We start from the raw sequence: 53,719 nt of genomic DNA on the forward strand, positions 1-53,719 counted from the left end.
GCCGACCGCGACGTCTGATACAGCTCCGCCGAGCTCGCCCCAACCACGCCGCCACCGGCGAACCGGGTCAGCCGGCCGCGCCGCGCCGCGTCGTTGACGGCGTTGATCCACTCGGTGCCGAGCCACCGCGCCGCTTCAGGCCTCAGCCACGCCTCACCCGGCGATACCGCGGCGAGCATCGTGTCGCGGCCCGGCGCATACCCCGGCAGCACGCCGTACCCCTCAGCGGTGACCAGGCCGCCGCGCGCGTACGCCTTCCTCGGCGGGTTGTTCCCCCCGGCGCCGCCGCCGCGGAACCAGCCGATCACCCCATCGATCAGCGCCCCCGGGAACGCGCCGATCATCTGCTGCCACCCCGTCTTCGTCCCCGCGCCGGCCCGGGCGGCCGTCTTCAACGGTGTGAGGACCCTCTCCGCGAGGTACGCGGCGCCCTTCTTGAACCAGTCCGCCCAGGAGTCGCCGTCGCCCTTCTTCGCGACGCCGCCGCCGGCGAACCGGGGCAGCGATCCGCGGCGCGCCGCGGAGTTGACGGCGTTGATCCACCCCGACCCCAGCCACCGCGCCGCTTCCGGCCTCAGCCACGCCTCCCCGGGGGAGACGGCGGCGAGCATCGTGTCGCGGCCGGGCGCGTACCCCGGCAGCACGCCGTAGGAGCCGCCCGGGACGATGCCGCCGCGGGCGAACCCGAGGTTCACGGTCGGCAACCGGCCCAACCCGACCCGGTCGGCCAGCCAGTTCCACGCTGCGGCGATGCCCTTGTTGTAGATCGTTTCGACGACGAACTTGATCGGCACCTTCGCGACCGCCGACAGGCCCTCCCAGATTTTGCCGATCGCGGCGACACCGGCCTTGAAGCCGTCCGGCAGGGTCTTCGTCACGAACGTCCACAGCGCCGACAGGGCGGGCTTGATCAGCTTCTCCCAGGCCGTGCGGATCGCGCCGGAGATGTTCTCCCACGAGGGCTTCACCACGGCCGTCCACAGCGCTTGCAGGGTCGGCCACAGGTTGTTCTTCAAGAACCCCCACAGCGCCGACAGGGCGGGCTTGATCACGCCCTCCCAGGCCGTGCGGATCGCCGCGGAGATGTTGTTCCACGTCGGCTGAACCACGGTCGTCCAGAACCCTTGGACGGCCGGCCACAGGGTGTTCTTCAAGAACCCCCACAGCGCGGTCAGCGCAGGCTTGATCACGTTGTTCCACGCGACCTGGAACGCCGTGGAGATGGCCCGCCACGCGGTGTCCACGGCGGTGCGGAACCACTCGATGTTGTTGTAGGCGTACAGCACCCCGGCGACCAGCGCGGCGATCGCCAGGACCACCAGAGCGATGGGGTTGGCGTTCAGGGCAGCGTTCAGCAGCCACTGCACCGCCGTCCACGCCGCCGTCGCCGCCCGCACCGCGCCGGTCGCGATCGCCATGACGCCCTGCTTGATCGCCGCGCCGCTGGCCTGCAACGCCACCGCGCCGTAGGCCAGAGCGAGCTTGCCGACGTCGAGCGCGGCCGTCGCGGCGGCCTTGCCGTACTGGCCGACCTTCGCCGCGCCCGCCTTGGCCAGGTCCACACCCTTGCCCGCGCCGGCCGCGGCCGCGCTGCCCAGCGCGGAGGCGGCGTTGCCGACCTTGCCCGCGACCGTGCTGCCCGCCTTCGCAGCCGCTCCACCAGCCGACGACAGTAGCTCCGCCGGGTTGATCTTCGAGAACCACGACGCCGGGTTGATCTTCGTCTTGACCTTGCCGACCAGGTCCGCCGGGTTGATCTTCGAAAACAGCGTCGAGGGCTTCAGCTTGCCGAACGCCGTCTTCACCTTCGTGGCCAGACTGCCGGCGAAAACGTCGAGCGCGTTCGACTGGACCATCGAGGTGACCGCGTCCTTCAACGCGTTGCCAGCCTTCGCTGCGGCCCCACCGGCCGTCTTGGCGCCCTGGCCGACCGCCTGCCCGGCCTTGCCCGCCTTGGTGTCGCGGCCCTTGCCTCCCAGACCGCCGAGGAAGTCCCCCGCGGCGACGCCGGCCTTGACCGCCGCGCCCGGCGCCTTCAACGCCAGCCCCATCAGCTTGACGGCCGCGCCGAGACCACCGAACTTCGCCACGACGGCCAGAAGCGCCCCCAGCGGCCCCACCACCGACAAGATCGCCCCGCCGACGTCGCTGCCGGCGACATCCCGCAGGACCTCCACGACGCTGCGCAGCACGCCGAGCGTGCCCGCCAGCGTGGCCGGGTCGAGGTTGAGGGTCAGGTCCTTGGCCAGCCCGCCCAGGTCCTTGAACAGGCCGCCGAGCTCCCGCATCACCGGCACCAGGGAGTCGAAGAACCTCTGCGCCTTGGCCTGCGTCGCGGGGTCCGCGGCCCAGCGGGCGAACCGCTCAGCGCCTTGCGCCAGGTCCTCCATCATCGTGTTGCCGGACGGCGCGGCCGCCTTGCCGAGCGACATCAGCCCGAGCGTGAGGTTCTTCAGCAGCCGCCAGAGCTTGGAAGCGGCCTCCCACGCCCGCTCGAACCAGTCCTCCATGGACCCGTCGGCGCGGTTGGCCGACATCAGCTCCGCGAACCGCTGTGCGGCCTTCGCGGTCATGTCGGCGAACTTCACGACGAACGGCGACAGCACCACGAACACGTCGGTCAGGCCCTTGAACGCCGACGTGCCGGCCTTGCCGAACAGGGCCAGCGCCTGGTTGTTACGGCCCATGATCTGCGTCAGGTCAGCGTTGAAGGACTTGCCGCCGAAGAACTCCCCCCACTCCTTGGCGATGCCGCCCAGGGCGGAGCCGGTGATGGCGAGGTTGCCGCGCAGCGTGGCCAGCAGCGGCATCGCCGCCTGCACCCCGGCCTGTAGGCCCGGCGCGAGTGCTTCCTGCGTCGCTTCCCGGATCCGCGTCAGCTCCGGCCGGACGGTGTTGTGCAGGAACAGCACGAACGCCCGCATCGATGGGGTGAGCTTGGCCAGGGCCTCGGCGACCGGGTCCCGGCCACCGCCGCCGCCGGTGGGGGCGGCGGCGGCCTTCTTTGCGGCTTCCTGCTCCTTCTTCGCCTTCTCCAGCGCGAGCCGTGCGTCGGCGGCGGATTCGCGGGCGTTGCGCTGGGAGCGTCGGGCCCGCTCCAGTGCTTCCTCTGCGTCGCGTACCCGACGTTTCGCGTCGATGATCGCCTCGTCGGCCGCCGCGATCCGCCGAGCGCCCTCCTCGGCTTCCCGGGCCGCGGCTTTGCGTGCGTCGGCGATGGCACGCTCGGAGTCCAAGATCCTTTCCTGTGCGGCCGCCAGGCGTTCCTGGGCGGCCTGCACCTCCTTGGATCCCTCGACGCCGCGGGCGTCGGCGTCGGCCTTCTCCTCCCGCAGGTCGCCGTTGCGTTCCTTGACCTCTTCCAGCCGTTGCAACGCCTGACGGTAGGCAAGATCAGCTTCGCGTTTGTCCAGGTCAGACGCGAACGGGTCCTTCATGACCTTCTGCAGGCGCTCCTTGGCCCGCTCGATGCCGATCTGCGCCGACTCCTCATCCAGCGCCCCACCCTTGACCGCCAGCGCAAGGTCTTCCAATCGCTCCTTGGCGGCCTTGCGGGCCTCGTTCAGCCCTTCCTGCGCCGCCTGGGACGCCTTGACCGCCGCGGCGTAGGAACGTTCGGCGTCCGCGACGCGACGGGCGGACCGCTCAGCAGCGTCCGCGACGGACTCGGCGACCCGGCCAGCGTTCTCCCGCGCGGTCTGCACCCCTTTGACCGCCTCGGCGACGCGTTCCTCGGCGTCGCGGACGGCGCGGTTGGAGTCGATCACCGCCTCGCGGCTGTTGCGCACCTGCCGTTCGGCCTGCTTGATCCGCTCCGCCGCCTGCTCGACCCGCTGAGCCGCGGCTTCCCGGGCGGCGGCCGCCGCCCCCGCTGACGCGCCCGACTGCTGGTCAGCCTGCGACAGCGCCCCCAGCGCGGTACCGACGCCCTTCAACCCGACGAAGAGACCCGCCAACCCCTGCACGGCCGCACCGGCGGCCGCCGGAAGGACCGCGAGCGCCCCGGCCGCCTGTCCGGCCGCCGACACCAGTCCGAACAGGCCGGCGCCGAGCTGCCCCACCGACGCGACCAGGAACCCGATGCCCGCCGCGATGGTGGGGATCGTCGCGAGTTTCGCCGTGACGTCCGCGACCTTCGACAGGTCCGGCATGTCGATCTTGAATGGCAGAGTGACCGGCCGGTCCCGCTGGTCCCGGCGGAACCTATCGGCTTCCTCCCGCGCCGGATCCGCGTCCGCCCCGACCTCCACCGTGGCCGCGGCCGCCCGCGCGGCGTCATCGACGTCGGCGCGTAGCTGCCCCTCGTCGACCTCGGCGGTGAAACGGATCCGCACATCGCTGCGGGAGACCCCGTCGAGGTCACGGCGCAGCTGCGACCGGTCCACGGTCGCCCGCAGTCGGACCTCGGCCTGCCGCTCCGCCGCCCGGGCGGCCGCGTCGGCTGTCGCCGCGACCCGCCGCGCGTCGATCTCCGCCTGAAGCTTGGCCTTGACCGCCTTCGTCCGCCGGTCGATGTCCTTTTGCAGCCGCGCCTCGTTGATGTCCGACAGGTCCGCGACGACCTTGATGTCGATCCGGCCGCCGTCCAGGCCCCCCAGCCCGTCGTCCATGCGCCCTCACCCCCCGATGAGCCGGGAGGAGGGTGGCGCAAACCAGGGCTTACGTCGCACGAGGCGACGCAAAGCCGCATCGCTGGCACCATCCGGGGCCATGACTGCCGCGACCCTGCCCCTGCTGATCGAGCAGGGCGCGACCTTCGAGCACGAGCTCGACGTCGAAGACGACGGCGGCCCGGTCGTCCTGACCGGCTACGCCGCCCGCATGGACATCCGGCCCTGCGCAGGGTCGGCGACGCTGCTACACCACCTGGACACCCGCGCCGGCGGAATCACCATCGACGGCCCGGCCGCGCGGATCACGCTGCTCATCCCCTCCGCCGTCACCGCGACGTTCGCCTGGACCAGCGCCGTCTATGACCTGCTGCTCACCGCGCCCAGCGGCCGCGAGCAGTTCCTCATCGAGGGCCCGGTCACGGTGAAACCCGGGGTGACCCGGTGACCGATCCCGTGATCGTCCGCGTCACCGAGCAACGCACCATCATCCGCCTCACCACCCGGCCCACGACCGTCCGCGTCGGCGTGCCCGGCCTGCAAGGACCACCCGGCCCGGCGGGGGAGCGCGGCCCGGCCGGACCCGGCGGCGGCGGCTTCCACACCCACCACCAGGACGTCCCGGCGAAGGAGTGGGCGATCCCCCACGACCTCGGCCGCCGCCCCGCCGTGGCCGTCGAGGACGTCGACGGCCACGAGATCGACGCGAACGTGTTCTGCCCGGACACCGCGACGGTGATTGTCACCCTCGGCGCGGCGACCGCCGGCCGAGCCCATCTCAGCTAAGGAGCGCCGTCATGGCCGTGAAGAAGATGCTCGCCGGAGACTACGACTGGGGCGGCGGCAAGCTCACCAACGTGGGCGACGCGACCGCTGACACCGGCGTCCCCTCCTGGGGGCAGGTCAAGACCCTCATCAACGGCGCGATCTCGTCCCTGGACTACAAGGGGTCGGTGCGGGTCGCCTCCACCGGCAACGTCCCGGTCGCCGCGGCGCCGGCCACCCTGGACGGCGTCACCCTCGCCGCCGGCGACCGGCTACTCCTCAAAGACCAGACCGCGGCCGCCGAGAACGGCCTGTACGCCTTCGCCGCGGCTGGGCAGCCACTCACCCGCACCGCCGACGCAGACACCGGCACGGAGGTGACACCGGGCCTGTGGGTCACCGTCGAAGAGGGCACCATCCACGCCGACACCGCGTGGTGGATCACCACGGACGGCCCCATCACAGTCGGCACCACCAGCATCGTCTTCTCGCCGTTCCCGCTCACCTCCGGCGGCGGTGCGGCGAGCCACGAAGCCATCGGGCCCGCCGCCGCGGGCAACACCTGGACCATCACCCACGGCCTCGGCACCAAAGCCATCGTCGTGCAGGTGTGGGACGTGGCCACCAACGAGGAGGTGGACGTGAAGAAGGCCGCGACCACCGACAACACGGTGACCATCTCGGCCGGGGTGCCGCTCACGCAGAACGGCTACCGGGCCGTGATCATCGCCCACACCTCCTGAACCCGGGAGGTGTCCCGTGTCCCGTCATCTCGTCCCGTTGGAGCTCGCCCAGCTCCCCACCCCGCCCACACCCCAGGCCGGGTACGTCGCCGTCTACGCCGGAGCGGACGGCCGACTGTGCCGTGCCGTCCCGGGCGGCGCCGCCGGGCCGGTGTCGCCGTGGCGGCATACCCTCCTACCCGGTGATGTGACGGTCCCAGCCGATAAAAACTACGCCGATGTGCTGGGCCTCCACGTGGACGTTGAGCCGGGCCTGCACCAGGTGCAGGGCGTCCTCACCCTCACCGCGGTCGCCCCCGTGCGCATCGCGACCGGCGCGCAACTCCTCGGGCCCACCGCGTCGGTGGCCATCGACACGTGGCTGCACTACCTCGGCGGCATCAGCGAGATGCACCCCGCGTTCTACTACGGCAGCCTGCTGAGTGACCTGTGGTACTGGCTCCAACCCGGCCAGTCCTTTCAGGCCCGTTTCACCGGGACGCTCAACGTGGCCGAGCCGGGCACGTTGAGCGTCCAGGCGGGCGGCATACCGGAGACCTCTACCTGGCCGTTCGACGCAGAATTCGAGGTCTACGAATGGCAGGTCGACGGCGGGGAGGTCGCTCACACCGACACCGTCCCGCAGTCCGGGGGCGGTGCAGCGCAGATCACCCCGGACGGTGTCGCCGAGACGGTGACGTTCAGACGGCAGATGCCCGCCGTGCCTGGCTACCAGTACCAGGCGGGCGCCTGGCTATGGGCGGACGAACCGTGGGCCGATGCGGGCATTGTGGTCCGCTGGCACGACGGCAACGGCGACATCCTCCGGGAGGACAGCGCGGCCGGCGCGATCGAGGCGGGCGTGTGGGTCCAGCGGGTCCTGAACGTCGCCGCCCCGGACGGGGCGGTGGACGCCTACCTGGAAGTCCGCATGGGCGGCACCCCGCCCTCGTCGGCGGTGCTGTACGTGGACGATGTCACCTGGGCGGGGTTCGGCGGCACTGTCCGCGTCTCCGCCGGGTCGTTCCTCGCCGCCGCCCCCATGTAACCGGGTTACGCGGCGAACAGGTCGAGCTGGTCGAACGCCGCCGCGGAGCGTCGGGCCCGCCGCGCAGCCGTACGACGGCGGGCCGGACGGGGGAGGGCCCGGGCGGCGGGCAGCGGAACCGCCACGGCAGAGACGGCGGGCGGGGCGTCGACCAGCGCGGTCTCCAGCAGGCGGGTGACCTCGACGTCATCGGCCTTGCCGGTGACGTCGAACCAGCCGTATTCGGCGTACTGGGCGGCGATGGCGTCGGCCTGCTCCCACAGCGGCGCGTCCCCGTCGAGCTGCGGGGCGGGCTCGGTGTCCGGGCGCAACAGAGTGGCCACGATGACGTCGAACGCGCGGGCCCGGAACGCGCGCAGGTGGGCGCGGCGCTCGACCTCGCTCACCCCGTCCAGGTGCCGGGCGGCGGAGGAATGACGCTCCCAGCGGCCGTAGTGGCGGACCACGAGCGCGGTGTAGCCCTCGACCAGCTCGACCAGGCGCGGCAGCGCGGAAGCGAAGCGGGCGACCCGCTCTGGGGCGCCGTGCGCCTGGAGGGTGGCCGCGTCAAGCTGGGTTGTGGTGACACCGTTGGCGGCGGCGAACCGGCAGGCCGCCCGCATGCGGGCCGCGACCCTGGCCGCGCCCGCGCCGGTGGGGAAGGAGAAGCGGACCGAGGCGCGACCGGCGGCGATGCGCAGCGTGTCGGCGGTGACGTAGGCGGCGCGGCGACGGGCCTCCTTCGCCAGCCGTTCGACGTGGCGGGCCTCGGCGTGCTCGCGGCAGGACTGCCACAGCGCCTCACGGTCGATCGGAGCGGCGGGAGCCTGCCGGGCGGGGGTGGGCTTGTAGATGGCGGCGAGGCGGGCCATCTGCTCGCCGATGCCGCGCGTTCCGGCGAGGGGCGCGTTCAGGTTCGGCCACACCTGGCGGGCCAGCTCGACGTAGGCGCGGCCGCCGAGCACGGTCACGTCGGCGTCGGTGATGCCCAGGGCGGCGGCCTGGGCGTGCAGCGTCTCCCCGGTGACGGTGCCCGCCTGCCCGGCCCGCAGTTCGTACGGCGCGACGAGCTGGTCGAGGGGGACCAGGCCGTGCAGGGCGGACAGGATCAGCACGCGGCCGCCGCCCGCGGTGAGGGTGTCGGCGGCGCGGCGCGCGGCCCGGTGGTAGGAGCCGACGTACAGGTCGGCCGCGGGGACGGCGGTGGTGGTGTCGGCCTTCTTGCCGCCGCACGGAACGATGACGACGCGGGTCGCGGTGGGGGTCGGCGCGGCGAGCGTGGCGGTCATTCGTTCCTCCTGGGGGGCCGGTGCCGGGGTGCAACCCCCGATCTCACGAATAAAACTGTAGGGCATGTTTACATGCTTGGCAAGGTGGTCCCCAGGCACACCGCGGGGCCGGAACCCGCACGGTCCCGGCCCCGCCCCTCACGTGATCGTCTGTGCCGTCGCCATCATCACATCGAACGCCCGGTCGATACCCGTCTTACCGGTCGTCCCGGTCACCCACCCCGGCCGCTGCACCTCCCGCGGGTTCGGCCGGCGCTGCTCGGCCGCCAGTACCGCGATCTCCTCCAGAATCTGCGCGAGCAGTTCATAGTTCCGCGGCCACGGGTCGGCCCGTTGCTCCGGCGTGGTGTGGATCAGAGCATCGGCGGGGAGCCGTTCGACGCGGGCGAGAAGCCGCCGGACTCCGACGAACCCGGGATCGCCGGGCCGCCGCCAGGCTCCACGGGTGTCGAACCCGGGGTAGTGGTGGGCGAGATCGGCGTCGAGGTCGTCCCACCGCTCACAGAGCTGGAGGACGGCGAGGATTCCCCCAGGCGCAGCCCGTACGCCCGCATCAGCCCCTTCGCCAAAGCGACGATGTCCGGCACCGCCGGCCGCAGCGCGAAGAAGTCGGCGAACCCCTGCTCGCCCAGCAGTCGAACCGCCATCTGCTGCACGGCCGTCATCACCTGGTCGGGCAGCTGCTTGTTGAGGATGAGCTGGTCCACCACCATGTCGATCACGCCCATGGTGGCCGCCTGCGGGTCCTGGGCACGGGCGGCGTCCAGCGCGGTCCGCACGATCAGCCCTAGGTCCACCGCGACATGGGTCAGAGGCTCCAGCACGTCGAGCGGCAGCTCGGTCGGCAGTTCGCACACGATCCTCCCGCGGAACTTCAGCGGGAACGCTTCGGCGACAGCGGCGTTACGCTCGGCCGCGAGCGCTTCCATGCGCTGATTGCGGTCAATGTCAAGGTCGAGCATCTGGGGATCCTCCGGGGGTGGGTTCGGGTAGGTCACCGCGGACCGTAGACGAGCCAGCCCCTTACGTCCCCCGCGCCGTAACAGACTGATAACGGCGGGGGTGAGTGTCTGAACTGCTCCTCTTCATCACTAGTGGTCGCAGTACCGTTCAAACAGATCAGCTAGCACTTCCCACACGATCGGCTCCTGCAGGGCCGATCGCATGGCCGGGGATCGGCCCTGCACCCAGGGACAAGAGCCCGGCCCGGGAAGACAGGAGCACCCTGTGGCTGACTGGTCCATGCCGCCGGAGGAGCCGGACGACGGCGAGAAGTGGCTGAAGCTCGCGCAAGCGGTTGCGGTCCTACTCGACGCGCTGATGGCGCTCCGTGGCGGAGGGGGGCTCAGGTAGCCGTACGGCCACCTGAGCCCGGTTCTGCCGTGAGGCCCCGGCTCGCTTCCACGCACCGCCGGGGCTTCACCCTCACCTACGCGAAGCGCGGCGAGACTCCATACAGCGTAGGTTATGAGACTTCAAATTACTTCCGACTTGCAGACTAGGTACAGCGTTCCTAGTGCTGTGACTGCATAGGTTCGCCGGGTTGCTGTTGCGGTGAAGTGCTTGATGCAGCGGATGTGGCGGTGTGTCTCAGCGGTAGTCGGCCAGGCCGTCCGCGAGTTCTTCTTCGTCGCCGTCGCGGATTGCGTAGAGGGCTTGCTGCAGGGCGAACGTGCCGCGGATCGCGGCGATGCGGGTGAGGAGTCCGTGGTTTGACCAGCTGCCCAGGGTGAGCACCCGCTCCAGGAGTTCAGGGCCGTAGCTGGCGCCGATGGCTGCGAGGTCCTCGGCCGGGTCGCTGAGTGTGACGTCGTCCCAGTCGAGTACTCCGGAAAGGTGCGGCAGGCCGTGCGTCCATTCCCACAGGACGTTTTCGGCACCGAGGTCGCCATGAACCACTCCTCGGGTGAGGTGGGGAAGATTGTCGAGTGCTAGGAGTTCCCGCTCGGCCCGTAGGCGTCCGCTGCCGGACATGAGCGGGAACAGCTCCGCGCGCACGTTCTCCGCGAACCGCCGCCACTGGCCTTCTGCTGCCTGAGGGAGAACTGCTCGTACCGTCTCGTCGGTGCCGGCACGGGCCAGAGCGGACAGCAGCGTGGCGTACTGCGCCGCCACGGTGTCGACCACTTGGGCATCGTTGAGGGCGTCGGTCTCCAGCGGTTCCCCGGGAATGCGGCTGAGTACCAGGAACGGCGCCTCGTCGGTGCCATGGGCGCTGCCTTGGAGCAGCGGCTCAGGTGTGCGGAAGCCGAGGTCGAGGCCGGCGAGTGCGTGTAGCGCGGCTGCCCGCTGGGGTAACCGGGCAGCCGCTGCCCGGGTGCGAGGCAGGCACACGACGCGGTCGGAGCCCATGACCACGATGTGGAATTGCCCCTGCCGTACTGCAAGATCATCCGGTTTGTCGTCGGGCAGCAGACGGCTCAGCAGAGCGCGATGCGTCGTACGGATGCTCACGAGTGTCCTCTGGATCCTTCGATGGGTCGGAGGCGAAGTGCACGAAGTGCTCTCAGGCCGCGCCAACGAGCGGGCGCCCACCCCAGCGAATGCCCTTCTCGCTGCGGATGCGGGCCCGTTCTCGTCGCTGAGCGGCCAGTACGTCGGGGTGGCGCGCGTTGGCGTTGCGCCAGCGCAGGTAGCGGTGCAGGGCCCGGGTCTGTGCGGGATGGCTGCGGTGGTGGGAGTTGGCCAGGGTGAACTGCCGCAGCGGGCCGAAGTGGGCCTCGATCGGGTTGGCCCAGGAGGCGTAGGTCGGGGTGAAGCACAGCTCGACCTTGTTCCTCTTCGCCCAGCGGCGGATGTCCGCGCCAGTGTGGGCGGAGAGGTTGTCCAGGATGATGTAGATCGGGGCTCCGTCGGGTCGGGCGGCGCGGATCGACTTGAGCGCGGCCAGGGTGTTGGCGGTGCCTTTGCGACGTCGGTTGACGCCCCAGAGGCGGTCGTCGCCCACGGTGTAGCAGCCGTGGAAGTAGGTGACGCCGTGGGTGCGGCGGTAGGTCGCCGGCAGGCGGTCGGGCTTGCCCTGTTTCGCCCAGCAGGAGCCCGCGGTGGGTCGGATCCCCAGGGGCCCGAACTCGTCGAAGGCGAAGACCCGGTCCGGGAAGTGCTCCAGGACGTGCTCGATCCGGTCGAGTTTGGCGTCGCGTTCGGGGTCGGGGGACTCCTTCCATGTTTTCGTGCGCTGGAAGGTGATGCCGCGGCGGCGGAGCAGGCACCGTAAGGCTTCGCGGCCGATGCGGATGACGCGTCCGTGCACGCGGCGCAGGTAGGCGGCGAGTTTGCGGATCGACCAGCGGGTGAAGGGCTGGCCGAGCTTGGTGGGGCGGGTCGTGGCCGTCTGGATGACGAAAGTTTCGTCGTCAGGGGTGAGTAGGCGGGGACGGCCTCCCGCCCATTGAGGGTCCAGGCAGGCCAGGCCGATCTCGTTGAACCGGTGGATCACCTCCCTCACCGTGTCCTCGTCAGCCTGGACCAGTTGGGCGATCACCGGTACGCGGTTCCCGCCGGCGGACGCCAGCAGCATCATCGCCCGCCGATAGCGCACCAAACTGGTACTGCCCCGACGCACGATCTGCTGCAGCTTCTGCCCTTCCTGATCGGTCAGTCTGCGCACCCGCACAGGCTCGGCCACCACACCTCCAGCGATCAGAACGGACGTCACCGCCCATCCAACCGCTCCAACTACCAACCCGGCGAACCTATGCGGTCACAGCACTAGTAGCCGTTTGTATCCGCGTTTGTATCCGCGTTCGTATCTACGGCGGCTCGCTCCCGACTCACCCGTACGTCGGTAACGCAGCGCAACCTCAGCCGCCGCGACGGGCGCCGGTCACGGGGTCTCCTCCGGCTCCGGCGCGAACGCCGCCCAGGTGCCCGACATCATGTCGTAGTACGGGGCGCCGATGTCACCACCGAGTACCGACAGACGCAGCGGCAGCGTCGACGCCGAGGTCTTCTCGAACGACTGCTCGACGCCTTCGGCCTGCTCGCAGCGGGGCACCATGCGGCGCAGCTTCCGCGAACCGTCCGACAGCTCCACGCACGCCGCCGTCTCCGTGCGGAACCCGATCGCCGGCGGAGTGAACTTGTAGTAGAAGGCACCGCCACCGCTGGGGGTGACCTTCTCGATGGTGCCGCCGCCGTACACCGCCCGGAACGACGCCAGGGTCCACTCCAGGAGATTGACCTCGATCGTGGCCGCGTCCTCGGTCTGCCAGCGCCTCACCGCGTAATTGCTCTGGTGGGCGCGGGTCTCCTCGAACTTCGGGTCGGTCTTCCAGTTGTAGCTGTCCGGGGTGAACAGGCCGATGTCGTACCAGCCGGACGGCATCGGCACGGCGACACCGTCCGGGGCGACCGTGCCGACCGGGGCGAGCCACAACCGCGCCTGCTGCGGGATGAACACGTTCTCGGAGCCCATGGGGTTCCCTCCCAGCCACTCGCCGCCCGCCCGCGCACGGCGAACAGGGCGTATCAGGTTGGGGACCCGGGCGCACAGTAGGGACGAATGCCGCTTACGTCGCGCTGACCAGCGGCTCAGGACGTAAGCGGTCATATGCGCTACACGTGCCGGCCATGACGACGAGCACCAGACCCGCCGCCGCGCAGCCGAAGACGGCGCGCTGGCGGTGCCTACTGCGGCCGTGCCTCCTACGCGGCGCCTGGCAGCCGGCCGCGCACCGGGAGGCGGCGCTGGCCGCCGGGCGACGCCACTACCTGCTGACGCACTGGGAGCGGCCGTGAGCGCCGGGGAGAGCATCGTGGCGGTGCTGCGGTGGGCGTGTGCGGCGATGCCGCTGGCGATGCCCGCGGCCGCGGCCTGCTACCTCCTTGGGGTGCGGGTCGGCCGGGCGGCGGCCGCGCGGGAGCTGGTCCGGCTGGAGCGGCGGCTGGAGACGTTCACGGTGGTGCTGCGGCCGCTGGCGGACGCCGTGCGGGTGGGGGAGTACAACGTCGCGTTGCCGGTGCAAGACATGGCGGTGCTGGCGCTGCTGGTGGACGAGCCGGGCGGGGACGGCGACACGCTCGCCGCGCTGGAGCGGGCGTTCCACGGTTCGGACCCACCCACCCACTAGACACATCAATAAATTTCCCCTACATTTCTAAGTGTGAGTGAGGGGAGCGGTTCCCTCCACTCCACCCCCTCCAACGCCCCAGGAAAGGCATGATCATGAGCTTCCTCCGCCCCTTCGCCGGATACCTCGCTGACGAGATGGCCGGTCTCGGCTTCACCGACCACGGCTACGACCCTGAGGAGCTGGGCGGCTACGACGCCATCCTCACCCGCGTCTACCGGCGGGATGGCGTCGCGGTCGAGGTCCGGGAGGACACCGGCGACGTGACCGTCCGCCTCTTCGGGTGGGGCCCGGTCTACGGCGGCGACGACACCTACCGGCACGGCCACCTCTCCCAGGTCACGTTCTCCGACACCTGGCCCGTCGCGAGCCTCCTCGCCACCGTCTCGGCCCTGGTCGCCGCGAACGTCGAGAACGCCGCCCCCGCCGCCGCCTGACCACCGCCCGCCCCGCCCGGCTCACCCCGGGCGGGGCCCCCGTCCCAGGAGAACCGATCCTCATGATCGTCACCGTCGCCCTGCTGCGCGCCACCCTCACCGCGCTCAGCGCCCACTACCTGTTCACCCGCCTGCCCGTGATGGTCACGTCCCACTTCGGATCGTGGGCGCACCCGCTCACCACAACCATCCGCTTCGGCTACCTCCAGCCCGCCGACGCCGGCTACGACGACATCCCCATGGGCCGCCTCACCCGCAACCCCGGCGACGGGCCCGCCGTCGCCGCCCTCACCGCCAACCCTCTTGACCACGTCACCCACCGGGACCTCGACAAGGCCCCCACCGTCGCCCAACTCGCACGGGCTCTCGGCTGCGTCGAACTCCTCGACCCCGCCCTGCCGGTCGTCATCCCCGCCGCCACCGACTGGGACGGCCGCCCCCTGCTCGCCCCCATCGACTTCGCCATGGAGTGCGGCTACTACGACCCGTACGGTGAGCACCACCACGGCGTATGGGGCCACGACGAGACGGACGGGCAGGCCGCCCACGTCCTGTGGCCCATCCCCGCCCACCGCGCCGCCACCCCGCCCGCGCCGATCCGGCCCGTGGACTGGCTGGCCCGCCTCAACCAGACCGACGTCTGGGTTGACCCCTACGGCCGCGAACGGCCCGTCAACGCCATGGACTTCTACGACACGTGCGCCGCTCTCGGCTGGCTGGAGGTCAACGCCGCCGCCATCGTCGAGGACCTGATCCGCGGCATCCGCCGCGACCAGGACGCCCACCCGGCCGTCCTCACCCCCGCCCCGGCCGCCCCCGCGCCGCTGCTGGAAGCCGCCCGCGCCGTTCACGACCCGCGCGCCTGGATCACCACCACGCCGCTCGCCCAGGCCCTCATCCGCCCCTTCGCCTGACAAGGACACCCCTCTTCATGGACTGGTACACCCGCCTCATGCAGGACCAGGTCTGGGTCAACGCTGACGGCACCCTGGTTCCCGTCGCGGCCATGAGCCCCCGCGACGCCCGCAACGCCCTGGCCTTCCTGGAACGGCAGTCGGACGGCGTCACCATGGCCGCCGCGAAGGCGTACGACGCGGTCGCCGCGACCGACCTCGACGTCATGACCGCCGACCCGATCACCTGGCTCGCCTCCACGCCGCTCGTGCAGGCCCTCGCCGACCGCGCCGCCCCCTACCTCTGCGACACCGCCCACCCCGCCCCTCAGCCCGCCTAACCCCGCCCCGCCCCGCCCGCCCGGCCCGGGCGGGGCGGGACCCCACACGGAACGGACACCTCCATGGCCATCAACCACGTCAACGCCACCACCAGCAGCCCCGTGAACGGCCCCACCGTCATCACGATCGACCGCGCGCCCCGCACCGGCGCAGTGACCCCCTACGTCTCCACCTACACGACCGACGTCGACGACTACCACTACCGCCCGGGCGGGCAGCGCTTCACCACCGCCTCGCTCCTCCTACCGCGCCGCGACCACAGGCACGTCATGGCCGTGGAACTACGGTTCGAGGACCCCGAAACGGTCACCGACGTCATCGGCTGGCTCACCGAGATCCGGGACCTGCTGTCCCAGCGGCTCACCGCCGACGACTTCCCCGAGCACTCCCGGCGCGCCGGCGACTCCGCCGAGCAGCCCACCGCCTGACCCCTCACCCCTCCGCCGGGCGGCGCCCAGGTGCGCCGCCCGCCCCCACCCCCGAAGGACTGCCATGTTCGACGTCACCGCAGACGAACACATCGACGACCCCTCCGTCATCGACTGGCCCGCCCGCCAGGCCGCGGCCGCCTTCCCCTACAAGGTCGTGGACGGCCGACCGGACAACCCGTTCCCGCCCGCCCCCGGCACCACCCGGCCCACCCGGGGCAAGGGAGGACTGTGGCACTGGGGAGAACGCCAAGCCGCCGACACGATCGTGACCGTGGCCGCCTTCGGCCGCCGCTGGCTTCTCATGGTCCTCCGCGACGACGGCAACGGCTGGGCGGTGCCCGGCGGCTGCCTGGAGCCCGGCGAGACCCCGGTGGAGGGCGCCATCCGGGAGTGCCGGGAAGAGACCGGCCTGGACCTGTCCCCGGCCGGCGGCGTCCGCACGAACCACATCACGCCGCTCCCCGTCCGGCCCGTGCCCGACCCCCGCGCCACGAACGAGGCGTGGATGGTGACGTGGCCGGTCCTGGTCGGACTGGTGGGCGGCACCGAGTCTCTCCCCAAGGTCACCGGAGCCGATGACGCGGCCGAAGCCGATTGGATCATCGCCGACAGCTACGCCGTACTGGTCAAGCACCTGGAGTACCGCGGCGGGCACGTGTTCGCCGCGCACGTGGACATGCTCCAGGAGATCCTGCGCTGACCCCGCCGGGCCCGGCCCCGGCCGGGCCCCTCAGCCCACCCCTCACACCCCCTGACCCACGGAGGACCCGATGACCAGAACGTTCACCCCCAACCTGCTCGACGCGCTCACGGAGCGCATCGGCAAGCAGGCCGCCACCCAGGCCATCAACCTCTTCGCGGCCTGGGCCGACGGCGCGGCCAACGAGCTCGACATCGTGGCCGGCGAATGCCCGTGCCCGGAGGACCACGCCGCGGACGCGGAGCACTTTCGCCACCTCTCGCTGGTCATGGTCAACGTCTACGACGCAGACCCCTCCGCCGCCTGACCCCGCCACCCCCGAACGGCAGGAACACCTGATGAGCACCTACGAGAAGCAGATGCCGATCCACCGGGTTCGTTGTGACGCCACTGGCTGCAACGCCGAGTTCGAGGCGCGGTACAAGTTCGACCGCAGATACCCGGAGCTCACCCGGCAGGAGGCCAGCCGCGCTGGCTGGGACGTCCCGCCGCCCCGCGGCAAGGGCTCCCGCTCCAAGGAAGATTTCTGCCCCGAGCACCGTCGCCGCTGACCCCTGCCCCGCCCCGCCCGGTGACACACCGGACGGGGCACCCCTGACAAAAGGCATGAACCTTGAAGCTGTTCTATGACTGCGAATTCCTTGAGGACGGCCGCACGATCGACCTCATCTCCATCGGCATGGTGGCCGAGGACGGCCGCGAGTTCTACGCCGTGAACGAGGACATCGCGACTGACCCGCTCCACAGCTGGATCTGCCGGCACCAGTGGCTGATGGAAAACGTCGTGCCGCACCTCCCGCTGAGCACCGGCCGTACTCGCACCCAGAAGGGGCACGGACGCATCACGACGTCCAGCACCTACCTGGGGTTCTTCAACCTCGACATGACCAGTAACGACGTCATGCCACGCAGGATGATCCGCAACGCAGTCCGCGACTTCATCCTCGCCACCCCGGACGTGGAGCTGTGGGCCTGGTACGGCGCCTACGACCACGTCGCCCTCGCGCAGCTCTGGGGCCGCATGATCGACCTGCCGACCGGTGTGCCGATGTGGACGAACGACCTGCGGCAGGAGGCGGCGCGGCTCGGCCTCACCGACGACGACATGCCCACGCAGGCCGAGGGTGAGCACAACGCCCTCGCTGACGCCCGGCACAACAAGGTCATCGCCGCTCACCTCGCCAACCTCTGACCCGTCCGGGGGCGGCGCGGAGTCCAAGGCCCGCCGCCCCCCGGACGCACCACCCCGCCGCCCCGGCCCGCCTGAACCGAAGGAGAGCGCGTGAACGACCGGGAGAAGTACCGCCAGGCGCTCGCCCAGACCGGCCCCGGTGACCAATGACCGGCGCCGACCCTGACGACTTCCTCGAGCTCGACCAGGCCGACCCCGGCGAGGAGGAACCCGGCCGGTCGCGGCGGCCGTGGGCGCGCTGCCGGTGCGGCCGCCGCATCTGGGCCAAGAAGTCCCTCCTGCTCGGGGAAGGCGGCAAGTGTCGGCGCGGCCGCCGCCGCCCCGGGCGCCTCCGAACATCAGCCGGACGCCGCTACAGCGTGACCGGCCAAACCGACCTCTTCACCACCCGGGAGACCTTCATGAGCACCTTCACCACCGACCAGGCCGCCGACCTCGTCCACGAACTGATCGCCGACGACTACTACCCAGAGCTGAACGCCTACCTCGAAGTGAAGCGCGACGGGGACGCCATCACGGTGTCCCTCCGGCCCGCGGGCCAGACCACGACCGTGCTGCGGTTCGGCGTCCGCGTCTACCCGCTCGACCCCGCCCCCGGGCAGCCCTGACGTTCCAGGCAGGAAGAAGGACAGTACGGATCGACAATGTAAAGGCGGCCGCTTCGCACATGAAACGGCCGCCTTCGTACTGCACGGCGCACCTGACCAGCAGCAACGCCCCGGGGGGAGAGGTGCGTAATCGAACGTGTGTGCGGCTGGCGATGCATTGGTCACCGCGTGCGATCCTGGGAAGTATGGTCGCCGCGAACGCACCCCTTACCCCGCCGCCCGGGCACACCCTCGAAGACCTCGAAACCTGGTCCTTCGCCTGCGCCACCGGCGCCCACGCCGAATGCGTCGGCAAGCGCCTCAACCCGGACCCCGACTGCCCGGCCGATCAGATCAACCAGCCCTGCGACTGCACGGTGTGCGCCCACCGGCCGCCGAGGAAGGCCGGCCGCCCCCGCGCCAAGTAGAAGCGCCGTTAAGCAGGTCCGATGATGATCATGAAGGTGCCTTCCCGCGCGAAAGAGCTCTGCTGAAGCTCCCGGAACGGGGAAGAGAAATCAAGAGCGAAGGTTGGCTGATACGGCAGTATTCATCCAGTGGCAACTTAGTGGCCAAACCGTCTTTTTGAATACTACCAACCTACTATCAGGCTGTGACCAGGGGCTTAACGGTATTCTGTTGGCTGACTCAGTGTACAGACTGCGGGAATTACCCGTACCCTGGACGAGCAGATGCGGCCCATGGGGAAGCCTCTGCACGCAGGAGAGGCCCCGACCGGCGGCAAACCAAGATCGGGGCCCCTCTTCGGTGGGATCAGACTTGGCTAGGTGCGCTGCCTAGCCAAGTCTGATCGTGCGCAGCGCCCAGTCCACCACGATGAGAACCGCTCGTGCAATGAGCAGGTATCCCTCTCTGGAGTTGGCCGCCTTGCGGCGTCGCTTACGCGGCATGGACTTTCCTCTCTGTGTAGCAGGGCCCCAACAATCTCGGGGTCGACGGTGAGGCCCGTCCCGGTCGATCCCGCGCGGGAGTACCGACCGAGGCAGAGAGCCGCCTGCACGACGCTTGCACCAGCGTAATTGGCCGCGGCTCAATGTGCATTCGATCCCTGAACTTGAAGTAAGTCATCAGCGCAGCTCAAAGGCGCAATCCCAACTCGGAAAATTCATGCGCAGAGTTACTATGAGTCTGGGCCTGGCTTTGGCGGGAGCACGCGGCGCGACGTTAACGAACGAACCTGCTACCCATCACGGCGTGAATACGCCGATCTATGACGCCCTGGTCGCCGAGCTCGCCGACCAGGAGCGAACTCCCCACGGTCGCGCTGCTGAGCCGCGCCCCTGGTTCACCCCCGCCGTCGCACCCGGGCGCGCCGACGTCCTCGACACCACCCCCGCCGGGGTGATCGCGTGACCGCACCCCACCGGCCCGACACGGCGCAAGGCTGCGCAGCCCTGTTCGAGCAGCTCATCCGCTTCGCCACCGCCGCCGCCCTGCTGTGGAGCGCCCTCACCACCAGCCGGCCCGACCTCGCGGCCCTGTGCTGGACCCTGTTCGGCCTCTTCATCCTCGGCCTCATCCTGCACCACGCCGCCACCTCCGCCCGGCCACCGCGCCGACCCCACTGACCCCGCCGACTCCGCGCCGAAGGACAACCTCGTGTTCACCGCGACCCTCGACCACACCTGGCAGGCCAGCCACTCCCTGCCGCACCTGCCGGGCCGCTGCTCCAGCATCCACGGCCACACTTGGCGGGCCTCTCTCACTGTCGCCGGCCCCTACCTCGACCCCAGCGGCATCCTGCTGGACTTCGCGCCGCTCAAGGCCCACATGCGCGCCTGGATCGACGACCACCTGGACCACGCCCTCATGCTCGGCGCCGGCGACAACCTCGTCCCCCTGCTCGACCCCGGCCCGGGCGGGGAGCCGTCCCCGCTCGCCGCCGCGTTCGCCCAGCGCGGGCAGCGCCTGTTCGTCTTCGGCCAGGACTTCCCCGACGTCGCGTGGCCCAGCGTGGAAGGCATCGCGCAGCTGCTCGCCCACCACGCTCACGCCTGGCTGCGGGACTCCACCGGCCGGAGCGACCTCCACGTAGCATCCGTCACCGTCCGCGAGACCGACAGCGCTTCAGCCACCTGGCACAACCCCACCACCCGGTGAAGGAGAACCCTGCCGTGACCACCCCTGACGCCGTGACCGTGCCCACCGCGGATTTCACCCGCCTGGCTGACCTCGCCGTCGCCGCCCGGAACCTCAGCGCCGCCGCCCCCCCTGCTCCCCAACACCCTCCACACCACTGCCGCGGTCGCGGAGCCACTGCCCGGCGTCGAGCCCCAGCCGGCGGCCCCGGCCAAGCGCGGCCGCCGAACCGCCGCCGACGTCGCCGCCCACAACAACCGGATCCACGCGCGCCTCGACGGGCTACCCCTCGGAGCGACCGCCGCGGACCTCATCACCGCCGACACCTCCCCCAGCCGCGTCTACAACGCTCTGCGCACCCTGGAGAACCAGGGGCGGGTCTTCCACACCGGCTACGGCTCCACCCGCTGGTACAGCAGCCGCCACCGCGCCGCCCTGCTCGACACCCTCCGCCGGCGCGTCCCGGGCCATGACCTCACCGTCGCGGAAACCGCGGCGATCCTCGACCTGCCGGAGACCCGCATCCGCGAACTCGTCACCGCTCAGACCCTCACCGGCCGCCGCGTCGGCAAAGTGGTCATCGTGCTGCGCACCTCCCTGCTGGCCTACATCGACACCATCGGCGCCCACACCGGCCCGGCCGACGCCGAGTAGCCCCCAACCTCGTTCACCCGTTCACCCGCACACAGAGGGGAGAGGAACCCGATGGGACGCGGACGCCCGACCAAACTCACCCCCGAGCTTGCCGACCGCTTCGTCCAGGCCCTGGAGGAAGGCAACTCGATCCGCCGCGCCGCAGCCCTCACCGGCATCACCCGATCCACCGCTCATGCCTGGATAGCCCAGGGCGAAGCCGACGACGCCCCACCCGAGTTTTCGGACTTTTCGGACAGGGTTACGCGCGCGCGTACGCGAGTGATGGGGGACCTGTTCAACGCGGCGATGCAGGATGCGATCGGCGGGGTGGAGATCAAGCGGACGGTGCGGCCGGACGGGTCGGAGGAGACTCAGGTGACGCCGCCGAACGGCAAGGTGGCGTTGCAGATGATGGCGCTGCTGGATCCGGAGGAGTGGTTGCCGCGGAAGGCTGTGGAGCTGTCCGGGCCGGGTGCGGGGCCGGTGGAGGTGTCGCATCAGGCGGATGTGGTCGAGGGGATTCTCGCTCGGGTGCGGGCGGCGCGGGAGCGGCGGGCCGCCCGGGCGGCGAACGATGCCGGCGGTGATGGTGTGGGGGTGGGGGAGTGATGGCGAGTAGGGACGTGCCGGGGGATTCCCGGGAGGCGTGCGCGGGGCGGCATCCGGCGGGGCGTGGGCTGGTGGGCCGGTTCACCCAGACGCATCCCTGGCTCGCCGAGCCGGACGGCCGCGCCGAGTCGGACGGGCCGGGCGGGGGTGAGGTGGTGGAGCTGCGGGCCCGCGTGGAAGACCTGGAACGCCGCCTGGCGTCACTCGAGCGGCCGGAGCCGTACGACGGCGTCGAGGTCGTCTCGCTCGACGGGCGACGGTCGCGGCGGCTGCGGTGGTAGCTGGCGGCTGAGGCGGGCGGGAAGGGCTCGACCCCCGGGGGGAGGGGGTCGGGCCCTTCTTCGTGTCCGAGGTCAGGGGGTCGAGCGGCGGGCCCGCCGGGCGAGCATGCGCGCCTTGATCTGCTCCGTGGTCGGCTGTGTCCAGGGATGCCAGCCGACGTCGGGCACCCAGCGGCTCACGTGGTCGTAGGGGTCGCTGTTCAGGCCGGAGGGGCTGGCGTACTTATCGACGCCGCACCAGCGGCAGCCGCCCGGGTTCGGGATCGGCTTGCCTTCGGCGGGGAGCGGGGCGGTGTGCTTCATAGTGGGGGCTCCTACCGGGTCGGGTATGTGCGGGTGGTCGCGCGGCGGGCCCGCCGGACGGGGCGGCCGCCGGGGTGGCCGGCCGGGTGCGCGCGGCGGTGCCGTGCGGTGCGCACCGGTGCCGGGTGGTGCGGGCGGGCCGGGGTACGGCGGTGCCGTGCCGGGACGGCCGCGGCCGCGGCGGCGGCCGGGGTGGGGGAGTCGAACCGGGCGGCGTGCTCGACGGCCGCGCCGGTGATGGTCTGCACCGTGCCGTCGTCCCAACGCTCGGGCTCCTCGGCGGGCGCGTTGATCGCATCCCACACGGTCGCGTACCGGCGCGAGACCTCAGCGGCGGCGCGGACGGCGCGCCGCTCCTCCTCAGCTGCATACGACTCCTCGGCGCGGGCGAGCGTCGCCTCCAGGCGGGCCCGCACCTCGGCCTCATACCGGGTGCTGGCGGCGTGCCATTCCCGGTAGCGGCGCGTGGCTTCCCGCCCGCCGTACAGCGGCGCCAGGTCCTCGGCCTCCTCGGCGGCCGGGGCGGGGGAGACGGCGCGCCACGCGGCGAGCGCGTCGCGGCCGTCGTCGGTGAGGATCACGGCCGTGCCGGTGACGGTGAGGAACCCGGCGGTTTCGAGGGCCAGGATTCGGGCGCGGGCGATGGCGCGGCCGCGGCCGCCGCGCACACCGGTGCGGTAGAAGCCGCGCGCGTCCTGGTGGAGGTCGCCGGCGGCGGCCCATGCGATGGCGTCGGCGTGGGCGGCGGTCCAGCCGAGCCGGGCGGCCTGGTCGTACTGGCGGGCGGTGATGTGCATGGTGGTCCTCCGGTCGAGGGGGCGGGCCCTGTGCGGGGGCCCGCCCGGGGCAGGGGGTTAGGCGGGGCAGGTGCCGCAGTGGGGGCAGGCGTCGGGCCACTCCTCGGCGGCGGAGAGGTAGACGCTCACCAGGTAGATGCGGCAGGTGAACGCGATGGGGTTCGCGCCGCAGCAGTCGGTGTAGGCGTCGCCGTTCAGGTCCTCCAGGACGCCGACGTTCGCGGTGCCGGTCGCGCCGCAGGCGGGGCAGGCGGGATCGACGTGGGGGATGTAGGCGGCCGGTGCGGCCGCAGGGGCGGCGGGGGCGTCGAGGAGGGTGATCGTCACGTCCGGTCCTTCCGGGGGCTGTGAGGAGGTTCCTGGGGCTGTGTGGGGTGTCCGGGCGGGCGGCACCGCGCCGCCCGCCCGGACACCGCTGCTAGGCGGCGCAGTGGTCGCAGATGGCGATCTCGCCGCCGGTGAGGCAGTCGGTGATGCGGGCGGCGCAGGCGTCGCAGAGGTAGACCTCGCGGGAGGCGACGGCGTCGGCGACCAGGTCGGCGGCGTCGGTGGCGTCGGTGGCGGCGAGCCAGCCACGGTCGGCCAGCAGGGTCGCGGCGTCGGCGAGCGCGTCGCGGGTGAAGACGGGGAGCGCGGCGACGGTGGTGGTGGTCATAGGTCCTCCCTGGGGTTGAGCCGGGGAACCGCTCCCCGGACTCACACATAAAAGTGTAGGGCATATTTACAGAACTGTCCATCCGGGAGGCCGGTTGCGTTTCATGTAAACATGCCCTACAATTCTATATGTGAACGGGGCGAGCGGTTCGCCCCGACACCAACCCAGGAAGGACCTTCCATGGTCTCCATTCGGGCCTACGCCCTCGCAGGCGTCGCCGCCCTCGCGGCCCTGCTCACCCCCGCCGCCGCCCAGGCCGGCACCGGCGGCACCATCACCACCCCCACCACCGGCCACACCGTCAAGGCGGGCGCTCCCCTCACCGCGTCGGCGGACGTCGCCAACGTGTGCGACGCCCGCCTCACCATCACCCGCCCGGACGGCGACAGCCGACTCCTCGCCGCCGCCCCCGCCGACCCCATGTGCGCCCCCACCACGTTTGGCGGCACCTACACCCCCACCACGGCGGGCACCTACACCCTCACCCTGGCGGCCGGTAAGGGTGCCGAGATCGACACGATCGAGATCGTCGTGACCGTGCCGCCCGCCCCGGCCCCCACGCCGACCCCGGCGGCACCGGCTCCCGCCCCCGCGACCGACTCGACGCCCCCGGCCACCCCTCCCGCGACGCCCCCGGCGACGCCCGCCCCCACCGTGACCGTCACCGTCACCCCGACCCCGGCCAAGCCGAAGACCACCCCGACCCCGACCCCGGCCAAGCCGCGCCCCACCGCGACCGTCACGGCCACGGCCACCGTGCCCGCCCAGGCACCCGCCCCGGTCTACGCCCCGCAGCCGCAGGCGTTCGTTCAGCCGCCGCAGCCCGCGCCGACCGCCCCGGCCCTGCCGGAAGTGGCTCAGGAGCCGCGCATCGCCGAGTCCGCCCCCGCCCCGGCGAGCACCCCCGCCACGGACCTCGCCGCGCAGCCCGTCGCCGACTCCTCCGACACCGGCATGTTCGGCGCGATCGGCAGCATCGTCATGCCCGTCGTGACCGTCCTGGCTCTGGCGTACGGGTTCCTGGCGATGCGCCGGACCCGGGGACGGCACGCCGCCGACCCCCTCACCAACGACAAGGAGTAGCCCCCACGGGCCCCCGGCGGTGCCGGGGGCCCACACCTCCCGGAACCGCCCTAGGTCCGCTACGCGGAATCTGAGGCTGGCAGTAGGCAGGCGGGAGGGGCCGGCGCGGATGCAGCAGGCATGCCCCGGTGAACGCCCCAGCTGGTCAGGTGACGAGGCCCAGTGAGCGCCCTCCGCGTATTGGGTCAGCGCCAGCTGGTGCGACCGGTGCGGTAAATGGGGCCTTCATTGATCGGGACGGTCTCAAGGATGGTCTCGCCTTTGTGCTGGGTGAAGATGATCGCGTATTCGCCGGTGCAATTCTCGCAGTGACCGGTCAGGGCGATGCGTTGGCGGCGACCCTCGCCGACCGCAGGACCGGCCGGGGCGATGATCTCTTCACGGGTCACCTCACCAGTGATGGCGCTGACGTGGATCTCCCTGGGTTCATGGTCCTCTTTTCGGGCGCTGATGTAGGCGTGTTCGACGTGGGTGTTGTTGCCGCCGCACAGGGGACAGGCCATGACACCGTCGGAGGTGTAGGTGAGCATGCCTGGCTCGGGGGTTGGGGTGGTCATGAGGTGTGGTGTACCCGGCGGATGTGATCACCTCACGCGTTGGAGCGGGCAGCGGCCGCCAAGGCGACCGCCGCCCATGTGTTGCCGACTACCGGCCCAGCGTCGTCACAGACGCGGGAACGGCAGAACGCCGAGGTCCACGCCGCAGGCGGCACCCAGCACGATCACGATCGTGATGATGATGACCCGTAGATGCCGGCCCCAGCTCTCCGGGACCCGGATCTCCGTTGTCCTTTTCCACGTGAAGCAGTTCGGACTGTCCATGCAGCGGCCTCCTTCGGCCTCGAAGCGAAAATAAGTCGCTGCCGGACCCGGGCCTCTTCATGATCGAGAGTTCCCGTCGATACACTGCGCTTGGATACCTACGCAGGTACACGCCGGGCCCCCGGGTTCGGCAGTACCGCAGCGCCGCCCGGCCCCTCTGCCAAGGGGTCGGGCATTGCTGTGGTACTGGGAAAAGAGTAGCGGCGCCCCCCGGCGGTTCCTGGTGAGTAGCAGAGGTCACCCAAGCCCCACGAACCTCGATGTTTTCAGGCTGTCTCGCCTCATAGCCAGGTCACAGCGGCGTCATTGCGCGTCATCTCTGCGTCGTTCCTGTGTCGTCCGCTGGCCCTTGGGCCACATCACGTCATGGCATGGAACACCGCCACTAAGGGCAACAACATGGAACTTCCGCTGATCGAGCATGAAAACCGGGCCGTGTGCGCTTGGCCGGGCCGCACATCAGCGCGTTGTGCTCTGTGGGGAGAGGGGCCGGGCGTGAGCATGCCAATGCGGTCTTGACGAAGTACTTGATGCTGTCGAAGTACTCCACGAAGTAGTTGATACTGGCGACGAAGTAGGGGCCAAGGAAGCACATAGTCACTCTGGTCTTAGGGATAGCAACGGCCTCAGCCAGTACGGCGCGTGCCTGACGTGCCTGTGGGAGGAGGTCGAGCGGCGGGCCGCGTGATCGGGCCGAGCTGGGGCGGCACCCTCGTGCCCGAGGCGGGGAAGCAGGTCACGGTGTACACCGACCACCGGCCCGAGCCGATCGGGGTGTCGGCGAACCATCGGGCGGGCGCGCGGCGGCTCGCGCGGTTCCACGGGATGCGCTTCACCTGTCTGCACGGGTAGCCGGGGGCTGAAAGTCGCAGGTCAGACCCATTGCCCATCCAATAAACATGCCCTACACTTTTAAGTGTGAGCAAGGAGGAGCGGTTCCCCTTCGCCCACCCGTTCCACTACGCCCCAGGAGGCACCATGACCACCCTCGCCCGCATCACCGCCGCCGTCACGCACGGCAACGAATACAAGGCCCGCGCCGAGGTCATCCCCGCCGTCCCCGCCCGCTACCCGGCCATGGCCCACCTCATCGCCGACGCCCGCGACGCCTACCTCATCGCCGCGGCCGCCGCCGGACTGCCCACCGAAGGACTCCCCGAGATCACCACCCTCGGGCGCATCCTCCGCGGATGGATCGACGCCCTGACCGACACCAGCGTCACCGCCGTCGCCATCGGCGCAGGCTTCCCCGCCCACCTGGCCCCCATGGTGTCCGTCCGCTGCCTGCGCGCCTGGCTCACCCTCCCCGCCTACGGGGACGACGCCAAGCTGAACCACATCCTCAACACCGCGCGCAAGCGCTACGCCGAGGCGTACCCCGACCTCGCCACCCCCTGCCACGAATGCGACGCCGACCCCGGCGAAGAGTGCAGGGGCGACTGCCTGGTCGCCTCCGAGTTCGCCGACCACGTGCCCGACGTCGCCGAGATCGTCAGCGCCGCCGACACCCCCGCCTCGTGGCTGGTCTTCCCGCCGAACGTGATCCGCGCCCTGGCCCTCCACCAGCACGAAGTGAAGGCCCTGCACCTGCTCGCCATCGAGTCCGGCGACCCCAACGCGGTCGTCGCGTAACCCCCACCCCTGCCTCCGGCCCCGCCCACCCCGGGCGGGGCCCCACCCCCGGCATCCCCGAACGGAGACCACGATGAGCATCTACGCAACGATCAAGGGCGGTATCACGATCACCCCGCCGATCCCCCTCGCCGACATCGACCCCGCCAGCCACCACCTTCCGGCCAACCGCCCCGCCTGGGCATCCCTCCCCATCGCCAACCTCGCCTTCCACCTCGACGAAACCAACGGCGTCGCCGACCGTCTCGTCCCCGCGGTCGCCTTCGGCTACAAGATCGGCCACCCCGCCGGGGAACTGGAGGAGATCATCGCCGCCCACGGCGCCGGCCGGACCTTCGCCGGAGAGCTGGAGATCATCGAAGAGGAAGGCGACAGGGCCACGATCGGCGTCGTTGACGACCACGTGGTCGAAGAGTTCAGCGACGACTGGTGACCCCTCCGGCCGCCCGGCCCGACCCGGGCGGCCGCCCCGCCCCCTGACCGCCCTTCACGATCGGACACCCCTCGTGGACCGCACCGCCCCGTTCCTGACCCACTTCACCCCGGCCGCCCTCGCCACGCTGAGCCGCATCGCCATCGAGCTGTACGGCACCTACGGCGACCCCCACCAGGCCCTCACCGCCGAACAGGTCCGCACCCTCAACGACACCGCGCAACTCCTCGCCGACCTCGACGAGCCCACCCCGGCCGCCAGCGGGCACGCCTGACGACCCGCCGCCCCACCCCACGGGCACCCCGGCACCCGCCTGGGTGCCCGTTCCCATGTACGGCGCAGGTCCGCCCCGGCCACCTCACCCCGGGGAAAGCGCCGGCGTTCCCGGCCTAGTCGCGGAACGACCCGTCCGCCCGGCGCAGGTGCCTCCTCAGCAGGTGCTTGCAGTTGGGGCAGTGCCGCATGAACCCGCGCTTGAACAAGAACCCCACAACCGTGAGGTACAGGAACCCGACCATCATGTGCTGCCCCATGCGGGCAACGGCCGGCTTGGTGCAGGTCTTACAGTCCCGACAGCTCACGGTCCCTCATCACGTCGACGGGTGATCACTGCCTTTGCATCGGGCCGCGGCCTCGATGCGTAACAGGAAATGCCCGGAATGGCCCCGGCCCGCCCCGGGGTGACGTTAACGCCCGAACCCGGCATCCTCCCGGCGAACCACTCACGAGTCGCCTACGGGGGAGCGATGAAGCAGATCCAGGCCCGCTACTACCACAAGGGTCGTCTCCGGCCTGTCCGGCTGATCGTCATGCACTCCATGGAGGCCCCGGAGAAGCCCGAGACCGCCGAGAACGTCGCCCGCTGGTTCGCCACCAACTCGCCGGAGACCTCCGCCCACGTGTGCGTCGACCCCGACAGCGCGGTGCGGTGCGTCAACGACGGCGACACCGCGTGGGCCGCGCCGAACGCCAACGCGGACGGCCTGCACATCGAGATGGCCGGCTACGCCCGGCAGACCCGCGCCCAGTGGCAGGACGCCGCGAGCCTGGGCACGCTCAAGCAGGCCGCGAAGGTGGCCGCGGCCTGGGTGAAGAAGTACGGCATCCCCGTCAAGCACCTCACCCCGGCCGAGGTCCGCGCCGGGAAGAAGGGCTTCTGCGCGCACGTCGACGTCACCAGGGCGTATCCCGGCACCGGCTCGCACACCGACCCTGGCACCGGCTTCCCCTGGGACCGCTTCCTGGCCATGGTGCAGGAGGAGCTGGACGGCAAGCCTGCCAAGCCTGCCGCCTGGTCGCGCACGCTCGTCTACACCAAGGGCAAGCCGTACATGAAGGGCGCCGACGTCGAGGCGTGGCAGACCCGTCTGAACGAGCTGGGGTACGACGTCGACGTCGATGGCCTGTACGGGCCCGCGTCGGCGGGCGCGACGAAGAAGTTCCAGGCCAAGGCGAGGCTACTCGTCACCGGCACCGTGGACAAGATGACGTGGATCAAGGGACATAAGGAGAGGCAGTAGCCGTCATGACCTCCGAAACCCTGATGACAAATCAGCTCAAGGGTGTATAACGCTCATCATGATCCCCCGCTGCACCATATACCGTCCGCGGCAGGCGCTAATAGGAACACTCCTCGCTGGGTTTTTCCTCAGCGCCTGCTCCGCCGGTGGGACGACTGACGTCGCCTCAAGCCGAACCCTGGCCAATCCGGACGCGGTTGTCGATGCGATGAACGAGGCGGGCATCAAATGTGTGAACCTGCAGTTGCTTAGGTTAGACGAACCTAAGCCGACGATCACCGCTGGCTCCTGCACTCTGTTCACGGAGTCAGGCGAATGGGCCGGGTCGGTGAAGATCATGACTTCCACCAAAAGCTCCGATGAGCTCTACGCTGCCGAGGCGGCGTTCTACCATCAACCGGATATCACAGCTATGACGACCTTCCCCATCTGGATCGCCCAAGGCGATGGGTGGACGGTTTCATGCGGTACCGGCCAGGATCAAGCCGAGCGCATCGCCGTCGCGCTTGGCGGCAAAGCAGTCTCGATCGCGGGGTGACCTGTGAGGCCGTGAGCGCACATTCAGCAGGACGCGCAGTATCTCCGCCACCGCCTGAAGGCTCAGACCTCGTCGATATTCTGGAGGGCCACGGTGGGCCCCCGGGAGGGGGAGCCCACCGTTGTACTACTGGTGCGGCGCGGTCAGCGCTTGAGGGGGATGGTCGTCAGGGGCGACGGGTCGAACCCGTGGGCGATGAGGTACGTCGCGGCGATCAGGAAGAGGGCAGTCAGGATCAGCAGCCGGATCTCCCTCAGGGCCTTGGTGGAGAACCAGAGGCCCTCGTCCCGGTTGCCCTCTCCGCCGCTGGACTCGCCAGGGTTCTTCCTCGAGTTCTGAGCCATGGGGCTCCTCTCGTTAGGGGCCCCCGGCGGTGAGACTGCATGTTGCGTTGTGTTGCGTCATGCTGCGGCGTTGAGTAACATCCATTTAGCGTCTTCGCATGTACTTAACGGCCGCGTCTCCCCGCAGGAGGCCGGTTTAATACGGAATGCCCGCCCTGGCACGGCGGGCTTCCCGTGCTTCCCCGCATCTTAGATCAAATCGCGCCGGGGACCTATTTCTTCACCCTCGTATTGACCGATTCACCCGCTTTCCTGCCGGAAAGTCGTCTTTTCTCGGTGTCCTTCCGGTCGAAACGCGAGAACAACGGGCCCGGACGCCCGGCGCCCGAACCCGTCTCAGCCCCTACAGCAGGGCGGTGAGCGTCGCCGCCGTCGCGGCCGCCCCCGCCGCGGCGCCCGCGAGGACCTGGCGCACGGTGTGGTCGCCGAGCACGATCCGCGACCAGCCGATCAGCGCCACCGCCACCGCGCCCGCCACGAGCACTGGGGCCGCGGGCAGCACCGCGGTGAGCATCACCACCGCGCCGGCCGCGACCGCCGAGTGGAACGAGATCTTCCAGCGGAGGGTGATCGGGCCGACGACCGCGAGCGTGGCCAGCATGATGGCCACGCTCGCCACCATCACCGCGGGGGCGCCGAGAACCATCAGCAGGGCCAGGGTGAGCACCACCAGGGCGACGATCACGGCGACTAGCTTGGGCCGCTGGGACCGCTCCCCGATGTGCCAGTCCCCGAACCAGCCGCGCCGCACCCCGCCGAAGATGACCACGGCGGGGACACCGCCGCACAGGCCGGCCGCGAGCGCACCCCACCCGAACCCGGTCCACCCCGAGGTGACCGCGCCCACCACCAGGGGAAGACCCATCACGATCCACATCGGGGCGAACACATCGGTTACGGCACGCGCAACGCGACCGGCTGGCCGTCGAGCTGCTTGAACTTCATCGCGACCTGCCGCAACCACTGGGTTTCCCTCTCCACTCGATCCTTGCTGTCCCTGAAGGCGGGTGCCGGGACGGTCCCGGACGGAACCCCGGACCCGCGGCCGGCGCGGGCGTCCTGCAGCGCCTCGGCGACCCACGCCGCCACGGTGCCGGGGTCGCTGCTCTCGGGCGGCGTGGTGACCGAGGTGAGGTTGAGCATCCCGTCCTGGATTTCCAGGACGCGCCGCACGAGGCGCGCCTGAAGCGGCCCCTCGACCGTGAGCGCCATGGCCGGGTACTGGCGGGTGAGCGCTTCCCACAGCGGCTGCAACTCGCGCAGCGCGGCCATGGTGCGCAGCCTGGCCGCCCCGGCGCGCCAGGCCGGGATCGACGTGCCGGCCGTGATGCCGATGATGCACGCCAGCAGCGTCACCCGGCCGAGAATCGGGATCTCCCGCAGGCTGGTGTCCGGGTCGAGCAGGGTGACGAGGTTGACCGTCATGACGTGCGCCCGGTTGATCACGCCGGCGGCCATGCCGATCGTGGACAGCACCAGGCCGAGCCGCAGCAGCGGCGGCGCGACCCGCGCGTACCCGGCGAACATCCACCCAGCCGCCGTCAGACAGGTCATGAGCCAGGCGTCGAACACCGCCAGGTAGACGCGGCCGGTCGGCGCGGTCGGGAACGGGGCGTGGGCACCGTCGATCCAGTAGATGCGGCCGCCCCGCGCCACGAACATCGCGGTCAGGATCCCCATCACCACGAGGGCGGTCGGCCAGATCCAGCGGGCCCGCGACGGCCGGCCATGCCGGGTGATCGCCTCGACGTAGGCAAGCAGGCACGTCGCCGCCGCAAGACCGGTCAGGTGCCGCAGCAGGGTGGCCAGCTCGGTGCCGGTGGTGGCGTCCATCCACGCCACGATCGGCGCCGCGGTGACCACGCGAGACAGGGCCAGGCCAGTGAACGCCCCCCACAGCATCCGCTGTTCGTGGGAGTGCCGGGCGGGCCGGATGCGAGAGATCGATGCCCCCCACAGCAGGACCATGGCTAACCAGTCCACAACGCTCACGGCGTCAGCTCCCCAAGTCGTATCCGAATGTTCTGCTCAGCTTGCGCAGGCCCTCGTCGCCGTCTTCCGGCGGTGTGTGGGCGCGAAGCAGGATGAGCGTGGCCAACTTCTCGGCGTCGCGTTCCTCGATGGTGTCGTAGCGGCTGCGAGCCGCGACATTGGTCGGCCCGCCGCCGGGCGAGACAGGACCCAGCAGGCGGCGCAGCACCTCCTCGGCGTCACCGCCGACGCGGCCGTGATCGAGCAGCATGTGGCTGATCTCGTGCAGCACGATGTTGACGCGTAACACCCCGGACGCGCCGGGCGCGACGAACAGGTGGTCGGCCTTGCGGGTGGCGAACCACAGGCCCGACACCGCGCTGGTCGCTTCGATGGGCAGGTCGTGGAGGTGGAGAGGACGCTGCCGTACCGCGCGGATCCGGGCCATGAACTCCCCCAGCGTGAACGGATGGGGGATGGGTGCCTGCTCCAACGCAGCCAGCAGCCGGGAAGAATGCACAATGGGAACCTTTCCGGTGCGCCCGGGCAAGATTACTGAGGGCCGCCGACTGCTTTGTGCTACGGAGTTTCGTCGAGCGCCTCAGCCGCGCGCATCGCCTCCACCATCTGCGCGATAGCGCTTATGGACAGCGGCGACAGGCCGGTCATTCTCTCGGCGATGTTCAGCACGCCCAGTTCGGTAAGTTCCTGTTTGACCGCTTCCTGCTGCCGCCGCTCCTCCTCGGTGAGCGGCCGGGGCGCCGGCGGGTCTTCGCCGGCGAGCCAGCCGACTTGCACACCGAGTAGAGCCGCCAGCGCCTCCAGCAGCTCCAAGGTGGGGTTGGTCTTCTCACCCTTCTTGAGCTGGCTGATGTAGGCATGCGAGACCGTCATGCCTTGACGCTTCAACGCTCGTTCTACGCCTCGGGCGGAGAGCTTGTTCGCGCGCAGCGCTTCGCCCAGTCGCTCGGCCAAGGTCGCCACTTCTTATCCGCTCCTCACGAGCCCGCCCCATTTAGGCGTCTTTCACTAGATGCGTGGAGCCCACACAGTACACACTTTGCACCGACTGGTTAGGCTCAGTTGACAAATTTGCTATGAAACCGCGAAGATCGGCGACCCGAGCGGAAACCGTAGCAAACCATGCGCTGCCCGCCTGCAAGCCGTCAGTTGACAGCACGCAGGTGGGCGGCCTTCACAGCCTGCGTCTCTTGGAGTGCCCCCGTTGAACCCTGACTTGGACGCCGACGCACGCAGGCTGTTTCTGAAGCTCTCCGCCGACCTGTACGAGGAGTCACAGCGGCTGCTGGCCGAAGACCCCCAGCGCAACGAAGGCTTGGCGTTCTGGAGGTCCATCCGCTCGTCGATGGACGCTGAGGAGCGCGAGCACAACAAACGCATGGCGGTCTACCGGACGCTGGAGGACCTGGCCGTCACCCGCATGGCCAAGGTGCAGAACATGCCCTACGACCGGATCGGTGCCCGCGCCGGCGGCAAATCTCGCACCTGGGCCTACCAGCACACCATGCCCAGCACCGTCCTGGACGGGGTGCTGGAGCTGTACGCCGAAGCCGAACGGCGGGAGCGCGACGCCTTCCTCCGGACCCGGACCGGGCTGACCACCAGTGACCGACCCCGCGCCATCGGCGCCGTCCCCGAACAGGCGACCACACGGTCCGCGGATTCGGCGCGGCTGAGCATCATCTACCGGCAGCTGCGTCACTGGTTCCTCGGCGCGGCCGCCGCCGCCGTGCCCGCCTACCACGCCGCCCGCGCGGCCGCCGAGAGCTACACCTCGACCGTTCACACGGCGCTGATGAGCAACGGCGCGTTGATGCCGACGGGGCTGGACCCGTTGAGCGGGGCCGGCCTGTCGAGCATGCTGTCGGCGAGCACCGCGGTGCCGGGCGCGCAGGCGTCCGGCCCGGTCGCCACGGCGGTGGGCAAGTTCGTCGCGAGCACGGTCATCGGCGTGCAGGCCACCGTGGGGGTGTCGGCGCCCGCGGCCACGGTGGTCGCGGCCACGGTCGGCGCGGCGAGCGCGCCCGTTGTGAGCGTGGTCGAGGACGTGGTGGAGAACACCGTCAGTAAGCCGATCGTCCAGGCCCTGGGGCTGGACACCGGGCAGGAGCAGGGCGCGGGCGCCGCCCCGGTGCCGGTGCTGGCGTTTGAGCCGCCCGCGGTGGAGGAGATGCCGCGGCCGCCGCTCGATCTGGAGCCGACCTGGCAAACCCCCGCCCCGGCCACGCCAACGCCGAAGGTCGGAACGCCGCACGCCGTCCCGGCCACGACAGCCCCGGCCCCGGCCCCGGTCCCGACCGGGCACGTCCGAACCGCCGTCGCCCCGTCCCCGACCTCCTCGGTGGCGGTGACGCCGCGCGCCGTCCCGACGACGGCGCCCGCCCCGGCGAAGACCGAGCAGCCTCCCACGCCGAAGACCACCGTGCCGGCCGCGCCGGTGACGGCGCAACCGCCGGCGACCGACGCGCCCCAGCCCACCCCGACGTCGTCCCCGGCCCATACGACGGCCCCGCAGCCGACCGCCCCCGCGCCGACGCAGACCGTCGCGCCCCAGCCGTCACCCAGCGCGCCCACGGGTCAGCCGAGCAACCCGCCCCCCATGCCGGAGCCGACCCTGACGTCAGCCCCGCCCGTCCCGGAGGCGACGCAGACGGCCGAACCGTCCGCGCCGAGTGACCCGCCCGTACCGAGCAACGCACCGGAGTCCGCTGAACCCCCTGCGCCGGGTGGTGAGCCGGATCCCCTCCCCGTGGGCGGTGCGGCTGTGGCGGGGACGGCCGCCTGGTGGTACGGGCCCCGCCCCGCCCGAGCGAGCGTCACAGTGTTTTCAGACGGCGACTCATTTGGTGAGTCGGCGGTAGCAAAGGGGCGTGATAGAGCCGCCCGGTCGTCGTCGCCGGGCGGCGACATGGGGGTACAGCAGTCCATCCACTACGATATGTAGTTGAATAGCTACTCTATGTAATATAACGGGTGGTGACCCTGCTACTCCAGAAAGGACATCCCACCCATGCGTTTCTCCAGCCTGCCCGCCCTCGCCCTGGCCACCGCCGCCATAGCCGGCGCCCTGGCTGCCGCGACCCCCGCCCAAGCCGACGACACCCCCACCTACACCTGCGACAAGGTCCTATACGGTTCCGTCGTGCTGGGTGAAGGCAACTGCACCGCCTCCAACGGCGCGACCGAGCAGGGCGCGTTCCTGGGCGAGTTCCTGGTGACCTCCCGCGAGGAGCCGCAGTGGACGTTCCGCTGCCACATCGGGGGCGTCGTCCAGCTGCCCGAGGCCGTCAGGGGAGACAGCTGCGAGCCCGTCGTGTAAGGCGGCAGGACGCCTGCGCCCGTTCCAGGGGCGGTCAGCGCACCGCCTCGCCCGCCCCGGAACGGGACCAGCTCAAGCACCCCGGCCGCCCCTTCCTTGCCAAGAAGGGGCCCCGATAGTAATCGCGGAAAATTCATTTGCTACGGCCGACTGGCCAAATGAGACGACATCTCAGGTGTTTTGTGAGGTTCATCCGGTTCGTGTCTCCGGAATGATCTTCCTGTGGTGACCGCTGGCGGCCGAACTCGACCCGGTGCGAGGGATCGGGACCGGCGGCCTATCCAATGGCTCTCAGGCCCTCTCAGCGCATTTCCGCATGAGGGCGGTCAGCCAGAGACGGGGAAGATCGTGCTGAGCATGCCGCGCACCGCGGCGAGCTGCCCTTCGGACAGGTCGCCCACCTTGCCCTTGAGGCGCGTGGCCGCCACGGTGCTGATGCGGTCGATCATCGCAGCGCGGCCTTCGCCGACGTCGACCACGAACGCGGTCAACGCGTGGGCCAGGTCGGCCGCCTCGACGTGCGCGGTCAGGACGTTGTCGTTGTAGAGCGTGTGGTAGAAGTCGCCGGTCACCACGAGCCGGATCTCCTCGCGGTCCCCGAGTTGGACGCTCCACAGCTCCCCGAAGCGGTGGGTCACGCGGCCTCGCCCGGACGTCGATCGGCAGCGGCACGCGCGATGTCCTCGGCGATGATCCGCTCGTCGTCCTCCTGCGCGGTGCTCGCGCCGTAGATCGGGGCGCGGGCGGCCGGGCTGTGGGCTGCGGCGATCTCGCGGAGTGCGCCGCGCTCCAGGACGGTGGAGACGCTGAGCCCGTTCGCTTCGGCGTACTTGCGCACCGTGTCCAGAATCCACGGCGCGATGGTGACGGATGTTCTCTCCTTGGCCATACCCGGAGTCTACCCGTGGAGTATTACTCAGGGTATGAGTTCGGCGCATACCACTCCCCGATTTTTATCAGTGAGAATCTCAATTCCCGCAGATAAAAATGATATGATCATGGGGTGCGGTCCCGGGAGCGGTTCCCGGCCCGCACCCAACAGCCCCAGGCCCCCGTGAAAGGACCCCCCCGATGCGCAACCAGCTCCAGCTCGTCCCCATGGACGCCGACCGCCTCACCCTTCTGCGGTTCCTCGACGGCCACCCCCAGTGGCGGCCCGTCCGGAGTGGACTGCACAACCTCTACGACACCTATGAGATGGCCACCCGGCACGGCCGCCCGCACGTCCTCCTCATCCCCGCCGCGGAACTGGCCCGCCACACCAGCGTCGATGAGCTGTGCGCCGAAGCGGCCGCCGACATCAACGCCCTCGCGCTCAACCTCGACCCCGACATCAACCGGGAAGCGCTGCGCCGCCTCGTCGCCCTCGCCATCCGCGCGCACGGCGACCCCGAGCTCGCCGACGTCTACGCTCTCGCCACCGGCACGGCGACCGAGACGGGCCCGGCCGCGCACGGCCACACCGCATGACGCACCTGCCCGAGGTGACCGCCGCGGCGAGCAGCACCGACATGCTGCCCGCCGCGGCGGCCGCCGACCCGCTCAAGAACCCCTACCACGCCTACCTCGCGAAACTGGACTCCGCCGACTCCAAGCGGACCATGCGCGGCTGCCTCGACCGGGTCGCCCGCATCCTCGCCGGCCACGACCCCACCGGCCTCACCCCCGCCGGCGACCCCGACCCCGCGGTGCTCGCCATCACCGGCGAACACGTCCGCTGGCACCTGCTCCGCTACGAGCACGCCGTGCAGCTGCGCGACATCATCGCCCGCCAGGGCTCCCGCCGACCGGACGGCACCGTTCAACCCTGGTCACCGTCGCACCGCAACAAGCACCTCGTCGCCATCCGCCAGGTCCTCGACCAGGCGTGGCTGCTGGGCCAGATGAGCGCCGAAGACCGCGACCGCGCCCAGCAGATCACCAACTTCAAAGGCACCCGGCTCCGGGCCGGTGAGCACATCCCCATCGAGCGCGTCGGCGCACTCCTCGCCGCGTGCGACGCCGACGCCACCGAAGGCACCGACACCGGGAACGAGGCGTTGCGGCGCATGGCGCTGCGGGACGCCGCGATCATCGCCACGCTCTACACCTCCGGAGTCCGCCGCGCCGAGCTCGCCGGCATCGCGCTGGCCGACTACGACCCCATCGAGGGGGCGCTGCGGGTCCGCGGCAAGGGCGACAAGGAACGGCTGGTCTACGTCACCCGCGACGCGGTCGCCCGCATCGAGGCGTGGCTGACCGTGCGCGGCCGCGCCCCGGGCGGCCTGTTCGCGCCGTTCACCCCCCGCGGTGGCCACGTCCGCACGAACCCGCGCGGCCAGGTCGACCACATCACGGGGCAGACGGTCGGCGACGTGCTCAACGTGCGAGGTGAGCAGGCCAGGATCGGCCCCCAGCGCGCGCACAACTTCCGCCGCACCTGGGCCGGCAACCTCCTCAACCTCGTCGACCTGGCCACCGTGCAGGCGCTGGCCGGGCACGCCTCGCCAGCCACAACGGCGGGCTACGACCGGCGACCGGAGGAGGCGCGCCGCCAGGCAGTGAACCGGCTCCCCTCACCGGAGGCGAAGCCGCTGCCCGGGGTCGCTCCGTTGCAGGACCGGGCGGCCGCCGGGCGGCGGGCCCGCCGCCGGGGTGGTGACGACTGAGCGCCCTGCTCCTCCGCGAGGGTACGAGGCATTTGCCGGACTTATTTCCCTAAATGGCCGATTCGGGCATTCCTGAGAAAGCCCAGCCTGCCCTTTTTTATCAGAAACGCCGGTCAGGGAGCCCGCCGAGCCACTACCGTGATGAGCGGTCCCAGCTTCTAGCTGACCTTTTTCTGCGTTCCGTGCGGCGGTAACCGCCTGCTGGCCATCCGTCAGTAGGCGGCTCCCGCCGGACGACCCAGCAGAAAGGGATGCTATGGCCGAGACTGTTCCCCCCGCCCCCGGCGGAGGGTCCATCGGTAAGTTCTCGAAGGTCTGCGCACTGCTTCGCAAGATCGGCCCCGACCTAGCGCTACGGCTCCTTGTCGGGCTCCTGATCGAGCTGCTGCGCAGGGCCGCCGAGGGGCGCTCCTGGGATGACCTTCTGTAGCTAAGAAGATCACCCCAGGAGCCACAGCAGGGGTCTCCCGGTCGCCTTCACTGGTCGTCACACCGTGTACGTGAAGGGGCTGGGGGCCCTTGCTTGTCTCAGTAGCACTGAGAGTCTTTACAGTCTGAGACTGTACCTCTTCGACTTTATGTTTAAAGTCAGTTTAAACAAGTTCCCGCAGCTACCGGGAAGCCCCCAAGACCCTCGTGAGGACAAAACCCCAGCTAGTAGCCCTGAATCCTATCCGCTGGTCGTACTCCGCAGGAAGTTTAAACTTCCCCGCAAGTCCCTCTTTGCGGACCCATCTTCATAGTCAGGCCGGGGCTGTCGTACGACGCGTCCTGACCTGCTGGGTGTCTGGTCGCGTCTTCGGCAGGTCCCAGCCCTTGCCCCGCCGGCGTCCGCGGAGCGGCCGGTGGGGTGGGTGTCGATTCGTGGTTGGAGCTGGCGTAGGTGGCCGCGTCGCTCTCAGGCGGGCAGGTCCCAGGACGGGCCGCCCGGCTCGCCCAGCCATACCCGCTGCTTCTCCCGGGTGGCGGTGAGCCCGAACGCCGACTGGTGCGGTGACCCTGCGTCCTGCCACAGCAGGACGGCGTCCTCCACGGCGTCCCACAGCCGGTGCGGGCCGTGTTGGTGGACGATCCACCCGCCGCCCGGGGCGGGCCGGGTGTCGGCGCGGGAGCCGGTGGCGACGTCCAGCAGGATCGTCGTCTCCTCGGCCGATGACCGCTGCGCGGCCGGTACGGCGAGCTGGGCGACGAACAGGGCGGTCTCGTTCTCCAGGAGCGCCGGGTCGATCCGGCTCTCCCTGGCCTCCCCGATACCGGTCAGGACCGGCGGCCGGGGCGGCGGCATGTGGGAGCGGGCCCGCATGAAATACAGGTCGTCCGGCAGGAAACGGCCGCTCGCCTCGCCGTCGTCGTTGACGGTGAGGTGCGCGAACGCCACGCCGCCCATCCATCCCCACGTCGGGGTGGTGAGGGTGCCGCCGGCGCGGACCTGGCTCAGCCAGGCCGCGGGGATGGTCCGGACCGCGCAGGTGCCGATCAGCCGGTCGTAGGGCGCGTTGTCCGGATGGCCGTGCAGCCCATCGGCCACCACCAGGGTCGGCGCGTACCCGAGTCCGGTGATGGCCTTGCGGGCGCGTTCGGCCACGGCCGGGTCGTACTCGATCGACGTCACCGCCGCCTCGCCCAGGCGGTGGCACATCAGCGCGGTTGAGTAGCCGGTGCCGGTGCCGATCTCCAGCACCGCGTCGCCCTTGTCGATCCCGGCGGCCTCCAGCATCCGCACGACCAGGCTCGGCAGTGTGGAGGATGAGGTGGAGGAGCCGGTCACGGTCCCGGTCGCGTTCTCGGCGAGGACGCCTTCGACCTGGGTCACGAGCGTTTCGTCGGTGTAGACGAGCCGCCACCAGTCGTCGTCTCCGACCGCGTCGCGGTGGATCGGCGTCCACCGGTCCGGCTGTCCGTTGTCGGTGAGGTAGATCGCGTCACCGACGAACGGCTCGCGCGGCACCTCCTCCAGCGCGGTGCGCCAGCCGGGGGAGCCCACGGCGTCCGCCAGGGCGCGGCGGAACCGCGCGGCGGTGTCGTTCACTGCCACCATCCCTCCAGGATCACATCGGCGAAGGCGTCCGCCATCGCGTCGGCATCAGGTAACCAGGCCCATTGGCCGTTGGGGTTGCATTCGATGAAGGTCCACCGCTCGGCGCCGCCCGCGTCGTTGAGGGCGAAGTCGAAGCAGCCGAACGCCAGACCGAAGTGCTGCAGGTAGGCGCGTACGGCGTCCTGGATCGGCTCGGGCACGGCGATGGGCTCGTGGACGAGCTTCTCCCAGTCGCCGCTACGCCAGTCGAGCGCACCGTCCGGGGTGGTGATCCGGCTGGCGAACACCCGTGTCCCGATCGCTGTGACCCGGGCGTCGGCGGTCTTCGGGACCTCCTGCTGGAACAGGTGCGCGGTCACCGCCAGCGAGTCGTCCAACTCCTCGACGGCGACGCGCTGCGTCCAGATCGCCGACGCTCCCCCGCCCGGGGTGGACGGGGCACCGCGGAACGACTTGTAGATGATCGTGCCGTGCTCGGCGGCGAACGCGCGGGCCTGCTCAACGTCGTTGGTGACCAGGCTCGGCGGGATCGCCAGTCCGAGCCGCGCGGCGGCCTGGAGCTGGGCGGGCTTGCGGTCGGCGCGGCCGAGCGCCGCCGGGTGGTTGACGTAGGTGGCGCCGACCAGGTTGTTCAGGAGGCCACCGAGACCGTACTGGGCCTCGGTCGCGGCGAAGGCGCGGTGGTGCTCGGGCAGGCCAGCGAACCGCGCGGTGTAGGGGGTGGGGCGGCGGTAGTACACCGCCCCAACCTCTTCTACCGCGATGTCACGGCTCGGCGTGCGAAGCCGGCCCGCCCACTCCGTGCGGCCGTCGCCGATGGTGGCGCCGAACATCAGCTCAGCGCCGATGTCAGCGGGATCGACTCGGGCGACCTGCGCGCGGCGCTTGTTGAGCGCCTCGATCACCAGGTTGGCCGTGACGTCCTCGACTGAGGTGACCACCAGCACGGTCCGCGGTGTGGGCTTCATCTTGGGTTGTCCCTAGTCGTTGTTGGAGTCGTCCGCCACCGCGGGGCTGCCACCGGAGCCGTCGTTGCCGCCGCCCCTGGACTTGGTGATGGTGACCTTGTTGCCCATGTCCACGGGCGCTCCATCGCGGTCGTAGAAGCGGGTGACCTGGGTGGTGGGGTCGAGCTGCACCGACGCGTACAGGCCGTCCTCCTCCGGGAGGGGCGTGGTGGCTCGGCTCAGCCCCCAGGGGGCGGTCTGCTCCATCAGCAGAGTCATGGCGCTGTCCTTTCTCGTGATCGTCAGTAGGGGTGACACTGGTTGAGCCGTGAGTGGTTCAGCGGGAGCCGCTGCCGTTGCAGGAGACGCACTGCCGCGTCTGGCCGTCGATGATGACGAAACCGGTACCGCCGCACGAGCCGCACGCGGCGCGCAGGACCCTGATGATCCTGAGCATGCTCACCTCCTTTCCAGTGGCCGGGGTGGCGGGGGCGCCCGCTGAACGTGGGCGCCCCCGCCGGCGGCCGAGGGGTGGGCGGGAGACCCGACGTCCCCGCCCGGGCACCCGGCCGTTTCTTCCTGTGCGCGGCTCATGAGCGCACTGCGCGCAGGAAGTCGGGACGCGGCGGCACACCCGGTCCCCGGAGCCGGGTGTGCCGCCGCGCGATCATGCCGCGTCCCCCACGCGTTGCGCGGGAACGCGGGCGTGGTTCCCATGGCCACGAGAGCGTGACCACCCTCCGCGCGCACCCTTGAGGGATGGAGGGTGGGGCGTCTCGTGGCCACGGGGTGGTGCCTGCCGGGCCTGGCCCTGGCCGGTGTGGCCGGTGGGAAGGGTCCAGGCCGGGCAGAGATCAAGTTCGGCCTCACACATCAAGGCCGAAAGCTCCTCCGTGGTCGCGGAGTCGACGTACCGGCACAGGGCGGGGTCCGCCATGTGCCACGCGCCGTACTTCCGCGAGTACGGAAGCCACAGGATGAACCAGGTGGGGAACCGTCGCCGCAGGTCGGCTACCTCGGCGGCTCGGTAGTCGTCGGGCGACTGCTCAGACGGTGGTGACGACATCGCTGCCCTCACCCTCGACCGGCCGGGAAGCAGGGGAGATCTGTTCGGCGATCCGCCGCGCGACATCGAGCACGTCGGAGCTCGGGGCCCTCTTGGGGGAGCGCCCCGGTTCGGTACCCCAATAGAAGACCTCGACGGTGTGGCCCGTCCACACGAGCACCTTCCCGTCGACCAGTAGGTAGGGCTGGCTATCCCGCCGGAGGGATTCCGTAGGGATCCCGTGGTCGGTGAGCAGTGCCTGAAGCTGGTCGAGGGCGCGGGTGGACTTGCCCCATCCGCTGAGCTTCTGGAGTTGTTCGCTCGCAGCGGTTCCCGGTGCCGGGATCATGCGTTGGTCCTCTCGTGCGGTGAGAGATGGTGAAGGGGTGCGCGGCCCCGGGGGTCTTCCGGCGACGGATGCCGGTGATCATCCCGGGGCCGCGCCTCTGGCGGCCGCCCGGCGGTCGGGCAGACGGGGCGTGAGCCGCGGCCGACACGGAGCCGCCAGAGCTGAGGGTCAGATGGGCAGGTGGGGCGTATCGGTGATCTGTCTTCGCTTGACGACGGCCGGGTGCTGCAACAGCTCCTCAACCACGCCTTCGGTGGTCGTGTGGTGCGTCACCCAAGGTTTGCCGCGCCGCGGGGTGTCCCACGTCACCCACCAGAAGCGGAAGCCGTCGGTGTAGACCAGCACACCCCGGGCGACGGAGACCGCGGCGCGGCCGCGGGCCAGCTGGTGGGCGTCGACGTCCAAGCCGTGTCTGGCGAATGCGGTCTGTAGGCGGCCCGCCGCGGTCAGGGCCGCTCGAACGTTGCTGGAGCGGACGAACACCGCGCCGCGACGGCGGATCGTCGGGAGCCGGAGGAGCCGGAGAAGGTCAGTCATCCCGCCCCTCCTGCTCCTGCTGCTTCTCGTGGCTCTCCAGCAGTTCCCGCAGCCCTTCCAGGTCGGTGTGACGCAGGACCACCGCGTCCGGGGACGGGGAGCTGGTATGCCGGCGCGCGCACCAATCGCCGTGCTCACCTTCCGGCTTGAAATCACGCCAGATGAGCCAGCCAGGGAAGTCCGCTTGGAGGATCTCCGCTGCGCTGGGGCTGAATAGCAGGGTGGCGCGCTCGTCATCCACCCGGCCCAAGTTACGGATAGAAGAAATGCCAGTACAGCCACGGAGCGCCGTAGTTCATCGGCGCTCCGTGGGAAACTACTACGTATCGTGGTACCTCAGTCGGTGAGACTGAAGAAATCCACGAGGGCCCTTTGATCGGTAGTCAGGGTCCGCTTCACATTGCTGATGATTTCCCGGGTCGTGTCCCGTCCGAGTTGCTGGTAGCGCAGCCATTCGGGGGCCTTCGCCCGGAGGTTGATCATGATCTCGGTGGCGCGTGCCACGTCGCCGATGCGGACGTTGGCGCGGGCGGCGTCCAGCAGCGCCCGGTGCCAGGTGTTGGAGTCGGTCCGGCCGACACCGCGGGGCAACGCGTTGTGCAGCGCGACCGCCTTGGCCGGCTCGCCTGTCACCATCGCGTTCTCCGTCTTGAGGAGCGCGGCCGTCAGCGGGCCGAAGGACCGGCCGGCGTGCCGGTCGCGGTACTCGCGTCCCATCCGCATCCCGGCCATGCCGGCGAGGTTGGCGTACTCCTCGGCTTCGGTGGGCTGGTTGTTGCGGGCGGCGGCCGCGGAGGCGCGGGCCAGTAGCCACCCCCACGCCTCCAGTTGGGTGGGGGTGGCCGACGACATGCGGGGCTCGATCAGCTCGGCGGCGTGCAGGCACAGGTCGATGACTTCGCTGAACCGGCCCTGCCGCATCATGGCCCACGCCTGAACGCTGATGGCGGCCCCGGCGAGTTGCATGTCCCCGATGGTCAGGGCGTCGCGCTGGGCGCCCTGGATCGCGATGAGCGCCAGGTCGTGCGCGCGGACCTGGATGAGGTAGCGGGCCGCGAGGTTGAGCGCGTCGGAGCGGAGCCGTAGCGCGGCCGAGTGGATGGGTTCGTCCTCCAGGTGGGCGACGTGGTGCTGGGCGGAGACGATGAGCTGCGGCAGCAGGCCGGCCAGGGCGTCGTAGCGGTTGCTGTGGTAGATGATGCCGAGGTTGGAGATGGCGCTTTCCAGCCGGGTCAGGGACAGCTCGTCGGCGTCGGCGGTGCCGTACATCGGCTGCCCTGCGAGGTCCAGAGCAGGGGCGACGGCGGCGCGGATGGGGGCCAGGACCATCTCGTTGGGCCCATCGGTGACCGGCTCGGGCGGGCCGGGCTGGACGAAGGTCATCGTGACCACGCCGAGGGCTTTGCCGATGGCGTGGAAAGTCTCGAACCGGGCGGTGCCGCCCTGCTCGATTTTCCTGACCACGCCGAGGCTGACCCCGCTGGCGGCGGCGAGTTCTTCCTGGGTGAGGCCCCGGGTTACCCGGAGGGTGCGGATCCTCTCGCCTGGCTGGTCATGCGTGATAGCGTCATTGGGCATAGCCCTGCACCTCCTGAGAGCCTTTGACATCCCTCAGCGTAGACATGCAGGGCTTATTTATGTTCAGTATCGGTCGCATCGTATTCGGAGAGCAGCAGCATACGGCGCGTTTCTCACTTTTCGGCCATTCAATAAGGTCAAAAGTCGTACCAGTAAATGGCAGCCGTAAATAGGGGGTGCCGTGTCGGGGGTGTAGCCGCGCGGCCGTAGACCTCGCCGCCCGCCGACAGGTACCGTCGCTCCGGAGGTCCGGCAGCCGGACCGTAGAGAGGGAGGCGCGTTGCCGTACCGGGGCCTGATTCTGGACTTCGCCGGAGTGATGACGGTCCCCTTGCGGGAGTCCATCCACGCCTGGTGTCTCAGCGAGGGCCTGCCCGTCAACGCCTGGGCGAACGCGCTGGTCGAACACCCCGCCGGCCGGGCCCTGTACGTAGATCTGGAGCTGGGGCGCATGACTCAGGCGGCGTGGAACGCCGCCACCGCGGAACTCCTGGGAGTGGCGGCGGACAACCTAATGGGGCGCGCCCACGCCGCGGTGTGCGCTGAGCCGTCGATGGTCGAGCTCGCCCGCCAGGCACGCCGGGCCGGGCTCACGGTGACGCTGCTGTCGAATTCCTACGGCCGTGACCCGTACGACCCTTACACCGCCACCGGCGTGTGGGACCTGTTCGACCACCACGTGATCAGCGAAGCCGAAGGCGTCGCCAAGCCAGACCCGAGGATCTACCGGCTGACGCTGGAGCGGATGGGCCTGGCCGCCGACGAGTGCGTGTTCGTCGACGACCACCCGGCCAACCTCCTTCCGGCTCAGGCGTTGGGCATCGAGACCGTCCTGGCGGACGGGCCCGGCACCGCGCACCGAGTGGCTGCCCTGCTGGGGTTGTCGCTCTCCTGTCCTGCGCTCTGACTCCGGGGACGGCGTCCGGGCCACGGCCGCGGGTGGCCGGCATACGGCAGCAACCGGGGTGCCGGGCCGGTTCCTTGCGACACGTGCCCGACTCATTCCCCAGAGTGCTCGCAGTTGAAACAGTTTCGTGCTAGAACTGCTGATCACAGTGATAAGGGAGGGACGATGCCACAGACGTACCTGGGCGAGCGCAAGCCGACGATGGTGCGGCCGGACCCAGCCCTGCGCGGTCGCATGGATGCCTCTGCAGCCAGCCACGGCTACAGAGATCGCCAGATGAACACCTACCTGGTGAATCTACTGGGAGCCCTGCACCCAGACCCGGAGAAGCACCCAGAAGCGGCCAAGGCCGCTGCTGCTGTGGTGGAGGCCCTGCTCGCCTCTGCCCGGGACATGAAAGACCAGGAGGCGCGCGCGGCTCAGTCCCAGCTCGAACTCCCGTCACTGAAGAACCACGCCGCGGCGTAGCCGCCGCGTACAGCGCTTGAAGGAGTTGTAGACCCGCCGAGGACGGCGGACAACTGCATACACCAATGGAAAAAGGCCCTCGCGCCAAATGCTTGCCGGCGACCGGCGCGAGGACCTTCCTAGGTAGACATCCGGCCCGGCTCGGATCGGCCAAGGGCTCTTCTGTGCCGTGCCGGTGTCCAGAGGTCTGGAGACCACGATAAACGATGAGTCCCCGGGTCTGCCAGTCGCGCCGAAGATCGGCGTGTCCCGGTGTGCCCGGCTTACTACCGGAGTAGGCGTCGACAAACCGGCGCTGAACAGCCGATACGACCGTCCGGACCCCGATGAGGCGATCCCCGGGCATCTCGCCCGAACGCCGTCGCGGCCGTTCTGGCTGCGCGCCATCGAGGAGGACGACGACGCCCGGCACCGGCGCCGCGACTGGTGGGCCACCACCATGACCGTGGTGTGGCAACTCGCCACTCGCACCGGCCGTGACCTCGTCACCTGCCCCGGTCTCGGCGCGACCTGGCGGGTCCTGGCCGAGGCCGCCGGCGTGTCTCGTACGACGCTGTCGGACCGGCTGCGGTGGCTGCGCCGCCGCGGCTACCTGTTCGTGCTCGTCCCCGGTTCCACGCCCCAGTACCGGAGCGGCACCTTGTGCGGGCTGCTCGACGACGGCCTGGGCAACCTCGCGGCGGAGTACGTCCTGACGGTGCCCGCCGAACTGGTCGCCGGCCTCGACGCCCAGGAGCTGAGCGAGGTCTTCCCCGCCCCGGACACCGCGGCGGCCGATGATTGGCGGGATGTGCCGTGGCCTGCGGAAACTCTGCCTGTGGAGGAAAGTCGCACCCCCCCTGTTGCTCTGGCTGATGTAGGTGCAGAGCGTGACGCCACCCCGGGCGCGGGCGCACGTGATGCGCGCGCGATACCACACCTGGGGTGGCTGGCCACCGCAACGCCCGGCACCAAAGCCGAGATGCTCCGGGCGTGTGAGCGGCTGCGGGCGGAGGATGCGACGCTGCGGAAGGTCAGCGCCCGGCATCTGCGGTCGCTTCTGCGTCCGCTGTTCGCGGCCGGGGCGACGCCCCGTGACGTGCAGCACGCCCTGAACCGGGAGCCGGACGGCCGCATCTGGGCGGTCTCCCGGGACCTGTACGCGCCGGCCGGGTGGGTGCGGTGGCGGGTCCGTGCCTGGGTGGCCGAGGACGGGACGCTGAGAGCGCCGCTGCCCTCCCAGGTCGCGGCGGCCGCCGACCGGGCCCGCCGCGCCGAGCAGGCCGCTCGGGCGGCGGACTGGGCGCGTCGGCAGGCCACCCGGGCGGCGCCCGGCGGAGGGTACGCCGCGGCGGCGCGGGCCGAGCTGGACGCGGCGCTGGGGCGGCTCGCCGCCCGGCGGGTGCGCGCGGCGTAGCCGCGCACCTTCCTGGTGGGGTGTGCGATGTGCCGTGCTTTACCGCGTAGATCAATACAGGACGGGATGGACGGGAGCGTAGTCGAATTAGGAGCGGTGGACATTGCCGCTGGTGAACCACTGAACCAGCGTGGCCGCGGTGTGTACGGCCATGCGAGCGGCCTCCAGGGTGGTGAGCTTCATTTCAGGGCCAGAGTGGCGATCTCGCTGTCCATGCCACAGCAGAGCGATCATCTCGATCACCGCGTCGGCGGAGGCGGGTTGGCCGACCTTGTCGTCGATGGACAGAGTCCACCTTGCACGGGTGTTCTTCATCTCGCCGAGCACCTTGCCCAAGGTCGCGCCCCTGTCTCTAGGGAGAACGGCGGGGATCGTGACGGCTTCGGCTGCCTTCACGGCCTCGCTGTAGGCGACTGTAGGGTCCGGCTGGATCCCGTAGGCCGCGTCCCATGCCTTGCGCAGGTGCGCGGAGGCGTCGCTGCCGGTGTCGGAGATGGTGGTGTTTACGGCTTGAGCGACCGTTTCATCCACGCGGGTCGTGAGGCCGTCCCAGCTGTCTTTGACTTTCCAGGCCGACCCGGCCTGGTCGAGCGTCCTTGTGAGGCTGACGAGCTGCTCCGCCCACCATTTCCGCTGGGCGGCGTTTGCGTAGCTATCGTCAGTGCAGAGCCACGCGTGTAGGTCCAGCGTGGCGTCGATGGCCTCAAGGAGATCGTCTCCTTCAACAGAGATGACCATGATCCTCCCGGACCATCTGGCGATGTCGCTCCTTCGGAGTTTGAGCTGTAGAGCACTGTGAATGTCGTCCGGCTGCGGAGAGAACACGACGCCATCCAGCCACTTCCGTAGTGGGTCGAGGAGGTAAGGGGGCGTGCCTTCTACGAGGGCGCGCGCGTCGGTAAGGCCGGCCATTCGCTCGCGGAGGGGCCGCCACGGGGGGTTGTCGTTCGCCACGGATCAAGGGTAGGGGCGGCCCGCCGGAAGGGGCGGCTCCTTGCGGTGATCTTTCGGCGTGACGTTAACGGCCGGGTGTGCTTGGGTTCGCGGGGCCGGAACCGGAGGACGTTCGGAGCGTTCGCCACTGGAAAAAATGATAAATATGCCCTACACTTTTACTCGTGCATTGGGGGGTTCGGTTCTCCCCGGTGCACGCCCCACCCTCTAACCAGGAAGGCCCCCCATGACCACCACGGCCATCGCTGCACCTGACGACCACGGCTCGGACAACGTCCTGATCCCCCTCCCGGAAGGGGTGCGGATCCCCTGCCTGGCCGACTGGGCGATTCCCGCCTCCATCCCCACCACCCCCGAGCACAATCACCTCACCCGCCTCGCACTGACCTGCATCAAGATCGGCACCGACCTGGCCACCGGCCACGACGGCACCCCGCGGGACGCCGAGCTGCGCGAGTTGCACCTGCACAACTTCCGGGCCGCGCTGGAGGCGGTCACCGCTGACATCGGCCCGGTGAACCTCGCGGCCACCGCCGAGCAGGCCCGCGAGATCGCCGACGCCGCGCACCGCGCCACCACCCCCGCCCGCGCGGTCGAGCTCGACCCCAGCGTCATCTGGGAGCTGCTCGACCGGATGGGCCACGGCGACCACGGCGGGTGGACCCACGACCCCCGCTGGCCGGACGTCGTGTGCGGCTGCGGTGAGACCGTGTTCCGCCTGACCATCCCCGCCCCGGCCGGGCGGTGACCCATGGGCCGCGAATCGTGCTCCCTGTCCGGCTGTGACCGGCCCCACCACGCGCGGGGACTGTGCCACGCCGACTACGCCCGGTTCGCGGCCCACGGCCTGCCCTTCCCCCGGGAAGCCGTAGGCGCTCCCGCAGGCGTCGCGCCGCCCCCGGAGCGGCGCGACGCCTCCGCCCGCTTCCGCCGCTTCCTCCAGCTCAACGGACTCGGCTGGACCGCGCAGCGCATCGCCACGGAGATGAGCGTGTCGGTCCGCACCGTCGAGCGGTACCGGGCGGCGGCCCGCCACCCCGACTTCTCCGAGGAGACTGTCTCCCCCATGCAGCCCCCCGCCCCCGATCCTGGCGCGGGCCTGGACCTGAGCGACGCCCGCCACCGCGAACACCTGGCCCGCCACCTTCTGCAGGTGGCCATGCACCTGGCGTGCATGGTGCGCGATGAAGCCCCCGAAGACGTCGCCGCCTACCTCGCGGCGCTGTCCCCCGCCGAGCGGGAGCACCTGCCGATCATCCTCGCCGCCCTGGTCGACGTGGACCGGACCGAGGAGGAACTGCTGGCGTGGATCACCTGGGACGCCGAAGGGCGGGCCCTGCCCGGTGTGGCCGCTGTACCCGCCGCGGCCGCGGCCGCCGTCGAACGTCCCCGGCCCCGGGCGCTGCGGCTGCCGCAGACCACCGCGGAGTGCCCGAGCTTCGGCGCGCTGCGCAGGCACCGCGCCAACGGTGAGAAGCCGTGCGATGCGTGCCTGCGTCTCGATGCCGACCGCAAGCACGCCGCCTACCACGCCGACGCGAGCCGGGCCCCGGCCGCGTAACCCCTTTCCAGGAGGCACCGTGAACCGCTCCCCCATCCCCCTCCTCACCGTCGCCCTGGTCGCCGGCCTCCTGGTGGCGTGCGACGCCACCGAGGGGCGGCCCGCGTGCGCCGCCGCACTCCGAGGCCCAGGCCCTGGCGCGGGTTCGTCGAAGACCACGACGGGCACGGGCACCGGCTCGTCCAGGACCACGACCACGACCACGACCACGACGGGCAGCCTGTCGAGGACCACGACGGGCAGGCCGCCCGCCCGCTCGACCACGCAGAACCCGCCACCGCCCCGGCGCCCCGACGTCGGTAAGCCGCCCACCCTCCAGCGCGGTACGACTCGCTACCCCGCCCAGAAACCGCCGACCTACCGCGGCAGCTACCGCCACTACGACGGCTACCCCGGCTGGTACCCGGCTGGCGTCTGGCCGGACGGATACGCCGAGACCTACGGTTGCGACCTTCCCGCCGGCCGGACCGCGCAGTGATCTATCAGGCCATCACCGACGACGAGCGCCCCGGGACCGGCCTGGTGTGCAACCTGTGCCGCTCCCCCGTCGACGCCGCCCCCTGCCCCGAGCACGCGCGCTACGGCAGCGACGCCGACTGGCTGGCCGCCACCGGTACCTGTGGCGGGTGCGGCCGTGACGGGCACCGCTGCGATGGCGGGTGCGGCTGCCGCTGCGCGCCCCTCCACCCGGTGGCCGGGCGGGTGGCCGCCATCCCCGAACAGGCCGTCCTCGACCTCGACCTGTCCAGCATGATCAGGACTTCCCATATGGAAAGCCCATCTCTCGCCTCGATCCCCTTGGGAGGAACAGCATGACCAGTGACCCCAGCGGGCCCCGGACGTGGGTCTTGACCATGCCTGCGGGCATGAAGCTGCTCAATGCCAACGGGCGGGGACACTGGAGGGCCCGGCATCAGGTGACGAAGACCCTCCGTGAGACGGCGTGCTGGCTCACCCGGGCCGCGAAGATCCCGCCCCTGGAGTTCGCCGAGATGACCGCGGTGTACGAGCCGCCGGACCAACGCCGCCGCGACCCCGCGAACCTCTACCCCTCCTGGAAGGCCGTCGTGGACGGCGTTGTCGACGCCGGCGTGCTGCCGGACGACGACGCCAAGCACCTGGATGGGCCCCACATGAAGCTCGGCGAGGTCCACCCGGGCGGCAGGCTCGTGCTCTACATCCATGAGCGGCCCGCCACCCCGGCCCCCGCACCGCGGCGGGCCCGGCCGGGCTTCACGCTGACCAAGAAGCCGATCCCCCACGGCGGGCCCGCCCGGGCCCGGTAAGAGGATCAGGGAATTCACAAGTAAATAAACATGCCCTACAATCGGCGGTGTGCGCAGGAGTGCGTACACCGCCCGATCATTTCGAGCGGGAGGATATAAGCCCCAGGAACCTAAGGACCCCACCATGACCAGCAGCAGCACCCGAGCAAGCCGCCGGCAGCCGACCCTCACCGCGCCCCTCCGCAAGACGGCGCAGGAGGTCAAGGCCGCGCACGCCGCCGTCCTCGGCGCCCGTGACCAGCACAAGAAGCTCGCCCACAAGCGCAACCTCGCCACCCTCGTCCTGGTCCGCCATCACGGCCGCAAGGTCCAGCCGACCCTCCGCGCCGCCGGCATCGGCCGCCACAACTGGGCCGAGATCCTGCCCAAGTCCCCCGCCACGCTCCCCCAGTGGACGCCGGAAGAGGCCGACCGCATCGTCGCCGACACTGTGGAGGAGATCGCCAAGCTGGCCGCCCAGGAGACCGAGGCGAGCGAGGCGCGTGTCCGCGGGCTCCGCACGCTGGCCGACGCCACCGAGGAAGGTGAGCCGCTGTTCACCAAGGTGGAGATCGCCGACCTCGTCGGCATGTCGGAGGTCCTGGTCGGCCGGTACCTCGCCCAGAGCGAAGACACCGCGGCCGCCGACACCGAGGAGGGGCTGGAGCCGATCGCGGTCCTGGCCGACCGGCTCGGCGTCCCCTTGAAGCGGATCCTCGACCGGATCGAGTACGCCCGCAAGAACGACATCGCCGTACCGCGGACCTCCCCCGGCCGCGGCCGCATGGTCATGGTCGACGTGCCGGCGTTCGTGCAGTGGTGGGAGGACAATCGGTTCCACTGGCTGTCGGCGCAGGAGCTCGCCGACCGGTGGGGCATGCCGGTCCCGCACGTCAGGGCGCGGCTGCGCACCGCCAAGGACAAGGGGACAGAGCCAGAGTCGGTGAACTTCGGCCGGCTCATCTACTACAACCCGCAGGCGGCGGACGACTGGGGCGCCCAGCACGGCTACGCCCCCCGCCAGTAAACCGCCCCCACGTGTGAGCCCCGGTTCGACGTTAGTCGGCCGGGGCTTCACCATGTCCGGCCGTGATCACCCTGCCGGACCCGCCCCACGCCGCCCCGCCCACCCCACGCGACCGACATGTCGTGGCCGAGACAGGCAGTGACGGGCGGCCGCCGTGGCGGTGACCGCGCCGACCGCGATCGACCCGCCCGGTGACAAGCGGTCCCGGACGGCGAACCGGATGTTCGCTGAGCTGATGGACCTGCCCGCCGAGGAGCGGCGCCTGGTGCTGGAGGACCTGAGCGACGTCGAGGCGCGGCAGGTATACGCGGCCGCCTACCGGGCGGCCGGCACGTCGTTCGCGCTGTGGGCCGACGATCCGGTCGGGTTCGTCGAGCAGGTTCTCGGCGCGGCGGTGTGGTCGGTGCCCCGGCAGTTCATGACCGCGCTCACCGAGCACAAGCAGGTCGCCGTCCCGTCCTGCTTCGGGTCATCGAAGTGTGTGCCACATGATGAGTACATGCAACTTGCTGATGGATCTGTGGTAACCGCTGCTGACCTTGTGATGCGGCGGGAGTTTCATGTACTGGGTTGGCAAGAAGACGGCACGCAGACGGTGCGTCGTGCTCGGGCGGAGTGGAATCAGATCGAGCCCGTCTACCGGCTCACATCCGAGAGTGGACGGACGATCGTGCGCAACGGCCACCACCCGCTCTGGGCTGCCAGAGCGGTGCGCAAGAGCCGCCCTGTGCACGATGACGGCACCTACAGCACGGGCTTGGTGCCGGAGAACATCGGATGGAAGTCGATGGCCGATCTCGACCAGGAGCACGATCTCGTGCTGGTTCCCGAGGTCGTGAACACGGTGGGCGATGGGTGGATGCGGCAGGAGGAGGCGGCGGTCCTCGGCTATCTCCTGGGTGATGGGGGAACAACTCACGGGATTCGCTTCAGCCAAATGCCTGGCCCTGCCCTCGACGAGTTCATCCAGGCCGTGGAATCCCTGGGCGCCCGCACCGTGGTGCTGAAGCCGAAGCCCGGGCAGCGGCATGTCGAGGTCGTCGTACGGAACACCGACGACGTGAAGACCAACCCGGTCCTGACCCTGGCCCGGCAGTGGGGCATCTTCGGCTGCAAGGCGACCGAGAAGCGCGTCCCGGCCGAGGTGTTCCGCATGCACCCGAGCGTCATCGCCACGGTGGTCGGCCGCTTGTTCTCCTGTGACGGCTACGTGCACGTCCGTACGGAGCGTCGGCGAAAGGACAAGACGCAGAAGATCAACGAGGCGTACATCGCGATGACGCTCTCGAACGAGGGGCTGATCCGGGACTTCCAGCGACTCATGCTGCGGCTCGGCATTCCCGGCACCGTACGTCCCGTCAAGGGCGACTGGCAGGGTAAGGCGTTCACCGCCTGGCAATGGGTCATCACCACAGCCAAGGAGATCCTCCGATTCGCCGAGCTGATCGACGCGCCGGCGAAGAACGAAAAGGTCCAGCTGGCTGCCGAAGTCGCTGGACGGCGTAAGTTCACCTGGCAGTGGCAGTACCGAGACGCCCCGCCCGGATACCGGTGGGAGCGCATTCAGAGCGTCGAGGAGCTACCGCCTACGCAGACGGTCGCGATCGAGGTGGACGTGGATCACACCTGGGTCGATCTCTTCGTGGAACACAACACGTTCTCGTGCGGGCAGCTCGTCCTGTGGGCGTCGCTCGTGTACCCGGTCGGCACCAACACCGTGGTGACGCTCGCGCCGCTGTGGCGGCAGGTCGCCCGCCAGCTTTGGCCGGAGGTGCGGGCCGCGCACACCAGGGCGCGGCTGCCCGGCACGATCGACATGGCGCAGTACAAGCTGCCGGACGCGAACGGCCTCGACACGGTGGTGGCGTA

The 53,719-nt window shown here is 70.4% G+C and carries 71 protein-coding genes (2 of these 71 running past the window's edge); 43 read left to right on the forward strand and 28 right to left on the reverse strand.

From position 1 onward, the window contains the following. Positions 1–4,610: the 5' portion of a hypothetical protein gene (locus HDA43_RS33705; protein WP_179829038.1), read on the reverse strand. The gene continues 142 nt to the left of window position 1, outside the view; only the first 4,610 of its 4,752 coding nucleotides appear in the window; it begins with the start codon at positions 4,608–4,610; its stop codon lies off the left edge, out of view. A 100-nt stretch (positions 4,611–4,710) separates the two neighbouring features. On the opposite strand from HDA43_RS33705, the gene HDA43_RS33710 reads away from it, so the two are divergent. From HDA43_RS33710 to HDA43_RS33725, 4 genes are all read left to right on the forward strand, one after another. Further along, positions 4,711–5,058 carry a hypothetical protein gene (locus tag HDA43_RS33710; RefSeq protein WP_179829039.1) on the forward strand — a complete coding sequence of 116 codons (348 nt, stop codon included), beginning with the start codon at positions 4,711–4,713 and terminating at the stop codon, positions 5,056–5,058. After that, positions 5,055–5,396, forward strand: coding sequence for a hypothetical protein (locus HDA43_RS33715; protein ID WP_179829041.1), 342 nt, complete (start codon positions 5,055–5,057; stop codon positions 5,394–5,396). The genes HDA43_RS33710 and HDA43_RS33715 overlap by 4 nt, the downstream gene beginning before the upstream one ends. A gap of 11 nt (positions 5,397–5,407) precedes the next feature. Continuing rightward, a complete protein-coding gene (locus tag HDA43_RS33720) occupies positions 5,408–6,118 on the forward strand; it encodes a hypothetical protein (protein WP_179829043.1) in 711 nt (236 codons plus the stop codon). A gap of 187 nt (positions 6,119–6,305) precedes the next feature. Then, the gene (locus tag HDA43_RS33725; protein ID WP_179829044.1) at positions 6,306–7,145 is read left to right on the forward strand and encodes a hypothetical protein; all 840 of its coding nucleotides are present in this window, start codon (positions 6,306–6,308) and stop codon (positions 7,143–7,145) included. A 5-nt stretch (positions 7,146–7,150) separates the two neighbouring features. On the opposite strand, the gene HDA43_RS33730 is transcribed toward HDA43_RS33725, so the two are convergent. From HDA43_RS33730 to HDA43_RS33750, 5 genes are all read right to left on the reverse strand, one after another. Beyond that, the gene (locus HDA43_RS33730) at positions 7,151–8,413 is read right to left on the reverse strand and encodes a DUF6884 domain-containing protein (RefSeq protein WP_179829046.1); all 1,263 of its coding nucleotides are present in this window, start codon (positions 8,411–8,413) and stop codon (positions 7,151–7,153) included. A gap of 353 nt (positions 8,414–8,766) precedes the next feature. Beyond that, a complete protein-coding gene (locus tag HDA43_RS33735; protein WP_179829048.1) occupies positions 8,767–9,375 on the reverse strand; it encodes a hypothetical protein in 609 nt (202 codons plus the stop codon). Between the two features lie 628 nt (positions 9,376–10,003). Next, positions 10,004–10,867 carry a viomycin phosphotransferase gene (vph, locus tag HDA43_RS33740; RefSeq protein ID WP_179829050.1) on the reverse strand — a complete coding sequence of 288 codons (864 nt, stop codon included), beginning with the start codon at positions 10,865–10,867 and terminating at the stop codon, positions 10,004–10,006. A 52-nt stretch (positions 10,868–10,919) separates the two neighbouring features. After that, positions 10,920–12,041, reverse strand: coding sequence for an IS630 family transposase (locus HDA43_RS33745; RefSeq protein ID WP_312873681.1), 1,122 nt, complete (start codon positions 12,039–12,041; stop codon positions 10,920–10,922). 198 nt (positions 12,042–12,239) lie between these two features. Beyond that, a complete protein-coding gene (locus HDA43_RS33750) occupies positions 12,240–12,830 on the reverse strand; it encodes a phage tail tube protein (RefSeq protein ID WP_179829054.1) in 591 nt (196 codons plus the stop codon). Between the two features lie 155 nt (positions 12,831–12,985). On the opposite strand from HDA43_RS33750, the gene HDA43_RS33755 reads away from it, so the two are divergent. The 17 genes from HDA43_RS33755 (at position 12,986) to HDA43_RS33835 (ending at position 21,693) form a co-directional block, all read left to right on the forward strand. Then, a complete protein-coding gene (locus tag HDA43_RS33755; RefSeq protein WP_179829056.1) occupies positions 12,986–13,153 on the forward strand; it encodes a hypothetical protein in 168 nt (55 codons plus the stop codon). After that, entirely contained in the window at positions 13,150–13,485 is a 336-nt protein-coding gene (locus HDA43_RS33760) for a hypothetical protein (RefSeq protein WP_179829058.1), read from the forward strand. The genes HDA43_RS33755 and HDA43_RS33760 overlap by 4 nt, the downstream gene beginning before the upstream one ends. A gap of 95 nt (positions 13,486–13,580) precedes the next feature. Continuing rightward, the gene (locus HDA43_RS33765; RefSeq protein ID WP_179829060.1) at positions 13,581–13,922 is read left to right on the forward strand and encodes a hypothetical protein; all 342 of its coding nucleotides are present in this window, start codon (positions 13,581–13,583) and stop codon (positions 13,920–13,922) included. A gap of 62 nt (positions 13,923–13,984) precedes the next feature. After that, positions 13,985–14,836, forward strand: a complete 852-nt coding sequence (locus HDA43_RS33770; RefSeq protein ID WP_179829063.1) for a hypothetical protein — start codon at positions 13,985–13,987, stop codon at positions 14,834–14,836. 17 nt (positions 14,837–14,853) lie between these two features. Beyond that, complete coding sequence (locus tag HDA43_RS33775) at positions 14,854–15,156, forward strand: hypothetical protein (RefSeq protein WP_179829065.1); 303 nt, start codon at positions 14,854–14,856, stop codon at positions 15,154–15,156. A gap of 63 nt (positions 15,157–15,219) precedes the next feature. After that, positions 15,220–15,585 carry a hypothetical protein gene (locus HDA43_RS33780; RefSeq protein ID WP_179829067.1) on the forward strand — a complete coding sequence of 122 codons (366 nt, stop codon included), beginning with the start codon at positions 15,220–15,222 and terminating at the stop codon, positions 15,583–15,585. Between the two features lie 64 nt (positions 15,586–15,649). After that, a complete protein-coding gene (locus tag HDA43_RS33785) occupies positions 15,650–16,288 on the forward strand; it encodes an NUDIX domain-containing protein (RefSeq protein ID WP_179829069.1) in 639 nt (212 codons plus the stop codon). 70 nt (positions 16,289–16,358) lie between these two features. After that, positions 16,359–16,595 carry a hypothetical protein gene (locus HDA43_RS33790; RefSeq protein ID WP_179829071.1) on the forward strand — a complete coding sequence of 79 codons (237 nt, stop codon included), beginning with the start codon at positions 16,359–16,361 and terminating at the stop codon, positions 16,593–16,595. 31 nt (positions 16,596–16,626) lie between these two features. Next, positions 16,627–16,839 carry a hypothetical protein gene (locus tag HDA43_RS33795; RefSeq protein ID WP_179829073.1) on the forward strand — a complete coding sequence of 71 codons (213 nt, stop codon included), beginning with the start codon at positions 16,627–16,629 and terminating at the stop codon, positions 16,837–16,839. A 62-nt stretch (positions 16,840–16,901) separates the two neighbouring features. Then, positions 16,902–17,480 (forward strand): 3'-5' exoribonuclease domain-containing protein, encoded by a 579-nt coding sequence (locus HDA43_RS33800; RefSeq protein WP_179829076.1) that lies wholly within the window; start codon positions 16,902–16,904, stop codon positions 17,478–17,480. A 146-nt stretch (positions 17,481–17,626) separates the two neighbouring features. Beyond that, positions 17,627–18,088 (forward strand): hypothetical protein, encoded by a 462-nt coding sequence (locus HDA43_RS33805; RefSeq protein WP_179829078.1) that lies wholly within the window; start codon positions 17,627–17,629, stop codon positions 18,086–18,088. Between the two features lie 185 nt (positions 18,089–18,273). After that, entirely contained in the window at positions 18,274–18,495 is a 222-nt protein-coding gene (locus tag HDA43_RS33810) for a hypothetical protein (RefSeq protein ID WP_179829080.1), read from the forward strand. Positions 18,496–19,282: 787 nt separating this feature from the next. Beyond that, a complete protein-coding gene (locus tag HDA43_RS33815) occupies positions 19,283–19,441 on the forward strand; it encodes a hypothetical protein (RefSeq protein ID WP_179829082.1) in 159 nt (52 codons plus the stop codon). Next, positions 19,438–19,656, forward strand: a complete 219-nt coding sequence (locus HDA43_RS33820) for a hypothetical protein (protein ID WP_179829084.1) — start codon at positions 19,438–19,440, stop codon at positions 19,654–19,656. Before HDA43_RS33815 ends, HDA43_RS33820 begins: the two co-directional genes overlap by 4 nt. A 31-nt stretch (positions 19,657–19,687) precedes the next feature. Continuing rightward, positions 19,688–20,188: a 6-pyruvoyl trahydropterin synthase family protein gene (locus tag HDA43_RS33825; protein ID WP_179829086.1), complete on the forward strand. Its 501-nt coding sequence runs from the start codon at positions 19,688–19,690 to the stop codon at positions 20,186–20,188. Between the two features lie 684 nt (positions 20,189–20,872). Beyond that, positions 20,873–21,412, forward strand: a complete 540-nt coding sequence (locus HDA43_RS33830) for a helix-turn-helix domain-containing protein (protein WP_179829088.1) — start codon at positions 20,873–20,875, stop codon at positions 21,410–21,412. Further along, a complete protein-coding gene (locus HDA43_RS33835; RefSeq protein WP_179829090.1) occupies positions 21,412–21,693 on the forward strand; it encodes a hypothetical protein in 282 nt (93 codons plus the stop codon). The genes HDA43_RS33830 and HDA43_RS33835 overlap by 1 nt, the downstream gene beginning before the upstream one ends. Positions 21,694–21,765: 72 nt before the next feature. On the opposite strand, the gene HDA43_RS33840 is transcribed toward HDA43_RS33835, so the two are convergent. The 4 genes from HDA43_RS33840 to HDA43_RS33855 form a co-directional block, all read right to left on the reverse strand. Then, entirely contained in the window at positions 21,766–21,996 is a 231-nt protein-coding gene (locus tag HDA43_RS33840; RefSeq protein ID WP_179829092.1) for a hypothetical protein, read from the reverse strand. An 11-nt stretch (positions 21,997–22,007) separates the two neighbouring features. After that, complete coding sequence (locus tag HDA43_RS33845) at positions 22,008–22,793, reverse strand: hypothetical protein (protein ID WP_179829094.1); 786 nt, start codon at positions 22,791–22,793, stop codon at positions 22,008–22,010. Positions 22,794–22,850: 57 nt separating this feature from the next. After that, positions 22,851–23,120 (reverse strand): hypothetical protein, encoded by a 270-nt coding sequence (locus HDA43_RS33850; protein ID WP_179829096.1) that lies wholly within the window; start codon positions 23,118–23,120, stop codon positions 22,851–22,853. Positions 23,121–23,211: 91 nt separating this feature from the next. Next, a complete protein-coding gene (locus tag HDA43_RS33855; protein WP_179829098.1) occupies positions 23,212–23,448 on the reverse strand; it encodes a hypothetical protein in 237 nt (78 codons plus the stop codon). A 180-nt stretch (positions 23,449–23,628) separates the two neighbouring features. Here HDA43_RS33855 and HDA43_RS33860 point away from each other — a divergent pair, with 180 nt between their 5' ends. Beyond that, the gene (locus HDA43_RS33860) at positions 23,629–24,531 is read left to right on the forward strand and encodes a hypothetical protein (RefSeq protein WP_179829100.1); all 903 of its coding nucleotides are present in this window, start codon (positions 23,629–23,631) and stop codon (positions 24,529–24,531) included. A 185-nt stretch (positions 24,532–24,716) separates the two neighbouring features. Here HDA43_RS33860 and HDA43_RS33865 read toward each other — a convergent pair whose 3' ends face one another. Both HDA43_RS33865 and HDA43_RS33870 read right to left on the reverse strand, forming a co-directional pair. Next, the gene (locus tag HDA43_RS33865; protein ID WP_179829102.1) at positions 24,717–25,088 is read right to left on the reverse strand and encodes a hypothetical protein; all 372 of its coding nucleotides are present in this window, start codon (positions 25,086–25,088) and stop codon (positions 24,717–24,719) included. A gap of 105 nt (positions 25,089–25,193) precedes the next feature. After that, the gene (locus HDA43_RS33870; protein ID WP_179829104.1) at positions 25,194–25,352 is read right to left on the reverse strand and encodes a hypothetical protein; all 159 of its coding nucleotides are present in this window, start codon (positions 25,350–25,352) and stop codon (positions 25,194–25,196) included. Between the two features lie 684 nt (positions 25,353–26,036). Between HDA43_RS33870 and HDA43_RS33875 the strand changes: the two genes are divergently transcribed. The 4 genes from HDA43_RS33875 (at position 26,037) to HDA43_RS33890 (ending at position 27,691) form a co-directional block, all read left to right on the forward strand. After that, a complete protein-coding gene (locus tag HDA43_RS33875; protein WP_179829106.1) occupies positions 26,037–26,204 on the forward strand; it encodes a hypothetical protein in 168 nt (55 codons plus the stop codon). A 66-nt stretch (positions 26,205–26,270) separates the two neighbouring features. Further along, complete coding sequence (locus tag HDA43_RS36210) at positions 26,271–26,984, forward strand: hypothetical protein (RefSeq protein ID WP_179829108.1); 714 nt, start codon at positions 26,271–26,273, stop codon at positions 26,982–26,984. Between the two features lie 73 nt (positions 26,985–27,057). Beyond that, positions 27,058–27,417 carry a hypothetical protein gene (locus HDA43_RS33885; RefSeq protein ID WP_179829110.1) on the forward strand — a complete coding sequence of 120 codons (360 nt, stop codon included), beginning with the start codon at positions 27,058–27,060 and terminating at the stop codon, positions 27,415–27,417. A 73-nt stretch (positions 27,418–27,490) separates the two neighbouring features. Continuing rightward, on the forward strand, positions 27,491–27,691 hold the full coding sequence (locus HDA43_RS33890; protein WP_179829112.1) for a hypothetical protein: 201 nt from the start codon (positions 27,491–27,493) through the stop codon (positions 27,689–27,691). Positions 27,692–27,806: 115 nt separating this feature from the next. Here the strand turns inward: HDA43_RS33890 and HDA43_RS33895 are convergent, their stop codons facing one another. Beyond that, complete coding sequence (locus HDA43_RS33895; protein WP_179828962.1) at positions 27,807–27,998, reverse strand: hypothetical protein; 192 nt, start codon at positions 27,996–27,998, stop codon at positions 27,807–27,809. A 165-nt stretch (positions 27,999–28,163) separates the two neighbouring features. Between HDA43_RS33895 and HDA43_RS33900 the strand changes: the two genes are divergently transcribed. Together HDA43_RS33900 and HDA43_RS33905 are read left to right on the forward strand one after the other, a co-directional pair. Beyond that, positions 28,164–28,937 (forward strand): peptidoglycan recognition protein family protein, encoded by a 774-nt coding sequence (locus HDA43_RS33900; RefSeq protein ID WP_179829114.1) that lies wholly within the window; start codon positions 28,164–28,166, stop codon positions 28,935–28,937. A gap of 58 nt (positions 28,938–28,995) precedes the next feature. Further along, on the forward strand, positions 28,996–29,475 hold the full coding sequence (locus tag HDA43_RS33905) for a hypothetical protein (RefSeq protein ID WP_179829115.1): 480 nt from the start codon (positions 28,996–28,998) through the stop codon (positions 29,473–29,475). Positions 29,476–29,618: 143 nt separating this feature from the next. On the opposite strand, the gene HDA43_RS33910 is transcribed toward HDA43_RS33905, so the two are convergent. The 5 genes from HDA43_RS33910 to HDA43_RS33930 all read right to left on the reverse strand — a co-directional run bounded on the left by HDA43_RS33910 (position 29,619) and on the right by HDA43_RS33930 (position 32,765). Next, positions 29,619–29,819 (reverse strand): hypothetical protein, encoded by a 201-nt coding sequence (locus tag HDA43_RS33910; RefSeq protein ID WP_179829117.1) that lies wholly within the window; start codon positions 29,817–29,819, stop codon positions 29,619–29,621. 343 nt (positions 29,820–30,162) lie between these two features. Then, positions 30,163–30,684 (reverse strand): phosphatase PAP2 family protein, encoded by a 522-nt coding sequence (locus HDA43_RS33915; protein WP_246424960.1) that lies wholly within the window; start codon positions 30,682–30,684, stop codon positions 30,163–30,165. Between the two features lie 29 nt (positions 30,685–30,713). Then, positions 30,714–31,811, reverse strand: a complete 1,098-nt coding sequence (locus HDA43_RS33920) for an MAB_1171c family putative transporter (protein ID WP_179829119.1) — start codon at positions 31,809–31,811, stop codon at positions 30,714–30,716. Positions 31,812–31,815: 4 nt separating this feature from the next. Beyond that, complete coding sequence (locus tag HDA43_RS33925; protein ID WP_179829120.1) at positions 31,816–32,310, reverse strand: hypothetical protein; 495 nt, start codon at positions 32,308–32,310, stop codon at positions 31,816–31,818. 59 nt (positions 32,311–32,369) lie between these two features. Further along, a complete protein-coding gene (locus tag HDA43_RS33930) occupies positions 32,370–32,765 on the reverse strand; it encodes a helix-turn-helix domain-containing protein (RefSeq protein WP_179829122.1) in 396 nt (131 codons plus the stop codon). 250 nt (positions 32,766–33,015) lie between these two features. Here HDA43_RS33930 and HDA43_RS33935 point away from each other — a divergent pair, with 250 nt between their 5' ends. Both HDA43_RS33935 and HDA43_RS33940 read left to right on the forward strand, forming a co-directional pair. Beyond that, entirely contained in the window at positions 33,016–34,755 is a 1,740-nt protein-coding gene (locus tag HDA43_RS33935) for a hypothetical protein (protein ID WP_179829124.1), read from the forward strand. A gap of 66 nt (positions 34,756–34,821) precedes the next feature. Next, positions 34,822–35,130, forward strand: a complete 309-nt coding sequence (locus tag HDA43_RS33940; RefSeq protein WP_179829126.1) for a hypothetical protein — start codon at positions 34,822–34,824, stop codon at positions 35,128–35,130. Between the two features lie 326 nt (positions 35,131–35,456). Here HDA43_RS33940 and HDA43_RS33945 read toward each other — a convergent pair whose 3' ends face one another. Beyond that, positions 35,457–35,768 (reverse strand): putative type II toxin-antitoxin system PemK/MazF family toxin, encoded by a 312-nt coding sequence (locus HDA43_RS33945; RefSeq protein WP_179829128.1) that lies wholly within the window; start codon positions 35,766–35,768, stop codon positions 35,457–35,459. Next, positions 35,765–36,019 carry a hypothetical protein gene (locus HDA43_RS33950; RefSeq protein ID WP_179829130.1) on the reverse strand — a complete coding sequence of 85 codons (255 nt, stop codon included), beginning with the start codon at positions 36,017–36,019 and terminating at the stop codon, positions 35,765–35,767. Before HDA43_RS33950 ends, HDA43_RS33945 begins: the two co-directional genes overlap by 4 nt. A gap of 182 nt (positions 36,020–36,201) precedes the next feature. Here HDA43_RS33950 and HDA43_RS33955 point away from each other — a divergent pair, with 182 nt between their 5' ends. The 3 genes from HDA43_RS33955 (at position 36,202) to HDA43_RS33965 (ending at position 38,208) form a co-directional block, all read left to right on the forward strand. Then, a complete protein-coding gene (locus HDA43_RS33955) occupies positions 36,202–36,600 on the forward strand; it encodes a hypothetical protein (RefSeq protein WP_179829132.1) in 399 nt (132 codons plus the stop codon). Continuing rightward, complete coding sequence (locus HDA43_RS33960; RefSeq protein WP_246424961.1) at positions 36,597–37,778, forward strand: tyrosine-type recombinase/integrase; 1,182 nt, start codon at positions 36,597–36,599, stop codon at positions 37,776–37,778. Before HDA43_RS33955 ends, HDA43_RS33960 begins: the two co-directional genes overlap by 4 nt. A 256-nt stretch (positions 37,779–38,034) precedes the next feature. Further along, positions 38,035–38,208: a hypothetical protein gene (locus HDA43_RS33965; protein WP_179829134.1), complete on the forward strand. Its 174-nt coding sequence runs from the start codon at positions 38,035–38,037 to the stop codon at positions 38,206–38,208. A 468-nt stretch (positions 38,209–38,676) separates the two neighbouring features. Here the strand turns inward: HDA43_RS33965 and tgmC are convergent, their stop codons facing one another. The 7 genes from tgmC to HDA43_RS34000 form a co-directional block, all read right to left on the reverse strand. Beyond that, on the reverse strand, positions 38,677–39,807 hold the full coding sequence (tgmC, locus tag HDA43_RS33970) for an ATP-grasp peptide maturase system methyltransferase (RefSeq protein WP_312873680.1): 1,131 nt from the start codon (positions 39,805–39,807) through the stop codon (positions 38,677–38,679). After that, positions 39,804–40,784 carry an ATP-grasp ribosomal peptide maturase gene (tgmB, locus tag HDA43_RS33975; RefSeq protein ID WP_179829137.1) on the reverse strand — a complete coding sequence of 327 codons (981 nt, stop codon included), beginning with the start codon at positions 40,782–40,784 and terminating at the stop codon, positions 39,804–39,806. Before tgmB ends, tgmC begins: the two co-directional genes overlap by 4 nt. A 12-nt stretch (positions 40,785–40,796) precedes the next feature. Continuing rightward, a complete protein-coding gene (tgmA, locus tag HDA43_RS33980) occupies positions 40,797–41,042 on the reverse strand; it encodes a putative ATP-grasp-modified RiPP (RefSeq protein WP_179829139.1) in 246 nt (81 codons plus the stop codon). A 767-nt stretch (positions 41,043–41,809) separates the two neighbouring features. Then, the gene (locus HDA43_RS33985; RefSeq protein ID WP_179829141.1) at positions 41,810–42,157 is read right to left on the reverse strand and encodes a hypothetical protein; all 348 of its coding nucleotides are present in this window, start codon (positions 42,155–42,157) and stop codon (positions 41,810–41,812) included. Positions 42,158–42,325: 168 nt separating this feature from the next. Continuing rightward, entirely contained in the window at positions 42,326–42,694 is a 369-nt protein-coding gene (locus HDA43_RS33990) for a hypothetical protein (protein ID WP_179829143.1), read from the reverse strand. Continuing rightward, positions 42,687–42,935: a hypothetical protein gene (locus HDA43_RS33995; protein WP_179829145.1), complete on the reverse strand. Its 249-nt coding sequence runs from the start codon at positions 42,933–42,935 to the stop codon at positions 42,687–42,689. Before HDA43_RS33995 ends, HDA43_RS33990 begins: the two co-directional genes overlap by 8 nt. Positions 42,936–43,030: 95 nt before the next feature. Continuing rightward, positions 43,031–44,272 (reverse strand): helix-turn-helix domain-containing protein, encoded by a 1,242-nt coding sequence (locus HDA43_RS34000; RefSeq protein ID WP_179829147.1) that lies wholly within the window; start codon positions 44,270–44,272, stop codon positions 43,031–43,033. Positions 44,273–44,552: 280 nt separating this feature from the next. Between HDA43_RS34000 and HDA43_RS34005 the strand changes: the two genes are divergently transcribed. From HDA43_RS34005 to HDA43_RS34015, 3 genes are all read left to right on the forward strand, one after another. Beyond that, positions 44,553–45,179, forward strand: a complete 627-nt coding sequence (locus tag HDA43_RS34005; protein ID WP_376770534.1) for an HAD family hydrolase — start codon at positions 44,553–44,555, stop codon at positions 45,177–45,179. Between the two features lie 165 nt (positions 45,180–45,344). After that, a complete protein-coding gene (locus tag HDA43_RS34010; protein WP_179829151.1) occupies positions 45,345–45,647 on the forward strand; it encodes a hypothetical protein in 303 nt (100 codons plus the stop codon). A gap of 244 nt (positions 45,648–45,891) precedes the next feature. Continuing rightward, on the forward strand, positions 45,892–47,043 hold the full coding sequence (locus tag HDA43_RS34015) for a hypothetical protein (RefSeq protein WP_179829153.1): 1,152 nt from the start codon (positions 45,892–45,894) through the stop codon (positions 47,041–47,043). 87 nt (positions 47,044–47,130) lie between these two features. On the opposite strand, the gene HDA43_RS34020 is transcribed toward HDA43_RS34015, so the two are convergent. Then, complete coding sequence (locus tag HDA43_RS34020) at positions 47,131–47,997, reverse strand: hypothetical protein (RefSeq protein ID WP_179829156.1); 867 nt, start codon at positions 47,995–47,997, stop codon at positions 47,131–47,133. Between the two features lie 226 nt (positions 47,998–48,223). Between HDA43_RS34020 and HDA43_RS34025 the strand changes: the two genes are divergently transcribed. The 7 genes from HDA43_RS34025 to HDA43_RS34055 form a co-directional block, all read left to right on the forward strand. Beyond that, positions 48,224–48,745, forward strand: coding sequence for a hypothetical protein (locus HDA43_RS34025; protein WP_179829157.1), 522 nt, complete (start codon positions 48,224–48,226; stop codon positions 48,743–48,745). 3 nt (positions 48,746–48,748) lie between these two features. Further along, entirely contained in the window at positions 48,749–49,558 is an 810-nt protein-coding gene (locus HDA43_RS34030) for a hypothetical protein (protein WP_179829159.1), read from the forward strand. 19 nt (positions 49,559–49,577) lie between these two features. Beyond that, positions 49,578–50,036, forward strand: coding sequence for a hypothetical protein (locus tag HDA43_RS34035; RefSeq protein ID WP_179829161.1), 459 nt, complete (start codon positions 49,578–49,580; stop codon positions 50,034–50,036). Further along, entirely contained in the window at positions 50,033–50,374 is a 342-nt protein-coding gene (locus tag HDA43_RS34040; protein ID WP_179829163.1) for a hypothetical protein, read from the forward strand. The genes HDA43_RS34035 and HDA43_RS34040 overlap by 4 nt, the downstream gene beginning before the upstream one ends. Before the next feature lie 50 nt (positions 50,375–50,424). After that, positions 50,425–50,844 (forward strand): hypothetical protein, encoded by a 420-nt coding sequence (locus HDA43_RS34045; RefSeq protein WP_179829165.1) that lies wholly within the window; start codon positions 50,425–50,427, stop codon positions 50,842–50,844. Positions 50,845–50,968: 124 nt separating this feature from the next. Next, a complete protein-coding gene (locus HDA43_RS34050; RefSeq protein ID WP_179829167.1) occupies positions 50,969–51,850 on the forward strand; it encodes a hypothetical protein in 882 nt (293 codons plus the stop codon). Between the two features lie 154 nt (positions 51,851–52,004). After that, positions 52,005–53,719, forward strand: partial view of an LAGLIDADG family homing endonuclease gene (locus HDA43_RS34055; protein WP_179829169.1) — the 5' portion only. Its footprint extends 1,183 nt past the window's final position; 1,715 of the gene's 2,898 nt are visible here — the first part of the coding sequence; the start codon lies at positions 52,005–52,007; its stop codon lies beyond the right edge, outside the window.

It is taken from the genome of Streptosporangium sandarakinum (assembly GCF_013409935.1).
GTDB classification, from domain to species: Bacteria; Actinomycetota; Actinomycetes; order Streptosporangiales; family Streptosporangiaceae; genus Streptosporangium; species Streptosporangium nondiastaticum.

Bases quoted from the DNA above. Each gene is read 5' to 3' on its own strand.
- HDA43_RS33710 (WP_179829039.1), top strand. From the start codon at position 4,711: ATGACTGCCGCGACCCTGCCCCTGCTGATCGAGCAGGGCGCGACCTTC.
- HDA43_RS33720 (WP_179829043.1), top strand. From the start codon at position 5,408: ATGGCCGTGAAGAAGATGCTCGCCGGAGACTACGACTGGGGCGGCGGC.
- HDA43_RS33730 (WP_179829046.1), bottom strand. From the start codon at position 8,413: ATGACCGCCACGCTCGCCGCGCCGACCCCCACCGCGACCCGCGTCGTC.
- HDA43_RS33735 (WP_179829048.1), bottom strand. From the start codon at position 9,375: ATGCTCGACCTTGACATTGACCGCAATCAGCGCATGGAAGCGCTCGCG.
- HDA43_RS33750 (WP_179829054.1), bottom strand. From the start codon at position 12,830: ATGGGCTCCGAGAACGTGTTCATCCCGCAGCAGGCGCGGTTGTGGCTC.
- HDA43_RS33755 (WP_179829056.1), top strand. From the start codon at position 12,986: ATGACGACGAGCACCAGACCCGCCGCCGCGCAGCCGAAGACGGCGCGC.
- HDA43_RS33765 (WP_179829060.1), top strand. From the start codon at position 13,581: ATGAGCTTCCTCCGCCCCTTCGCCGGATACCTCGCTGACGAGATGGCC.
- HDA43_RS33770 (WP_179829063.1), top strand. From the start codon at position 13,985: ATGATCGTCACCGTCGCCCTGCTGCGCGCCACCCTCACCGCGCTCAGC.
- HDA43_RS33775 (WP_179829065.1), top strand. From the start codon at position 14,854: ATGGACTGGTACACCCGCCTCATGCAGGACCAGGTCTGGGTCAACGCT.
- HDA43_RS33780 (WP_179829067.1), top strand. From the start codon at position 15,220: ATGGCCATCAACCACGTCAACGCCACCACCAGCAGCCCCGTGAACGGC.
- HDA43_RS33785 (WP_179829069.1), top strand. From the start codon at position 15,650: ATGTTCGACGTCACCGCAGACGAACACATCGACGACCCCTCCGTCATC.
- HDA43_RS33790 (WP_179829071.1), top strand. From the start codon at position 16,359: ATGACCAGAACGTTCACCCCCAACCTGCTCGACGCGCTCACGGAGCGC.
- HDA43_RS33795 (WP_179829073.1), top strand. From the start codon at position 16,627: ATGAGCACCTACGAGAAGCAGATGCCGATCCACCGGGTTCGTTGTGAC.
- HDA43_RS33805 (WP_179829078.1), top strand. From the start codon at position 17,627: ATGACCGGCGCCGACCCTGACGACTTCCTCGAGCTCGACCAGGCCGAC.
- HDA43_RS33810 (WP_179829080.1), top strand. From the start codon at position 18,274: ATGGTCGCCGCGAACGCACCCCTTACCCCGCCGCCCGGGCACACCCTC.
- HDA43_RS33830 (WP_179829088.1), top strand. From the start codon at position 20,873: ATGGGACGCGGACGCCCGACCAAACTCACCCCCGAGCTTGCCGACCGC.
- HDA43_RS33835 (WP_179829090.1), top strand. From the start codon at position 21,412: ATGGCGAGTAGGGACGTGCCGGGGGATTCCCGGGAGGCGTGCGCGGGG.
- HDA43_RS33840 (WP_179829092.1), bottom strand. From the start codon at position 21,996: ATGAAGCACACCGCCCCGCTCCCCGCCGAAGGCAAGCCGATCCCGAAC.
- HDA43_RS33845 (WP_179829094.1), bottom strand. From the start codon at position 22,793: ATGCACATCACCGCCCGCCAGTACGACCAGGCCGCCCGGCTCGGCTGG.
- HDA43_RS33855 (WP_179829098.1), bottom strand. From the start codon at position 23,448: ATGACCACCACCACCGTCGCCGCGCTCCCCGTCTTCACCCGCGACGCG.
- HDA43_RS33860 (WP_179829100.1), top strand. From the start codon at position 23,629: ATGGTCTCCATTCGGGCCTACGCCCTCGCAGGCGTCGCCGCCCTCGCG.
- HDA43_RS33865 (WP_179829102.1), bottom strand. From the start codon at position 25,088: ATGACCACCCCAACCCCCGAGCCAGGCATGCTCACCTACACCTCCGAC.
- HDA43_RS33870 (WP_179829104.1), bottom strand. From the start codon at position 25,352: ATGGACAGTCCGAACTGCTTCACGTGGAAAAGGACAACGGAGATCCGG.
- HDA43_RS33885 (WP_179829110.1), top strand. From the start codon at position 27,058: ATGAGCATCTACGCAACGATCAAGGGCGGTATCACGATCACCCCGCCG.
- HDA43_RS33900 (WP_179829114.1), top strand. From the start codon at position 28,164: ATGAAGCAGATCCAGGCCCGCTACTACCACAAGGGTCGTCTCCGGCCT.
- HDA43_RS33905 (WP_179829115.1), top strand. From the start codon at position 28,996: ATGATCCCCCGCTGCACCATATACCGTCCGCGGCAGGCGCTAATAGGA.
- HDA43_RS33910 (WP_179829117.1), bottom strand. From the start codon at position 29,819: ATGGCTCAGAACTCGAGGAAGAACCCTGGCGAGTCCAGCGGCGGAGAG.
- HDA43_RS33915 (WP_246424960.1), bottom strand. From the start codon at position 30,684: ATGGGTCTTCCCCTGGTGGTGGGCGCGGTCACCTCGGGGTGGACCGGG.
- HDA43_RS33940 (WP_179829126.1), top strand. From the start codon at position 34,822: ATGCGTTTCTCCAGCCTGCCCGCCCTCGCCCTGGCCACCGCCGCCATA.
- HDA43_RS33950 (WP_179829130.1), bottom strand. From the start codon at position 36,019: ATGGCCAAGGAGAGAACATCCGTCACCATCGCGCCGTGGATTCTGGAC.
- HDA43_RS33955 (WP_179829132.1), top strand. From the start codon at position 36,202: ATGCGCAACCAGCTCCAGCTCGTCCCCATGGACGCCGACCGCCTCACC.
- HDA43_RS33960 (WP_246424961.1), top strand. From the start codon at position 36,597: ATGACGCACCTGCCCGAGGTGACCGCCGCGGCGAGCAGCACCGACATG.
- HDA43_RS33965 (WP_179829134.1), top strand. From the start codon at position 38,035: ATGGCCGAGACTGTTCCCCCCGCCCCCGGCGGAGGGTCCATCGGTAAG.
- tgmB (WP_179829137.1), bottom strand. From the start codon at position 40,784: ATGAAGCCCACACCGCGGACCGTGCTGGTGGTCACCTCAGTCGAGGAC.
- tgmA (WP_179829139.1), bottom strand. From the start codon at position 41,042: ATGACTCTGCTGATGGAGCAGACCGCCCCCTGGGGGCTGAGCCGAGCC.
- HDA43_RS33985 (WP_179829141.1), bottom strand. From the start codon at position 42,157: ATGATCCCGGCACCGGGAACCGCTGCGAGCGAACAACTCCAGAAGCTC.
- HDA43_RS33990 (WP_179829143.1), bottom strand. From the start codon at position 42,694: ATGACTGACCTTCTCCGGCTCCTCCGGCTCCCGACGATCCGCCGTCGC.
- HDA43_RS34000 (WP_179829147.1), bottom strand. From the start codon at position 44,272: ATGCCCAATGACGCTATCACGCATGACCAGCCAGGCGAGAGGATCCGC.
- HDA43_RS34010 (WP_179829151.1), top strand. From the start codon at position 45,345: ATGCCACAGACGTACCTGGGCGAGCGCAAGCCGACGATGGTGCGGCCG.
- HDA43_RS34025 (WP_179829157.1), top strand. From the start codon at position 48,224: ATGACCACCACGGCCATCGCTGCACCTGACGACCACGGCTCGGACAAC.
- HDA43_RS34030 (WP_179829159.1), top strand. From the start codon at position 48,749: ATGGGCCGCGAATCGTGCTCCCTGTCCGGCTGTGACCGGCCCCACCAC.
- HDA43_RS34045 (WP_179829165.1), top strand. From the start codon at position 50,425: ATGAAGCTGCTCAATGCCAACGGGCGGGGACACTGGAGGGCCCGGCAT.
- HDA43_RS34050 (WP_179829167.1), top strand. From the start codon at position 50,969: ATGACCAGCAGCAGCACCCGAGCAAGCCGCCGGCAGCCGACCCTCACC.